The sequence below is a fragment of the Croceifilum oryzae genome, from assembly GCF_030814315.1.
GTDB classification, from domain to species: Bacteria; Bacillota; Bacilli; order Thermoactinomycetales; family Thermoactinomycetaceae; genus Baia; species Baia oryzae.
This window is the reverse complement of the sequence record NZ_JAUSUV010000014.1, coordinates 1-57,671: the sequence shown is the minus strand read 5'-3', so window position 1 is coordinate 57,671 and position 57,671 is coordinate 1. Positions and strand designations below refer to the sequence as shown.

Genomic DNA, 57,671 nt, shown 5'->3' with positions numbered 1-57,671 from the left:
AGCAAGCTTGCGCTTGAGACATAGTCCCCACACCAACAGCCGCAAATGCACCAATACATGCCGCACATATTGCGGCAGTAACTGGTGTCGGTGCCATACACGTACCAACACATGAAGCCGCGATAACATAACCCAATGTACCACCAAGACCCATAACTACGGTAAGACAAGCAGCGATTTTTTTAACACCCATTGGTTTAATTCCAGAGCCAAACGGCTTTTCTGCACGCATTTGATCATCTGTCTTATACGCAATCCCAGTATCCGTGGAAGTAGTAGATACTCCATTCAAATACTTATTGACTTGGAAGTTTCCGAACACATTTTTGGTTACTAACGATTCATTTGTCTGCAATACAGCATCATTCTTATCAAAGAATGTCGTTACGTTACTAGAAAGGCTATAATCCCCTTGCAAAGGAACTGTAACAACTGTAACTCCACCACCAACGGTGTACACAACTGATCTTTCAAAAGCAAAAGCAGACAAAGGGGCTACTTTTTTAACTTCACCTTTCTCTACTGCATGTAGCATTGTATTGACCCATTTCTTAGCTTCATTACCTTTAACTACAACAATACCAGTATCATTGGTTTGCGCAGTAACCCTCAAACTTGGAGATAAAGTTAAACAAAACATAACCAAAGCTATTAATACTGGCATAAAAATTTTTTTCGCCTTCAACATAATAAAACCTCCTAGTATATATTCTAATTGTGCAAATCGATTCCCTTTTTGAGCTATAGATACTTGTTAATGCGTTAGAATGGATATCACCTTAATTTCAATCTATACTATATTTTTAAAATTATTTAACACATTTACAATGTTATAATATATCAAATTTAACAGTCAATAGGATTAATAAAACACGAAATCTTTTATTTTACGAAAAATATTTATATTATTGGTAATTTTATCTGTGGGAAAAACTATTGATTTGCAAATTATGTGTTTAGATAGTTTCTACCTCATTAGTACTATCACTTAAGTGTTCACTATTTAGCACATAACCATTTCCCTGAAAACAAAAAGGATATAAGCCTAATCACATCATTGGCTTATATCCTTAGCAATATTTCATATCAACTTAAACACTTTACTCTTCTAATAGCTCCTGTAAAAATTTCTCTCGATTCTGCAAAAAATACTTTGTAATTTGATAATGATCGGTCATTTCATACTCAATTTCCTTAATTGGACCATGGTCAAAACTCAAAATGGTAGCATTGGGATAACCCAACAGTATAGGGGAATGTGTAGCGATAATAAATTGACTGTCTCCCTTAGAGGCTAATGTATGTAATATCTTCAAGAAAGCAAGCTGCCTTTGTGGGGATAATGCTGCCTCCGGCTCGTCCAATAAATAGATTGCTTTCCCCTTAAAACGATTTAAAAAAAGGGATAAAAATGATTCTCCGTGTGATTGTTCGTGTAAAGAGCGACCGCCGTAAGCCTCTATTCCCTTGATGTCGTCAATATGAGATGCAAAATGATAAAAGGATTCTGCTCTCAGAAAAAAGCCCCTTGTGACCTTCGGAAGCCAAGAAAGGCTTATATATTCTCCAAGTACAGATCCAGACGCATGAACATCATATAGATTATTCCGACCTCCACCAGCGGTATTAAATTCACATTTGTCCGCAATTGCCTCTAGTAAAGTAGATTTTCCAGAACCATTTTCTCCAACAAAAAAAGTAACTTGGCTCTTCAAGTCGATATAGTCAAGATGTTTGATATACGGAATGGAAAAGGGATATTCGTGAAAGGAAGAGATACGATCTTGTAGAAGCGTAATTCTGTTTAGGAACAAATTTCTCACCTCATTGGAAGACTTATCATCTCAGTTTTGATAGATAACGGAGTTTAGATTTTCTTGTAATTCAGGCGCAAACTCTTTTCGTGTACTAAGATAAAATTGACTTTCTCCGGTTACATGTACACGAACAAGACCTGCTGCTCGCAGTGTCATAAGATGATGATGAATGTTCCCCTTTGCCCCTCCTATATACTTCAAAACATCTGTAAATGTACGTTTCTCCAAAGAAAGAAACTGTAATATCTCTAAGCGCTTTCGATCAGATAGGCATTTTCCGATGTGAATCAACTCATCTATACTTGATGATTCCGTTTTAAGCGGAAACCATACAAATATCTTATCTCTAAAAATACTAAAGGTATGTAGCGGGCTAAAGTGAATAGATGGGATCATGATAACATGCTTCATATCTTCTATTTCAATCTGAAGCCCAGTCGCAACATGCCCCACTACCTGAATAGAAGACATCTGCATCTTTTGTTTATTGAAGCTCTTGACCGCTTTTTTTAACTTATTTTCAACCTTTTCATATTGAAAATACTGCTCATTCCATTTCGAAAGAAAGTAAACAAACTGATTCCGTTGTTTCTCTAAATCCAATAATATCTGTGAATCTGCTTCTCTCAGATGCGGAGCTAACCGTTCATAAATCTCAATTGCAGTTAGCCCTTCTAACCAGCTTAAAAATGACTCTATCTGTTGGTTTTGTGGGCTGTTTTCAATCAATAAGCAAGCAACATTACTAAACGTTAAGTCCTCAAACTGCGCCAATTCTTTTTCAAATTCTGCTGTTAACCTCTCCTGTACGTCATGAATCCATCCTATTCCTTTGTCTAAATACTTTAGATTTGCTCTTCGTTTATATAAAAGAAAGCTTAAAAGAAGTTCATATGTAATGGAATCCCCTGCTTCTACTTGATAAGTCATATTTGCCTCCCGATATTCGATTCTAACTATAGAATAACACAATAAATAACTCGTAAAGAACCAAAAATAAATTCAATATATATTTACATGTATTTATAGTTCTATTATTATTGAACTTATTAATGGTTTTTATTAAAACAGAACTATATAAACTAAAAAGCAATGGAGAAAAGAACCAATGATCCATGTATCGTTGGTATTCTTCAAAAACACTTTATGGGGGACTCTATATGAACCTTATTATGAATGAATCTACTCGTTGGAATTTGAACAGTTTATATCCGGAACAGATGGAACTTACACTATCTACCGAATTGGATGAATTAGAGGTTACTCTAGATCAACTACTACAAAGCATGAGACAGCTTTCTCCCAATTCAAATGCGATTCAATCAGAAGAACTATCCCTTCTCTCCCAATTGATTAGACGAATTGAAAAAGCCGACTCCTATTATTATTGTCTTTCGGCTGAAACACCTAGACATTCCATCATCACCTCACTACATAGCCGTGTCTCCAAACTAAAAGCGGGAATTCGTTCTCTCTGGTCTGATTTAGGACGAAAACTCGCTCTAATGGAAGATGAACCATTTGCTGATTGGTCTAGTCTTCCTGCTATTCGTCCTTTTCGCTCTGATTTATCTACCCTTCGTAAAAAGAGCCAACCCTTTCCTAGCGATCTAGAAGATTTTGCTACAAATCTTGTTGGAGATGGGCTTAAATCTTTAGAGCATATGTATATCCAACTTCGTGATAAGTTGAAAATTGACATAGAGGATGGGATGAATGAAACAAAAATATCGTTTGGTGAAGCCCACAGAATGGCACTTAGTGACCCAGATCCAGATAGACGAAAACAAGTATTTCAATCTCTCACACAATCCTTGGAACAAGAGTCAGACCTTTTTGCATCTGTTTTAAATCAAATTACGGGTTTTCGCCTAGCCCTTTGCCATGCCCATGAACGAAGAGATGTTTTAGATGAGTCGTTAGAATTAAATGGTCTTTCTCGTATTACTCTCGATACCATGTGGGAAACCATTGACAGTCTTCTTCCTAAACTAACTCATTTCCTACAGCTAAAGGCGAGTGAATATGGACAAGAAAAAATCTCTTGGCATCAACTAAAAACCCCATCCCACGTTTCTACTCAGATTCCTTTCTCTGATGCGATGGAACGGATTATTCAAACTTCTAACCAATTAGATCCAGCGATAGGTGACTTCATGCATAAGGCTGTTATGCATGAATGGATCGATGCTGTACCTCATAAAAACAAACCGCTAGGCGGCTTTTGTGCTCCCTTTATCCATGACGGAGAATCCCGTATTTCCTTAAATTACGATGGAAGTGTGGAAAGCGGTAGAATCCTTGCTCATGAACTAGGACATGCATGGCATTATCGACAGTTGGAAGATCCCACTTCACTTATATTGTTGGAGGATCGATTTAGCATGACCATTGCTGAAACATCCTCTATCTTCTTTCAGTTGACCTTTATCGATGATATGATTCTTCATTCAAAGGATAAGGAAGAGAAAAAATTATTACTTAGTTGGAAAATACAAGATAGCCTCACTTATGTGATGGGAATTCGAGCAGCCTATCTATTTGAAACCCGCCTCTATGAAAAACGGAGTACTGGCCCCTTAAGTGCGAGTCAGTTAGAGGAATTGTTTATAGAAGCCCAAAAAGAAGCTTACAGAGATCATCTTAGTCAATATCAGCCTTTTGAGTGGATCAAAGCGATCCAGTTTTATAGACCCTATGTCTCCTTCTATAACTATCCATATACCTTCGGCTATCTGTTTAGCCTAGGTCTATTGGCAATAGCTAAGAAAGATGGAAAGCAATTCGCTCAGAAATTTAGTCATTTCCTAAGCGAAACAGGAAAGAAATCAGTGGAGGAATTGGCGCTTCAACACTTTCATATTGACTTGTCCCATCCTGATTTTTGGCATCAATCCATCCAACGGATTGTAAAGGATATTGAAGAATACATTCATTTATCTACAAAATAACTAAGCTTCAATTACCAAAATACTAATCTGTCACAGCTTGTCCACCCTATGAATGATTTGTCTTTTTTATTCGTGAATCCTTTTGTCTTATTCAAAGAGAAAGCCAATATACCCTAGACTCAGGTAATTGGCTTATCTCTTTTTCATTTATTTTTTTGCACACCGGCTGTTATCTCTGCAACTTGATTTGGGTGTTTTTCAATCCATTTTTTTGCCGCCTGATCTGGGGTCATCCCGTTTGCAACATCGAGCATGACTTCCTCCATGTCTCGAGTCGTCCAAAAAAATTGATCGATCATTTTACATGCCTCTGGTTGATCTTCTTTGAAGCCTTTTCGCACGATCGTGTAAATGTTTTCGGGTTCGCCAAAGGTTTTCTTTGGATCATCTAAGTATTTTAAATCATACTTGAGGAACATCCAATGCGGTGTCCAACCCGTAATCACAATCGGTTTTTTCTTCTTATACGCTCGATCTAATTCTGCTACCATCGCCGCATCAGAGCCTTCTAACAACTTCATTCCCAGATTGTACTGCTTGATCGTCTCCTTCGCGAGCAACATCGTTCCAGAGCCGGGGTCAATCCCGATAATTTTTTGGTCAAATTGATCTTTGTGAGATGCTAACTCCTCAATCGAATTGATGTTTACGTATTTCGGAACAACCAGTCCGATACGTGTCTTTTCCAGATTTACACCTAAATTAACCAGATCCTTTTTATACCGATCGTAGTATTGTGCACCTGTTGTGGGGAGCCAAGCCGCTAACATTGCATCTGCATTTCCTGTTGCAATTGCATCATACATAGGTCCAGCATCCACTCGAATCAACTTTACTGGAAATCCTTCTTTTTCTAGAATGTTTTTAAGTGTGTAGGTACTTGCCTCTTCCGATACCCAGTTTACATAGATGAGTTTAATCTCATTTCGCTTTACACCACTTTGTGCATAACTAGTAATCGTCAATGCTAAAACCGTGAGTACGGCTACAGGAGCCGCCCATTTTCTTGTTTTTGCGAGAAGCGGAATCTGCCTGTGCCTGCTCCCTGTCTCCATCCTATTTTGATTCAAATTCTGGGTGAGACGGTCTAAGATGATCGCAATAATGACGATGGCGAGTCCACTTTCAAAACCAATGCCCACTTTTAATCGGGTAATCGATTCTAGTACAACTGCTCCAATTCCCTCTGCACCAATCATACTGGCCGTCACCACCATGGAAAGGGAAAGCATGATTGTTTGATTTACTCCAGCCAGAATCGTCTGCCTAGCCAGAGGGATCTCTACTTTGGTTAGCTTCTGCCTGGTGGTAGCACCAAAAGCTTCAGCCGCTTCTTTTAGATCGATCGGCACTTGTCGCAACCCCAAACTGGTAAATCGGATAGTAGGAGGCATCGCAAAAATAACAGATGCGATAACTCCTGGTACGGTTCCCAGTGAGAAAAAGAAGACAGCTGGGATTAAGTAGACAAAAGCAGGCATGGTTTGCATGAAATCTAAAATGGGCTTTAAAAAAGCTTGTACTCGATCATTTCTGCCCGACCATAGCCCCAGAGGGATTCCGATGATGATCGCGATCAAAGTAGAGGTAAGTACTAATGAAAGAGTCTGAATGCTCTCATCCCAGTAACCGAGATTCCATATCAGCAGTAATCCAGCAAGAGACAAGACAGCAGTCCAAATTTGGGTCAGCCACAGGATAAAGAAGATCAAGATCGATATCATGGCAAGTGGGGGTAAAACGGTTAAAATCCTCGTAAAAAAAGTAACCGTTGGTTCGATCATGTTTTTAATGATTTGAAAGACTGGATCAAAATGATCCTGTAGCCAATTCACTAGCCATTCGATCCATTCAGCAAGTGGAATCTTGGGAATCATTCTTTCTCACCTCCATACCCAGCAAATGCGGAAAATAAAGCGCCTCGTCCGATTACGCCTTTTAATTTTCCTGTCTCATTGGTAACGATAGAAGGATAGAGAAATTCGCTTTCCGCCATCAATACTAAGAGGTCACTGAGAGGTGTGTCTTTAGAAACGGTCACACAATCCGCAACCAAGATATCTTCTAATAAAAGGTTTTGCTCTAATGCTTGTTTTAACCCCTCTGCTGTTACAATTCCCTTTACGATACGGTTCCGATCCGTTACCACCACAGTAGGGATGGCGTTTTCTTTCATTTTCTTCAGTGCTACACGTGGTCCATCCTTACCCATTATGATCGACTCTGCTGGTTTCATGATCGATTCTGCGGTTATCACATGTGTTAAATCGACGTTCTTCACAAAGCGTTTTACATAGTCATTTGCAGGATGGGTCAAGATCTCTTCAGGTGTTCCAATCTGTTGGATTGTACCGTCCCTCATCAACATAATCCGATCGCCGATATGGATCGCTTCATCTAAGTCATGGGTGATAAAGATAAACGTCTTCTTCATGCGTTGTTGTAGATCGACTAGCTCATCTTGCATCTCTTTACGGATCAAGGGATCTAACGCACTAAACGCTTCATCCATCAACAAAATATCTGGGTCATTCGCCAAGGCCCTTGCGAGTCCTACCCTTTGTTGCATCCCTCCACTTAATTGATCTGGTTTTTGATCTGCATAGCTATGTAAACTTACCAATTCTAAGGAGTTCATCGCCTTTTCTTGACGTTCTGCTTTCATCACTCCTTGAATTTCTAATCCAAACTCCACATTTTCTAATACAGTTCGATGTGGAAAAAGAGCGAACTTCTGAAAAACCATTCCCATCTTTTTTCTGCGAACTTCTCGTACTTCTTCCGCCGACATCTTCATAATGTCTCTGCCATCTAATAAAATAGATCCATCTGTTGGCTCGATCAGTCTGTTAAGAAGACGAATGACAGTAGACTTACCGCTTCCAGATAGGCCCATAATCACAAAAATCTCTCCGTTATATATCTCAAACGTCGCGCGATTTACCCCAATCGTACAACCCGTCTCTTGCAAAATTTCTTCTTTCTCTTTGCCCTCGTCTAAAAGCTTTAATGCCCTCTTCGGGGACCGTCCAAAAACTTTGGTAAGATTGCGGATTTCCAGCTTATCCATTCTTGTATCCTCCATGGGAAGAAATGATGAACCTATTATTCCCCAGTTTCCCATTTTGTTTACAAATAAAGAAGCCGATATCCTTTTTAGAATATCGGCTTAGGTATTTCAATCCAAACAGGGCATGCTATCCCTACAGATCGACAAGCCTAGGAGGTGATCGCTTGAATCATAAACGATCCGTCATGATCTTATTTTTCATCATGTCAACACTCTGTTTTTCAAATGTCCACGAAGCCCATGCACTCACACCTTCTTTTAGAACCATTCCGCCTATTGAAATCTTTGATACGACTCAAGAAAAGGTCATAGCAACCGTACAAAACTCCCCTGAAATCCAACTCGAAGTAAAGGACATGCTCCATCGAATCACCCAAAGAAGTCCACGAGCTAATCTAGAAGCAAAAAATCAACTGATGATTCGAGTACCGTTAGAACCTTCTATTTATGTTCAAAAAGATAGTGTTATCACTGGCTACATTTCTGAAGTGATTGTCATCATCAGTAAAACAGGTTCCCATTCCAACTCGAATCTACTATTATTTAATGAAGAAAACCAGCCTGTTTTGATTGAGTGTAACTTTCACCCAGATTCATTTCTCAAGAAGATAGGATATCAAAACTGAAGCCCCCTATCTGAGGAGGGATTCCTGTATGATGTATTGGGTTATTGGCTTAGCTGGAGTAATCGGCGCTCTGCTTCGCTACTATGTAGGCATTTTCTTACCTTCAGGTGAGCTGTATGGACTTCCTCTCGGAACTCTAAGCGTCAACTTCATTGGTTGTTTCTCACTTAGCTGGTTTACGGTTTGGTCTATGGAGAGAAAACAGATTCCTTCGTGGTTTCGAACGGGATTTGCTACCGGGTTCATCGGAGCATTTACGACTTTCTCCACATTTAGTGTAGAGGTAGTAAAAATGCTACATGATGGCTTATGGATCATGGCTTTTTCTTATGTGCTCCTTTCATTATGGGGAGGTCTATTGTTAACTTGGAGCGGGTATAAAATAGCGAGCAAACAAGGAAATAAACGCAGTTTAGAAGGTGAGCACTCATGATGATCAACAGCTTATTAGTGGGGGTTGGAGGATTTCTTGGGGCCATCTCCCGATTCTGGATTAGTCAGCGAATGAATAAGCCTATGCCTCGTTTCCCATATGGAACTTTCACGATTAATCTCCTAGGGGCATTTCTACTAGGATTAGCAAGTGGGATGCGCTTATCTGAACCGTGGATTTTATTAGTAGGAACAGGCTTTTTGGGAGCTTTCACCACCTTTTCGACATTGCACTGGGAAAGCGAGCAACTTAGAAAATCCGGAAAATGGGAAAAGTTCTTGTGGTACCTTGGAATGAGCTACACAATCGGAATTTTTCTTGCCTTTGTGGGTTATTGGGTGGGACAAACATGGTACTAGGGGGAAAAGTGGATATGAGAACACAGTTAGTAAAAAATGATCTAACATACGCGGATCAAAAATTACCTTACATTCGCTTACATATAGAAAGCCAGTTCCCAAAGGAATTAGAGAAAATAGAGAACCAACTAGGAGAACCATGTGTATTACATGGGTAAATAGGGTAGATTTCGTTCATTGCGAGAACCAAAAAGCTCAGCTTACACGATAAAAAATGATTGCTCATTTACTATGATTTGGTCTCAGGTTTTATGTAGGATGACCTGAGAAAACCTATTTATTTGTAACACGATATAACTGCGTATATCGATTCCAAAAAATCATATAGTGATCTCCTCTTTTACATCATCCACCTGTAGACGATCCCATTCACGGTGGATGATCTCCTTTTCCAGTTTCGATACATCCAATCGATAATAGGTGATCTCCAACAAGTCTCGATTTAACTGATTTAGTCTTTCTAATGCCTTCATTCCATCACGTCCTTGACTCTACCAATATCTATTTTCATTTGATCTATACCCCTATTAAAACATGATTGAAACCATGATTATATCCAAAAATATTTTTTCTTTATGAAAATTAAATAGCCATTAGGCTGCTGAGAATCTTCCCACAGCCTAATGGAATGTAATAATAGAGTAACAACAATATGATTGGTCTTACACAGGTATCAGTGAACCCTCTTTATTGTTTATACTTGCTGGAACTGTGCCCTTTTTTCCAATTCATTTACGAAATGCTCCGCTACTTTTTCCACCGTTGGGGAGAAGACGATCTCCTCATGGGTCCCAGGAACCGAAAACATATTTACTTTCCCTTGTAGTAGTGGCTTCCAATCTGTAAAAAGCTCTTCCCCTTCTTCTGCACTGAAATAGATGACCTCTCCACTGTATGGTTGTAAAGTGCACTCAGCCATTACATTTAGAGATTTCCTATGTGCATTGGCAAGTTGCTGTAGGCTCGCGAGATCTGCACCTTGTGGAAGTACTCCCTCTGCCATTAGCTGTTCAATCAGCATGTCTTGTTGATGAAGGAATTCTTCTCCTAGCTCGGTTGGATCTAGATGGGTAAAGTGCTTCCAGATATAAGAAAGCATTGTCTCTTCCGTGGTGTAGTCCTCTTTGGAAGGAACCTTCGTATCCATGAGTACTACCATTTCCACTTCTTCTCCTCGGCGCTGTAGCTCGGTTGCGATTTCGTAAGCAATAGTACCACCTAAAGACCATCCTCCCAGACGGTATGGACCCTCTGGTTGAACATGCTTCATTTCCTCAATGTAAAGACCTACTACTTCTGATAAAGTCAACTCGTCTACTTTTTCCTTCTCGACAAGAGGATTTTGTAGACCATAGAATGAGCAGTGATCTTTTAGGTGTCTGGCTAGTTGAATGTAACAAAATACGTTACCTAAAAATGGATGAACACTGAAGAATGGCTGTTTTTCCGACTCTTGTAGTGGAACTACTGTTAATGATGATTTCGTCGTCCCCTGATTATCACGAATGAGACAAGCAATCCCTTCTACTGTTGGATTTTCAATGAGCGCGGATACCTTCATCTCAGTTCCAAATCTCTCTCGAATCTTGGAAACCAACTTGAGTACAAGGAGAGAATGACCGCCTCTACTAAAGAAGTCATCGTTTATATAGACATCTTCAATTTGTAGCAAATCCTGCCAAATTTGAATCAGTTTATACTCGATTTCATCCCGTGGAATCATCGGGACCGAAGCGGTGTTTTCTCTTTGGATCGTTAAGCGATTTAATGCCTTTCGATCCACCTTCCCATTGGTTGTAAGTGGCAATGAATCTACTTCGATAAAATGTGCAGGAATCATGTAACCTGGCACCAGACTTTTTAGGTGCTCACGCCATTCATGCGCGTTTCCTTCGCCCACCACATAGGCCACCATTCGCTGATCTCCTGGTTGATCCTCTCTTACCGATACGATTGCTTCCTTCACTAATGGATGACGTTCTAAATTCGCTTCAATCTCTCCAAGCTCAATCCGGAATCCTCGAATTTTTACTTGATTATCGATTCTTCCGAGATACTCTAAGTTACCATCTCGTAGATAACGAACTAGGTCTCCTGTCCGATATAATCGTTCCCCTTCATGAAATGGATGCGATATAAAACGTTCATCCGTAAGCTCAGGGCGATTCAAATAACCACGTGCTAACCCCGCACCACCTAGGTACAGCTCACCCGTCACTCCCACTGGTACCGGTAACAAATTCCCATCCAACACATAGGCTTGAATGTTCGGAAGAGGACGCCCAATGGTAACTTTCATGCTATCTTTATCGATTCGAAAGTATGTGGCATCAACTGTACACTCTGTCGGACCATAAACATTATAAAATTGAGTCTTGTCTAACTTAACAAGTTGTTCCCACAGTGATGGGGTAATTGCCTCTCCGCCAACCCAAACTTTGCTTGGAATATGAACATCTTCATCCTCGAACAATCCATCATCTACAAGTGATTGAAGTAAAGATGGCGTCATATCGAGTACATCCAATTGATTCTTCCGAACAAAGGAAATAAACTGCTGGGAATCACTACGAACTTCATTTGAAATCACATACACACTGGATCCGTACAAAAGCATTTGCAATTCTTGAACGGACGCATCAAAGGCAATCGAAGAACCTAAGCTAACGCGCAAGTTAGCAGGTGTCTCATATGAGAAAACTTCTTTATTTAGCCCATAAGATAGATTGATAACAGAATGATGCTGTACCAAAACTCCTTTTGGATTCCCTGTTGAACCTGAAGTGTAGATGATATAAGCTACGTTTTCTCCTGTCACATCAGATAGAGGTGGAAGGGTGCTTTCGCGTGAAATCATCTCTCGATCTTTATCCAGGCAAACGATTTTCACTTCATCTGGTGTCCAGCTTACTGCTTCATTTGATACCAGTACTTGGAGCCCTGTATCCTCTAAAATATAACGAAGACGACTTTCTGGATAGGATGGATCAAGTGGAACATAGGCTGCTCCGGCCTTCCAAATCCCCATGAGACTGACAATCATCTCAACAGAGCGCTGGAAGCATAGCCCCACCAATGACTCCGTTCCAACACCTTGTTTTTGGAGAAAATGAGCCAATTGGTTCGCTTTCTCGTTCAACTCTCGATACGTTAACTGTTGATGTTCATCTACCACTGCCACTGTATCAGGCGTACGATCCACTTGTTCTTCAAACAATTGATGAATGGTACTTTCACGTGGATACGCGATGGCATTATCATTCCATTCTACCAATAGTTGGTGCTGTTCCACTTCTGTAACATAGACCAATTTTGATAAGGTTTGATCCGCATTTTCCATCATTTGCTGTAACACGAGATGTAAATGATCAAGCATCCGCTTCATGGTAAGCTCGTGGAATTTGCTCCGATCATACATTAGCTTCAACGACAGCTGACTTCCCGGAATGACTGATAGACCGAGTGGATAATGGGTTTGTTCGACTCCTTCCAAGTCCCCGATTTCTAGATCTCCTGATGATTCTTCTTTTACCGGGTAGTTCTCAAACACATACAAGCTTTCGAATAACGGAGTCCCTCTTGGAACGTCACTCCATCCTTGAATCTGGGTCAAAGAAGCATATTCGAACTGTCTTCTCTCGATTTCTTCCTCTTGCAACTGTTGTAACCATTCTCCTACTTTCACATCATCAGTCAATCGAATCCGAGTTGGAGATGTGGTAATGAACGGACCTACAATATTTTCGACATCCACAATCTCTGTAGGTCGCCCTGAACTGGTTACACCGAAGACAATGTCGTTTTCACCACTATATCGGCTCAAAAGATACGCCCACGCGCCTTGAATCACCGTACTCAAGGTGAGCTTATTGCTCTTCGCCCAGTTTTGCAGAGATTGGGTCTGCTCTTCCGGTACATGAATGCCCTTCTCAGCATAACCACGCCCTTGCTCGTTGCTTTCTAAGATAAGCGGGGTGGGTGCAGTAAAACCTTTCAGTTTCTCTGTCCAAAATTGTTCCGCTTGCGCTTGATCTTGCTCTTTCAACCACTGAATATATTTCTTGTATGGTGGTGATTTAGGTAAATCCATCGTCTTCCCTTGGACTTTTTGCTGATATACGGTTAACAGTTCATTAAAGACAAGGGGTAAACTCCATCCATCTAATAAAATATGATGATGCGTCCAAACTACTCGATATTCTTCCTCTGCTTCTTGAATCACCGTCACTCTCATCAATGGTGCTTCATCAAAAGAAAAAGTTTGTTTTCGATCGGATAATAGAAAGGCTTTTCGCTTCTCTTCTTGCTCTTCAACAGGTAGAGAACGCCAATCCACTTGATTTAGCTGAAATGGGGTCTGTTCGTACACCACTTGTAATGGCTCTTCCATCTCATCCCAGATAAATGCTGAACGGAAGATATCATGCCGCTGAATCACCGATTTCCATGCTTGTTCGAAGATAGAGAGGTCCAATTCCCCTTTAAACTGGAAGCTTAATTGCACCATATACGGCGCTACATGTTCATCCCCTTGATCATGTAGCGTGTGAAAAAGCATCCCTTCCTGCAACGGAGAGAGCGGGTACAGATCTGTAATAGGGTGATTCTTTCCACGACTCATCTTCGATAGTACTTTGGTTAAATCAGTTGAAGTGAGATTGGCAATCGCAAAATCCGAAACAGTCAGCGCATCCTCGCCACCTGAAGACTGAATCAATCCATTTAATTGAAGAAGCATATTTTCTGCAACATGTTGAATGGTAGATTTCGTAAATTGCCCAACGTTGTATACCCAAGTGAAGTGAAGTTTTCCGTCGGTTACCATTCCCATTACATCGATCAAATGGGATCGCTTGGATCCATGAGCATGATCTAGGCTTGTAAACTCCGTTTCGGGGGTAAACATCGCATCATCAGAGAACATTTGGTCAAATTGTCCAAGATAGTTAAAGCTAATGGACGGCGTAAGTTGTGACTGGAAGCATTCACTGATCTCTGGACTCAAGTATCGCAAAATTCCATAATCGACGCCTTTATTCGGAATTTGGCGTACTTGTTCTTTGACTGCTTTTAACGCTTTGATTGGCGTATCTGCACCCGTAATATGTAAGTGAACCGGGTAGATACTGGTAAACCACCCAACAGTCCTCGAAATATCAACGTCTTCGATCATCTCTTCCCGACCGTGGCCTTCTAGATCGACAGTTAATGCCTGATGACCTGTCCATTCGGATGTAGCCTGTACCAAAGCTGTTAATAGTATCTCATTGATCTGGGCACGATGAGTGCTTGACATCTCTTGTAGTAACGAACGGGTCTTGCCTTCATCCAACACCACCGTAATCTCTTCTGTTTCTGTGTTTGTTGAATGTTCGATAGTTGCCTCCACAGGTATCATCGATACTTCTTGTTTAGACTGGCTCAGCCAATAATCACGTATTTCAGGTGCCATCTCCGACTTAGCATAATGATGCAATTTCTCCGACCATTCTTTGAAGGATGTGCTCTTCGACGGTAGCTGGATCTGCTCGGCTCGGTTCGCTTGGTTATACCCTGTTTGCAGATCCTCTAGTAGAATCCGCCACGATACACCATCTACTGCTAAATGATGAATCGACCAGAATAGACGACCTGCTCCCTGTTCACCTTCATCAAAATACACCATTTTCATGAGCGGTCCTGTGTGTAGATCCAAACTTGCTTGTGCAGCATCAATCTCCGCTTGAATCACTTGATTCCATTCTGTTTGCGGCACTTTATCTAATGAAATCACGGTTAGCGTCGTTGGTGATTCAATTCCTTCGTTTCGCTGTTTCCATGCGCCATCTGACATATGTTCATATCGGAAGCGCAAGGCATCGTGATGAGTTAAAAGGGTATGAACCGCTTCTTCTAACGCTGCTACATCTAAACGCTCTTTTGTTCTGACGAACATCGATTGATTCCAATGGTGCAGATTTGGGTGTCCTTGCTCGAAGAACCAGTGTTGGATTGGAGTAAGCGGTGCTTCTCCTGTTACAACTCCTTGCTCTGCCTGCACACTCTGCTCTTCTTTCGCCACTTGTGCCAATTCAGCAATCGTTTGATGTTCAAACATTTGCTTCGGTGTAAGCTTTAAGCCCATTTGACTCGCTCGTGAGATGATTTGAATGCTGAGGATTGAATCTCCACCGATTTCAAAGAAATTATCATGGATGCCTACTTGTTTGATTCCCAGTACTTGCTTCCAAATGCTAGCTAGCACTTCTTCATTCAAACTACGTGGTGCTACCCATTCTGTTTCAACCTTCTGCTCTTCCGGCATAGGTAAAGACTCACGATCCACTTTGCCATTAGCCGTTAGCGGAATCGATTCCACCTTTACAAATCCAGCCGGAATCATGTGGCTCGGCAGTTCCGCCTTCAGGTAATCTCTCCACTCGGATGCATCTCCGTCACCTACAACATAAGCTACCAATCGCTTATCGCCCGGCTGATCTTCTCGAACCATCACCACTGCTTCTTTGACGGATGCATGTCCGTTTAAAGCAGACTCGATTTCTCCTAGCTCAATTCGGAAGCCGCGAATCTTCACCTGATGGTCAATCCGTCCTAGATAATCTAGATTTCCATCCGATAAGAATCTAGCCACATCTCCGGTTCGATATAAACGCATATTCGGATCATTGCTAAATGGATGTGGAATAAAACGTTCTGCCGTTAGTTCTGGTCTGTTTAGATATCCACGCGCTAGCCCTGCTCCACCGATATACAGTTCACCTGTTACACCAATCGGCACAGGTTGTTGGTAGCCGTCCAGCACATACACTTCTAAATCAGGAATCCGTTTTCCGATATTGCTTCTGGAAGCATGCTTGGCATCATGTAGAGTAATCGGATGATAGGTAACATGGACCGCGGTTTCAGTGATACCGTACATATTAATCAGCTGTGGCTTCTGATCACCGTATCTCTCAAACCATGGGAGTAAACTAGTAGGTTCAAGCGCTTCTCCGCCAAATATTACATAGCGTAAATCCAATTGTTGACTCTCATCTTGTCCACATACCTGGATCAACTGCCGGAATGCGGATGGAGTTTGGTTTAAGACCGTCACCTTTTCCTCTATTAGCAGTTGATAGAAATCCTTCGGCGAGCGACTGATCCAGTAAGGCACCACCACTAATTTCCCGCCATAGAGCAAGGCTCCCCAGATTTCCCACACAGAGAAGTCAAACGCGTATGAATGGAACAGTGTCCACGCATCATTCTCATCAAACTGATACCAATGTTCCGTTGCTTTCATCAACCGAATCACGTTGTGATGCTCTACCATAACACCTTTCGGATTCCCAGTAGATCCTGAGGTGTAGATCACATATGCGAGATGGTCTGGTTTTACATCCACCATCGGCAAGGCAGTACTTTCTTTTCCAATTTCACCTTGATCTCGATCTAGGTAAACCGCTTGAATCTCTTCTGGGAGCCAGCTCGATTCTAGTAAACTCTCTTGCGTGACAACTAGCTGAATGCTAGCATCCGCTAAAATGTATTGAAGTCGTTGCTCCGGATACGTTGGATCAAGTGGCACATATGCCCCACCAGCCTTCAAGATACCGAGTACACCTACCATCATCTCAAGAGAACGCTCCACACAAAGTCCTACTAGAGACTCTGGCTCCATGCCTTGCTTCTGAAGGTAACGAGCCAGTTGGTTCGCTCTCTCATCTAGCTCGCGATACGTAAGCTGATCCTTTTCATATACAACCGCGACCGCATCCGGATGCAGTTTAACTTGTTGCTCAAACAGCTCATGAATCGTGCTTTCTCTCGGAATCACTGTTTGGATGCAATTCCAGTCTTCTAATAGCTGTGTCTTCTCCGATTCCAGTACAAAGCCCAATTTTGCCAATGGAATATCTAGATGATGACTAAGCTCATTCAACCAACGTTCAAAGTGCTTTGCCATTCTCTCAATCGTAAGTGAATCAAATAGATCGGTATTGTATTCGAAGGAGACTCGTAATCCATCTTCTTGCTCAGCCATGAAAACGCTCAAATCAAATTTAGCAATAGAAGCATGGCTCTCTATCATTTCCAAGCTTCTATCTGGCAACGTTGGTAGTTTTGGCTTGGTATTTAGCAAGCTAAACATCGTTTGGAAGATAGGAGAATGACTCGTGCTCCGTTCCGGTTGAATCGCATCGACTACTTTTTCAAAAGGTGTATCTTGATATTCAAGCGCTTTTAGTGCCTTTTCACGAACCTGGGATAAGAGCTCTCGAAACGTTGGCTTCTCGCTCAAGTCTGCTCGATACACTAACGTATTGACAAAGAATCCAATTAGCCCTTCGATTTCCTTATTATTTCGGTTTGCAATCGGACTTCCGACCAAAATATCATCTTGCCCTGTGTAACGAGAGAGGAATCCTTGATATGCCGCAAGCAGAGTCATAAATAATGTGGATCCTTCTTGCTGGCTTACGTCTTTTACTCTCTCTAATAGTGATTGTGGAAAGAGTACAGAATGAGTCGCTCCATGGTTGGTTTGCACCACAGGACGAGGGCGATCCATCGGCAAGGTCAAGACTGGCAACTCACCAGACAACTCTTTTTGCCAATAAGCAAGTTGTTGATCTAACACTTCTTCGGTTAACCATTCTCTCTGCCACTGAGCGAAGTCAGCATATTGAACAGGTAGTGGCGCAAGTTCTGCTAGTTTTCCATCAGCCGCTTCCTCATAGAAGGCCATCCATTCCTGAAGCAGGATATCCATGGACCAGCCATCCGAAATAATGTGATGCATGGTACAAAGGAGCATCCATTCATCTGCTGCGATTTGCACGATTTTCCCGCGAATCAACGGACCTTTTTCTAGGTTAAATGGTGCTTCCACTTCGTTTTGGATCCATTGTTGCATGTTTCTTTCTCGCTCTTCCGGAGAAACATGGGTTAGATCTATCATCGGTAGAGATTGGAAACCATATGGCTGAATCTGCTGGATAGGGTGACCATCCACATCATGGAATACGGTCCGTAGGGATTCATGACGTTCAATCAATTGATTCCAAGCTATTTCCAAAGCTTCAGATGCCCAGTTCCCAGTCAGACGGCATACCATCGGGATATTATACAAGGCACTATTCGGTGTAAATTGATCGATAAACCACAAGCGTTGTTGAGCATACGAGAGTGGAATAGTTTCTCCCCGCTCTATCGATCTAAGGGAAGGAATCTCTCTCCCTTTCTCCTCTTTTTGCAACAGATCAAGCCGCTGCGCTAGTGCTACCAATGTAGGATACTCAAACAGTTCACGCACGGGTATCTGAATTTGAAGAGCTTCTTGTAAGCGTGAAACCACCTGAGTAGCAAGTAAGGAGTGTCCACCACGCTCGAAGAACGAATCATGCACGCTTATTTCTTCTATCCCTAATACTTGGATCCAAACAGAAGCAATCCATTCTTCTGACGCTGTTCGTGGATGTACGATCTCTTCCGAAGATTGCCTATCAGGAGTAGGGAGTGCTCTCAAGTCCAGTTTGCCATTTGGTGTAAGTGGCAAAGACTCCATCTCCACAAAGTATGTGGGAACCATATAGTTCGGCAAATGGATTTGCAAATGCTCTCTCCACTGCGCAACACTTCCCTCGCCAACAACATACGCAACTAATCGCTTATCGCCTGGTTGATCTTCTCTCACGAGTACCACAGCTTCTTTTACAGCTGAGTGTGCTTGCAAGGTCGCTTCCACTTCTCCCAATTCAATGCGAAAACCACGAATTTTAACTTGGTCATCCATCCGACCATGAAATTGAAGTTCACCATTAGCAAGATAACTTGCCTTATCCCCTGTGTAATAGAGACGCTCGCCTTCCTTAAATGGATGCGGAATAAATTTTTCCTCTGTCAGTTCAGGACGATTGGCATAACCACGAGCCAAGCTCTTTCCACCCAGATATAGGTCCCCGATTACTCCTACTGGAACAGGCTCGAGATGAGTATCCAACACATATACTTCTGTGTTCGCAATCGGACGACCAATCGTTGGGGTACCTGTTGTCAACCCTACAGGCACATAGCAATCTGTCGACACAACCGTATTTTCCGATGGACCGTACTGATTAATCACCGCAAATGGAATTTGTTCCGTTGGAAACTGTGTTAACTGATCTCCTCCTGTCGTAATGAAACGGAGATCCGCTTTTGCTGGCCAAGAACATTTTAAAAGTCTTTCCAAAATCGGCGTAGGCGCAAAACTAGCTGTGATACCAGAATCAACGATCCAATCTCGTAATGCTTCTGGATTAACCCGTAGTTCTTCGGTTGTTAGATAGAGCGCTGCCCCTGCTGTAAGATAAGGCCATATTTCCTGAACAGCTGAGTCAAAGGCAATCCCTGCGATCTGGGTAGCACGATCCTCACCCGTAATTTGGTACGCTTCTTGATGCCAATACACCATATTCATTAAGGAACGATATTCGATCATGACACCTTTTGGTTTCCCTGTGGAGCCAGAAGTATAGACGATATAAGCCAAATTCTCAGGCTTCACATCACGTTCTGGCGCTACCTCACTTTCACCGGACAACTCTTCGAATCGTACCGTGTCGACCTGTTCAGACAAACTTTCTTGCCCTGCTGTCGTCACTACGATTTGGATCCCTGCATCCTCAATCATGTACTGCAATCGTGACGTTGGATACAACGGATCTAGTACGACGTACGCCCCACCTGCTTTTAAGATACCGACTAGACTGGCCATAAGCTCAGCCGATCGCGACATATAAACACCTACAACGGATTCCGGAGCAACGCCTTTTCGCTGTAACACATGCGCCAACTGATTAGCCTGTGCATCCAGTTCAGCGTAGGTCCATTCTCTCGTCTGATCCACGATTGCAATCGCATCTGGACGCTTAGCTACTTGTGTTTCGATTTCGTCACAAATAAGTCCTGTTTGCGACATTTCCATCGCAGTATCATTCCACGTATTCAGTAATCGTTCGCGTTCTGCTTCCGATAGCATATTTAGACTATGTAGCGGCTTTTGTGGCTGGTGTGAAACTTCATGTAACCAATTCTCAAAATGGCCAGCCATCCGTTCAATTGTGGTCACATCAAATAAATCGGTATTGTATTCGAAGGATATACTTAATCCTTCTTCTGTCTCAGTAGCCATCAAGCTCAAGTCAAATTTGGCAATTGGATTATCACTGTCAACCATTGCAATCCTTCTACCAGAACGAACTGGAAACTCTTGTTTCATATTTTGCAAGATGAACATCGTTTGGAAGATAGGTGAGTGACTCGTACTCCGCTCCGGTTGCACCGCTTCAACCACTTTTTCAAATGGAATATCTTGATACTCGTACGCTTTCAAAGCCTTTTGTCTCACTTGGGACAGGAGATCTTGGAAGGTTGGTGCGCCACTTAGATCTGCTCGGTAAACCAATGTATTGACGAAGAAGCCAATTAATCCCTCAATTTCTCTGTAATTCCGGTTCGCAATCGGGCTTCCAACTACGATATCTTCTTGACCGGTATAACGAGAAAGGAAGCTTTGATATCCAGCCAATAAGGTCATAAACAGCGTTGATCCTTCTTGACGACTCAGTTCATTCAGCTTGTCGCGTAACGAATGTGGCAACACAACTGTATGAGTCGATCCATTATGCGTTTGCATCGCAGGGCGTGGACGATCCATTGGAAGTTGTAGTACTGGAAGCTCGCCAGACAATTCTTCTTTCCAATATTGGACCTGTTGCTGCAGCACTTCTTCCTTCAACCAGCCCTTTTGCCACTGTGCAAAATCTGCATATTGGATTGGAAGTGGTTCCAGTTCTGCTACCTTTCCATCCGTCGCTTCTTCATAAAAAGCCATCCATTCTTGAAGCAGGACTCCCATCGACCAGCCATCGGAAACAATATGATGTAGCGTACAGAGTAGAATCCATTCCTCTTCACCTACACGTAAGATAGTTCCCCGAAGTAATGGGCCCTCTGCTAGATCAAATGGCACTTTTGTTTCTTTCTGGATCAAACACTTCACTTCTGCTTCTCGCTCCTCTGGAGACAGCTTCGTTAGATCCATATGAGGAAGGACGCGGAAAGCATACGGTTGAATCTGTTGTACAGGATGACCTTCCACTTCACGGAATACGGTCCGCAGAGATTCATGACGCTCGATTAGTTGATTCCACCCCCGCTCCAATGCTTCCGGCATCCAATTCCCAGTAAGACGGCATACCATCGGCATATTGTAGAGTGTACTATTCGGCATAAATTGGTCGACAAACCATAGACGCTGTTGTGCATAGGAGAGAGAAGAGGTTTCGCCACGCTCCACTGGCATGAGTGGTGGAATCTCACGTTTTCTATCTCCTTGGCGCAACTGATCGAGTCGCTTCGCTAAGGCCTCTACTGTTGAATACTCAAACAGTTCTCGTAGAGGTATCTCGATTTGGAAAGCTTCTTGTAAGCGCGAAACCACTTGAGTAGCAAGTAATGAATGACCGCCACGTTCGAAGAATGAATCATAAACACTAATCCCTTCTACTCCCAACACTTGACTCCAAACCGAAGCAACGAGTTCTTCTGCCGGTGTTCGTGGTAAAACCATATCTTCGCTTACCGATTGTCCAACTGGTTTTGGTAGCGCTTTACGATCAATCTTGCCATTTGGAGTAAGCGGCATTTCATCCAGCTCTACAAAATGGGCTGGAACCATATAGTTAGGCAGTTGCGACTTAAGATGATCTCGCCATGCGCCAATACTTCCTTCGCCTACCACGTAAGCAACTAATCTCTTATCCCCAGGTTGATCTTCCCTCACCAACACGAGTGCTTCTTTCACAGACGAATGATCATGCAAGATGGCTTCAATCTCACCTAGCTCAATCCGGAATCCTCTAATCTTCACTTGGTTATCGATTCTTCCGATATACTCCACATTGCGATCAACCAGATATCGCGCTAAGTCTCCTGTCCGATAGAGTCGCTCGCCTTCCTTAAACGGATGTGGAATAAAACGTTCTGCCGTCAGGTCCGGACGGTTAAAGTACCCACGCGCCAAACCTACTCCGCCGAGATACAACTCCCCAGCCACTCCAATCGGCACCACCTGCTGGTTTTGATCCAATACATATAACTCGGTATTATCGATCGGACGACCAATCGGAATCAACGTCGGTTCTTTTTCTAGTTTGCAATCATAATACGTAACATCCACAGTCGCTTCCGTAGGACCGTATAAGTTAATCAATTTTGTTTGCTGAGGATCATAAAACTCATCCTTAAATCGACGAGCCTGTTCTGTGTTTAACGCTTCTCCGCTCGTGAAAACCTGCTGCAGGGATGATACGTCCTTCATTGCTTTGGATCTCTCCATATAATCCAAGAACGTAGATAACATCGACGGCACAAAGTGCATGGTCGTCACACGATGTCGCTCGATAAACTCCTCAATCATAGCAGGATCCTTCTCGCCACCCGGTGGAAGCAAACTAACACGTGCTCCAACCCATGACCACCAAAATAATTCCCAAACTGAAACATCAAATGAAAAAGGTGTTTTTTGCAGAATTGTATCCTGCGCTGATAATGGATAGCCTTTTTGCATCCACTGTATCCGGTTGATGACCGAGTGATGCTCAATCATGACGCCCTTTGGATTCCCTGTTGAGCCTGAGGTGTAAATGATATAAGCCAAGTTATTTGCCGTCACATCACTCACAGGTGACAAGCAACTCTCTTGTGCAATCGTTTCTTGATCCCGATCCAAACAAATGGCTTGAATGTCATCAGGTAGCCAGCTCATGAGCGCTTCCTTGGTTAGAATCACCTCGATCTGTGAGTTTTGCAAAATATATCTCAAGCGAATTTCAGGATACCCTGGATCTAACGGAACATAAGCCCCGCCGGCTTTCAAAATCCCGAACAGCCCAATCATCATCTCCGGTGAACGCTCAACACAAATCCCAACCAACGACTCCGGTCCGACACCTCGTTTTTGTAAATAATGCGCCACTTGGTTTGCTTTCTCGTTCAACTCTTGATAAGTTAATTGCCCACCTTCATGCACGATTGCCACTGCTTCGGGTGTACGTGCAACCTGCTCCTCAAACAGTTCATGAATCATATACTCATGACCATACGCCACACCGGTATCGTTCCACTCTTCCATCAATTGCTTCTTTTCGATATCCGATAGCATGGTCAGCTTGGTAAACGATTCATCCGGATGCTGAGCAATTTCGCTTAACCAATTTTCAAAGTGTCCTGCCATACGTGTAATCGTGCTAGTGTCAAATAGATCGGTATTGTATTCGAATGAAATGAATAAACCTTCTTCTACCTCATACGCCGTTAAACTGAGATCAAATTTTGCAATGGATAAACTGCTTTCGATCATTTCCAAGCTTCTACCAGACAACTCGATTCGTTCTGGTTTCGTATTTTGTAGCGTTAACATCGTCTGGAAGATTGGCGAGTGACTCGTACTCCGTTCGGGTTGCAACGCTTCTACTACTTTCTCAAACGGAACATCTTGATGATCGTACGCTTTAAGCGCTTTTTTCTTAACCTGAGACAAAATCTCACGGAATGTAGGCGCTCCACTCAGATCTGCCCGATAAACCAACGTATTTACAAAGAAGCCAATTAACCCTTCTACTCCTTTATGATTTCGGTTCGCAATTGGACTTCCAACGAGAATATCTTCCTGCCCTGTATAGCGAGCGAGAAAACTTTGATAGGCAGCCATTAGAGTCATAAACAACGTTGATCCTTCTTGTTTGCTTACTGCCTTCAACAAATCTAGCTTTGTATGAGGCAAAATCACACGATATGTATCTCCATCATACGTCTGCATAGCTGGCCGTGGTCGATCCATTGGTAGTTGTAGGATCGGAAGTTCGCCAGACAACTCTTCCTGCCAATACGTAAGTTGCCGATCCAATACTTCACCTTGCAACCACTTCTTCTGCCATTTTGCATAATCTGAATATTGAATCACTAGTGGACTTAGTCCAGCTGGACTTCCGCTCGCCTCCTCTTCGTAAAAGGCGAGCCATTCTTGAATCAGGATACCGATGGACCACGCATCCGAAATAATATGATGCATCGTACATAGTAATAACCATTCCCCTTGCTCTACTTGAACCAGTCGATTCCGAATCAAAGGACCGTTCACTAAATCAAACGGATCCTTCGCTTCTCTAGAAATCAAACTCTCTAACTCTTTTTCTTTCTCTTCCAATGAGAGATGAGAACAATCTTCTACTGATCGTTTTTGAGGAGTAAACTCCACAACATGCTGTACAGGTTGATCCTCCACTTCCTTAAAAACCGTGCGAAGAGAATCATGACGCTCCACAAGTCGATTGAAGCTTCTCTCTAATACTTCAGGTACCCAGTTTCCTCTTAAACGCCAAACGGTTGGGATGTTATAGAGGGAACTATTTGGATGAAATTGGTCCATAAACCACAAGCGCTGTTGCGCATAGGACAACGGAAGCGACTCTTTCTTCTCCTTTTTTTGCATCTGCTTCTGAAGCCACTCTCTTTTCTCAGGAGAAAGCGAACTTAACTTCGCCAGTAAATCACTTCTCATTTTTTTACACCTTCCCCGACTAAGCTGCTTTCGAATATATCTTGTGTCTCTTCATCTGATAACTCTTCCAATTGCTTAAGCAACTCAAGTAAGTCTTCATCACGAGCCGCAGCTACTTCTTGTTGAATATAATCTTGCAAACTAACATGATCGCCCTGTACTTGCTCTTCTCGATTAGCACATAGCTGGTCCATTCGTTCTGCCAATTCCTGCACAGTTGTATACGTAAATAAATCGTGCAGAGGTAGTTCAACGCCAAAGAATTCTTTTAGATTCGAAACCGCTTGTGTAGCAAGCAGTGAATGCCCACCCAATTCAAAGAACGAATCATGAATGCCAATCTGTTCCATGCCCAAAACTTGATTCCATATAGTCACAATCGCTTCTTCCGTCTCCGTACGAGGGGCAACATAAACTCCCTTTGTTTCCTTACGGTCTGGTACAGGTAAAGATTTCCGATCAATCTTCCCATTTGGTGTCAGAGGGAACACTTCTAGTTCAACGAAATGAGCTGGAACCATATAATTGGGTAAACGGGTCTTGAGATACTCTCGCCACTCCTGAACCTTTCCTTCACCAACTACATACGCAACCAAACGTTGATCACCCGGTTGATCCTCACGCACCATCACCAAAACTTCGCGAACGGATGGATGACTTTGCAGTGTTGCTTCGATCTCTCCTAGCTCAATCCGGAATCCACGAACCTTCACTTGATGGTCAATCCGGCCGAGGTACTCCAAATTCCCATCTGGTAGATATCTCACTAGGTCTCCCGTTCGGTACACACGCTTTCCTTCTTGAAACGGATGCGGGATAAAGCGCTCGTTGGTTAGATCAGGACGGTTTAAGTAACCACGTGCCAAACCAGATCCGCCAATATAAAGCTCACCCACCACACCGATCGGAACCATTTGCCCACCAGTACTAAGCACATATGCTTCGGTATTCGAGATCGGTCTACCAATTGGGGGTACTAGGTACTTGTTGCCTTTTTCTAGTTTCATATAGGTCGAATAAGTCGTATCTTCAGATGGACCGTATAAGTTGTATACCTTCTCAATTGAGCCTTCTTCATACAAGCCCTGCACGAGTAACTGTGGTAATGGCTCTCCTGCCAAATTGACCACTGTTACCGAAGAAGGAATGGTCTTAGCACGAACCAATTCCTTCGCAGCAGATGGTACCGTATTAATCAACGTCACATTCTGCGCAGACAGCTTATCCACATGAAGAGCATTTTCTGCAACGATTACCTTGCCACCCATCGTCAAGGGGACACATACCTCGAAAACAGATAGATCGAAAGATAGAGAAGTAGAAGCCAGCACTCCTGCTAATTCCTGCATCGAGTAAGTTTGATGCGCCCAATGGATCATCGAAAGGGTACTCCGATGCTCGATCATTACTCCCTTAGGATTACCTGTAGATCCAGAGGTATAGATAATGTAAGCTAAGTGATCGCTCGTCACTTCACTCATACAGGAAGTCGTTTTTTCTTGGGCGATCATCGCTCGATCTCGATCGATACAAACCATCTCAACCGATTCAGGTAACATCATTTTTTGTTGCAACGCTTCTTCTGTTATCAGCACTTCGATACGAGCATCCGACAATATATACCGTAGCCGACTCTCCGGATACGAAGGATCAATCGGAACATATGCCCCGCCGGCTTTCATAATCCCTAAGAGTCCCACAACCATCTCCGATGAACGCGAAACACTAATCCCTACCAACGACTCACATCCCACACCCTTCTTCTGAAGATAATGTGCCAATTGATTGGAGCGTTCGTTTAATTCTCGGTATGTGAGGGTTTCTTTTTCACACACCACCGCGATTGCTTCCGGTGTTTTCGCCACTTGCTCCTCAAACCATGCGTGAATCGTGCCTCCACGTAGACCCTCGACACTTGTATCATTCCATTCCACAAGTAGCTGTTTATGCTCTGCTTCTGACAACATATTTAGCTTTGATAGAGAATCCTTAGGTTGTGCTACGATGCCAACCAACCACTGTTCAAAATGAGCCGCCATTCGTTCAATGGTAGTCTCATTAAATAAATCAGTATTATATTCAAAAGTAAGACCTAATCCATCCGCCGTCTCCGATGCAAACAGACTCAAATCAAATTTGGAAACCGAGGTATGACTTTCCATCAACTCCATGCTTCTGTCAGATTGCAGAGGAAACTCTTGCTTTGTATTTTGTAAGGTAAACATCGTTTGAAAAATAGGCGAATGACTGGTATTCCGGTCCGGCTTTACCACCTCTACCACTTTTTCAAATGGAATATCCTGATACTCGTATGCTTGTAACGCTTTTTTACGTACCTGCGATAATAGCTCTTGAAATGTCAGATCTTCACTGAAATCCGCCCGATAAACCAACGTATTGGCAAAAAAACCAATCAATCCCTCAATCTCTTTCACGTTTCGGTTCGCAATCGGGCTTCCTACTAGGATGTCATCTTGACCCGTATAACGTGACAGGAAGCCTTGATACCCTGCCATCAAGGTCATAAACAAAGTAGATCCTTCTCGCCTACTTAACTCCTTGAGGCTTTCTAATACGGAATTCGACAACACTACAGAATGAACTGCACCATGGTGGGTTTGCACAGCAGGACGTGGACGATCCATCGGTAATTGCAAGACTGGTAACTCACCAGACAATTCTTCTTTCCAATATTGAATGTGTTGATCCAGCTCTTCCTCATTCAGCCACTCTTGTTGCCATAGAGAAAAGTCCGCATATTGGACTGGTAACTTCGTAAGCTCCGCCGGCTTTCCATGTAGCACTTCTTCATACAAAGCCATCCATTCTTCGAGCAAAATGCCCATGGACCATCCATCTGAAATAATATGATGCATCGTACAGAGGAGTATCCATTCCTCTTGATCTGTTTTCAAGAGTTGTGCTCGAAAGAGAGGACCTTGTCCCAAATGAAATGGTTCCTCTGCTTCTCTTTGGATAAGGCGCTTTGTCTCTCTTTCTCGATCTTCTAACGAGAGCATTGTTAGATCCATCTGCGGAAGAACTCTAAAAACATGCTTCTGAATTTGTTGAATCGGCTTGCCTTCATGCCCCCCCATCACCGTCCGCAATGATTCGTGACGCTCGATCAACTCATTCCAGCTCGTCTCCAATGCCTCCAACGACCATTTTCCGGTCAGACGACATGCGGCATGGATGTTATACATCGCACTATTTGGCGCTAACTGGTCCATAAACCATAGGCGCTGTTGTGCATAGGATAGTGGAATCGATTCGCTCCGTTCCATTGGTACAAGGGGTAGAACCTCGCGTTTCGCATCACCTTTACGCAACTGGTCCAATCGCTCTGCCAAGGCTTCCACGGTTTCGTATCTAAAAAGCTCACGTAACGGAATCTTCATCTGGAATGCTTCTTGCAATCGAGAGATCACTTGAGTAGCGAGTAGTGAATGTCCACCCCGTTCAAAGAAAGAGTCATGAACGCCCACATTTTCAATCCCCAATACTTGACTCCAAATAGAGGCGATCAACGCTTCTGTTGTCGTACGTGGCTCGACGTGATAATCCCTTGTAAGCTGTTGTTCCGGTGCTGGTAAGGCTTTGCGATCCGTTTTTCCATTCGGCGTAAGTGGAAAAGATTCCAATTCCACGAGATGTGATGGAATCATGTGATTTGGTAACTCTGTCTTCAGAGACTCCCGCCAATGCTGAGTATCCCCGTTGTTAATCACATACGCTATCAAGCGTTGATCACCCGGTCGGTCTTCTCTCACTATCACGACAGCCTCTTTAATCGATGGATTTTTTTCCAAAGTCGCCTCAATCTCTCCCAGTTCAATCCGGAAACCACGCACTTTTACCTGATGATCCATTCGACCGATAAATTCCAAACTACCGTCAGCTAGATACCTCACCAGATCCCCAGTTCGATATAATCTCTCTCCGATGTGAAACGGATGTGGAACAAAGCGCTCCGCCGTGAGGTCAGGTCGGTTCAAGTAGCCTCGTGCTAAGCCTGCACCCCCGATGTATAACTCACCTGCAATCCCGATCGATTGCAAACGCTCATTTTCATCGAATACATACAGCTGAGTATTTTGAATCGGATGCCCAATTGACACAAATGATTGATTCGGTTCGCAATCAAATGCATTCACATAAATAGTTGCTTCTGTCGGACCATAGAAGTTAGTCAACTTCACTTGTCCATCTTGATCCCAGTACTGTTGAAATCTCTTAACCAATCCAGAACTAAGCTCTTCCCCACCGGAAAATACATGGCACACAGATGCTAGCTTTGGTTTCAGCTCACTATGATCGAAATGATCTAAGAAAATCGATAACATCGACGGAACAAACTGAACAACAGTAACTCGGTGTTGCTCTATCACTTCTGCTATGATCGAAGGATCCTTCTCACCACCCGGAGGAAGGATCGATACAGCCGCCCCGACACCTAAGCTCCAAAACAACTCCCACACAGAGACGTCAAAGGAGATTGGTGTTTTCTGTAAAACGACGTCTTTTTCAGTGAGTGGGTATTGATTTTGCATCCATTCCAGATAATTAACCACTGAATGATGCTCGATCATGACCCCCTTTGGATTTCCTGTGGATCCAGATGTATAGATAACATAAGCTAAATCTTTTCCTGTCACGATACTTGAACATGCAATGAATGCTTCTTGCGCAATGGCAACACGATCTTGATCCATACAGATTGTTTTGATTTGTTTATATGTATCTATTTTTTCTAACTTTTCTTGCGTCAGTAGTACTTCAATCCCGGCATCTTCGACTATATAGCGTAGCCGGCTTTCCGGATAGGTAGGATCGAGTGGAACATAGGCCGCTCCTGACTTTAGAATCCCTAGTAATCCCACCATCATATCTAAGGACCGATCCATATAGACTCCAACTAAAGAATCTTGACCTACACCACACTTTTGCAAATAGTGGGCTAGCTGGTTAGCTCGCTCGTTTAGCTCTTGATAGGTAAGCCTTTCACCTTCATGCATAACCGCAATAGCTTCCGGCGTCTTCTCCACTTGTTGCTCAAATAACGTATGAATCATGTGCTCAGATGAATAGTCAATTCCTGTATCATTCCATTTCTCCAGAAGTTGCGTCTGCTCTTCCATCGTCAGATGAGTAACCTCAGATAGCGTTACATCTGAGCTTTTCGTCATCTGGATCAATACTTCCGCTAAATGACCTTGAATTCGCTGAATGATTTCTCCATCAAAATAATGCCGGTCATACATTAGCTTCAACGTAATCTGTCTCCCAGGCATAGCAATCAATGTCAAAGGATAGTTGGTTTGTTCTGCACTTTGAGCATCGAGTAATCGTAAATCGGCATCTAGTGCTCCTTGAACTGGATAATTTTCGAAAATATACAAGGTATGAAATAAAGCACTATTCCTTGGTACTTCGCTCCATCCCTGAATATCGACTAACGAATTATACTCATACTGTCTCCGGTCCATTTCTTTCATCTGAATCTGATGAAGCCAATCTACTACAGACCCCTCATTTGATAAGCGAATACGAGTAGGCAGTGTATTGATAAATAAACCCACCATTTTCTCTGCACCTACCAATTCAGTAGGACGTCCAGAGCTGGTCACACCAAATACGATGTCATTTTCACCGCTATACCGGCTCATCAAGTAGGCCCAAGCTCCCTGTACTAACGTATTTAACGTTAGCTGATTTGTTCGCGCCCACTCTTGCAACGTTTCTGATCGTTCCTCTGATAACTGGTATACATTTTCTTGATAACCTTGTGCTTGACCGTGATCACTTCGTTCCATTGCCAACGGTGTTGGTGCATGGAATCCTTTTAATTCTTCGGTCCAAAACTGTTCTGCTTTTTTTCGATCTTGTTTATTTATCCATTGGATATATCTCTTATAAGGTAGAGGCTTAGAATGATCGAGCGTCTCTCCTTTTATTAACTTGAGATAAACTTCCATCACTTCGCTCATAACAAGTGAGACACTCCAGCCATCCAACAATATATGATGATGGGTCCAAATGATTCTCGTCTCTTCTTCTGCTTCTTTAATTGCCGTAATCCTCATTAACGGTGCTTCGTCTAACGAAAATCCTTGTCTCCGATCTTCAGTCAAAAACTGACTCAGTTTCTTCTCTCTCTTTTCAGGTGGAAGAGAACTCCAGTCTTTACGGTGAATAGATAACGGGAGACTTTGGTAAACAGCTTGTAAGGGCTGGTCTACTTCTTCCCATACGAATACAGAACGCAGGATTTCGTGATGGTTCATGACGTGTGTCCAAGCTTTTTCAAAGGTATCTACCTCTAATCGACCACCGAGTAAGAAGCCTACTTGTACTATGTAGGAAAAGGAATGATCATCTTCTTGGTCGTATAGAGTGTGGAACAACATCCCTTTTTGTAGAGGAGATAGTCCGTATATATCGATAATGTCGCTCATGGGTACACCTTCTTTATTATGGTTGAGTACTAGATTGTACCGGGGCATGTTAGTAGGCTCACTAACATCGCCGTGGTCAGATACATTGCCCCTAATCCTTTCTTGCTTACTGATTGGTAGATTGATGCACAGATTGCTTCAAAGTCATTCTTGTCTGTCAATCTACTACAAGCAGTTAAAACGTTCTCCCAACCCTACTTTTTACTAAGCTTTAGTAATACTTTGCTCAAGCTTTCTTCGGTTAGAGCCTCTGCATCGGCAAAGTCGGATACAGTGTAGGCTGATTCTGTGGTGGGTGGGTTGATTAGTAGACGAAGCTGGTTTAGCATGCCATCTGCTATATCTTGAATGGTGGACCTAGAAAATTGTTCTCTGCTGTATTTCCAAACTAGATGTAGTTTCTCATCCTGCACCATCCCGATCACTTCAATCGGATGTGATAGTTTGGATTGAGGTGCGTGATCTAGACTTATAAACGCTGTGTCCTGCAAAAACAAAGATTCCGGAGAGAATATTTGATCCAGTTGTCCTAGATAGTTAAAGCTCATAGACGGTTTGGATTGTTGATCAAACTGATGCTTCTGTGAGCTCAAGTAACGGTAAATCCCATAATCAACACCGTGATTCGGAATACGGCGCAATTGCTCTTTTACCGCCTTCAAACCCTCGATCGGTGTGGTTGTTCCTTGAAGATCAAAGTGAACGGGGTAGATGCTAGTAAACCAACCTACTGTCCGTGAAAGATCTACACCTTCGATTAACTCTTCTCGACCATGCCCTTCTAGGTGGACAGAAAGCTTATTATGTTGATCCGTATAGTGGGTACTAGCCCGCACCAAAGCCGTCAATAAGACCTCATTGATCTGTGTTTTATAAGTTGCTGGTACTTCTTGTAGCAGTTCATGAGTCTCATCTTTCCCTAAGACTACTGTCACTTGATCCAGTGATGCCTCTGTCGTTTCGGTTACCTGCGAGTCCATCGAAATCGTCATCACAGGCTTGGTTTCCTGTTCATACCAATAATCCTGTACTTCTTTTGAAATCTCCGACTCACTGTACGTTTGTAGTCGCTCAGACCATTCTTTAAAAGATGTACTCTTCGCAGGTAACTGGATCTTCTCGCCACATTTCATCTGATTGTATACGGTCTGTAAATCTTCTAGTAGAATCCGCCATGATACACCATCGACTACTAAATGATGAATCGACCAGAATAGTCGATCGTTCTCATTTGTCCCATCACTGAAGTACACGGCTCTCATCAATGGACCTGTAAGCAAATCGAAACTAGCTTGAGCAGTATCCATCTCTTCTTGTATCATTTGATGCCATGTTAGTTGATCTGCATCGTTCCGCTTTATCACATGCAGGACAGGCTGTTCATCGATCCCTTTATTTCTCTGCTTCCACGTTCCATCCGATAACGGCTCATATCGGAAACGCAGCGCATCATGATGAGTAAACAAGTGTATGAAAGCTTTCTCTAGCAACTCCACATCTAATTTCTCTCTTACTCGCAAAAGCATCGACTGGTTCCAGTGATTTGGGTTCGGATGTTCTGCCTCGAAGAACCAGTGCTGGATTGGAGTAAGCGGTGCGTCCCCTGTTACAGTTCCCTGCTCTGCCACTACACTTTCGACTTCTCCTGCCACCTGTGCTAATTCAAAAATAGTCGGACTTTCAAACATTTGCTTCGGTGTAAGCTTTAAGCCCATTTGACTCGCTCGTGAAATGATTTGAATGCTGAGGATTGAATCTCCACCGATTTCGAAGAAGTTATCATGAATGCCTACTTGTTTGATTCCCAATACTTGCTTCCAAATGCTAGCTAATACTTCTTCATTCAAACTACGTGGTGCTACCCATTCTGTTTCAACCTTCTGCTCTTCCGGCATAGGTAAAGCCTCACGATCCACTTTGCCATTAGCCGTTAGCGGAATCGATTCCACCTTTACAAATCCAGCCGGAATCATGTGGCTCGGCAGTTCCGCCTTCAGATAATCTCTCCACTCGGATGCATCTCCGTCACCTACAACATAAGCTACCAATCGCTTATCACCCGGTTGATCTTCTCGAACCATTACCACTGCTTCTTTGACGGATGCATGTCCGTTTAAAGCAGACTCGATTTCTCCTAGCTCAATCCGGAAGCCGCGAATCTTCACCTGATGGTCAATCCGTCCTAGATAATCTAGATTTCCATCCGATAAGAATCTAGCCACATCTCCGGTTCGATATAAACGCGTATTCGGATCATTGCTAAATGGATGTGGAATAAAACGTTCTGCCGTTAGTTCCGGTCTGTTTAGATATCCACGCGCTAGCCCTGCTCCACCGATATACAGTTCACCTGTTACACCAATCGGCACAGGTTGTTGGTAGCCGTCCAGCACATACACTTCTAAATCAGGAATCCGTTTTCCGATATTGCTTCTGGAAGCATGCTTGGCATCATGTAGAGTAATCGGATGATAAGTAACATGAACCGTGGTTTCGGTGATGCCGTACATATTAATCAGCTGTGGCTTCTGATCACCGTATCTCTCAAACCATGGGAGTAAACTAGTAGGTTCAAGCGCTTCTCCGCCAAATATTACATAGCGTAAATCCAATTGTTGACGCTCATCTTCTTGTTCACATACCTGGATCAACTGCCGGAATGCGGATGGAGTTTGGTTTAGGACCGTCACCTTTTCCTCTATTAGCAGTTGATAGAAATCCTTCGGCGAGCGACTGATCCAGTAAGGCACCACCACTAATTTCCCGCCATAGAGCAAGGCTCCCCAGATTTCCCACACAGAGAAGTCAAACGCGTATGAATGGAACAGTGTCCACGCATCATTCTCATCAAACTGATACCAATGTTCCGTTGCTTTCATCAACCGAATCACGTTGTGATGCTCCACCATAACACCTTTCGGATTCCCAGTAGATCCTGATGTGTAGATCACATATGCGAGATGGTCTGGATTTCCATTCGTAATCGGCAAAGCAACACTCTCTTTTCCAATCTCACCTTGATCTCGATCTAGGCAAACCGCTTGAATCTCTTCTGGGAGCCAGCTCGATTCTAGTAAACTCTCTTGCGTGACAACTAGCTGAATGCTAGCATCCGCTAAAATGTATTGAAGTCGTTGCTCCGGATACGTTGGATCAAGTGGCACATATGCCCCACCAGCCTTCAAGATACCGAGTACACCTACCACCATCTCAAGAGAACGCTCCACACAAAGCCCTACTAGAGACTCTGAACCTATGCCTTGTTTCTGAAGGTAACGAGCCAATTGGTTCGCTCTCTCATCTAGTTCGCGATACGTAAGCTGATCCTTTTCATATACAACAGCGACCGCATCCGGATGCAACTTAACTTGTTGCTCAAACAACTCATGAATTGTTGCCTGAGGTAGAAAGTCAAATATAGGTTGATTAAACTCTACTAAGCTTTTTCTTTTCTCTTCCTCTGAGAGAATTTCGATCTCTGAAACCTTTTGATGTGGATTTTCCATTGCACTCTCCAATAGAGCCAACATCGTATGATAAAAGCGTGCAATCTCTTCTCGCGAAAACAATTCATTACGGTAATCAATATGTACGGACATAGAATCTGTATCAGTCAAATTTTCGATATGTACTGCAAAATCTTGCACTTCTTCCCGATTGGGAATCCAAGCAGAGTCTCCGCTCCCATCACGATCTCGATAATCAATCGTAGCTCCAAATAGCCGAACATTACGATTGTTCTCTTGATTCATCTGCTTTAATAACAAATCAAATGGGTATTTTTGATGCCGCAATGCTTGATATTGCTTTCGAGACACTCTTACCATAAAGGAAAGCACTTCTTCTAGTGGATCTATATCCATTCGCAAGGGCACCGTGCTTACCATCATCCCCATTAATTCCCTCTCCACTTTGCTCATCCGATTGCTATAAGCCATTCCGAGCACAACATCGAGTGACGAAGTCCATCGATACATCGACAGTGAAAGCGCCGAGACAAAAAGAGTATAGATACTAAATCCGTGCTCCTTCGAAAATGTCTCTAGTCTTCCCTTTAGATGATCTGATAGCGGAAATGTCTCTCGTGATGCTCTTGTACTAACTTGATAAACATTATAGGGCTTCAATCCCGTTACAGTTGGAATCGTTTGGAATTCTTCCGTCCAAAAGCTCTGATCCTTTTCAAAGCGATTGCTATTCAAGTATGCCTGCTCACTATCTAAAAACAGAAGGTATGACTTCTTAGAAATGTCTTCTTCACCTTGAAACCCATCATAATACTTCGCAATCTGGCTACTCCAAAGTTGGATCGATAACCCATCCATGATAATGTGGTGAACATTTCCAAACACTGCACATTCTTTATCACTAAGCCTTACTAAAGTGAAATGGCATAAATCGGTATTAAATAACGGAAATGTCTCCTGTCTCTTTTCCTCAATCCATCTGTCTAACGCATCTGAATCTTTCTCAGAACCAAAATCAACCAAATCAAATTCTCGTTCTTGGTGCTGGGCTATGTATTGATCTGGAACCTGGTGCTCATTTTCCTTTAATCTGATACGAAGGCTATCATTTTCACGAATAACACGATTTACCACTTGATTTAATATCAGATAATCCATTTTTTTGTGAATTTTGAACAAAAACTTTAGGTTACAAACCCCTCTCTCTGCATACAGAACTTCCGTATACCAGATCCTCTTTTGAGGATGACTTAAAGGATAATAATTCCTACTATCCATAAAAATTCCCCCTTTCGAAATATTGCACACACGTATTAATAAGCTACTTATAAAGCATTGTATCTCATTTCTCGATGAATACTTCATAAAATTCATCATTTAATAAAATGTTCATACTTTATATGAAAATATTTAACCTAATAACATATGTATTTATAATTCATTAATGATTATATATTTGAATATATAATTTTATCAAGTTAATTTTAAGTTTATTTTATATTTACTTTATAAAAAATATTACTATATATATAGTTATATGTGTATATTAAGAATATAATATTTCATTGTCTCTTAGATTTTAATACCATACATATTATTTTCTAGATAAAAAGGAGTTCATTTATGAGAGCGATCCACTCCACAAGCCTATGGAAAAACACGATTTTTGTACAAGTATTCTCTGCTTATTCCCTTCTCATGTTTGGTGTCTTTCTTGATATGTTAGCGATTATGACAATTGTTAGTTTTCAATGGGAAGTAGATCCCATCATGGTTGGATTGATTCCTGCTGCCTATGCACTCCCTGGAATTTTATTTAGCTCTTGGGCGGGTGTAATAGCGGATCGCTTTAAAAAAATCCCTATCATGATTCTATGCAATCTGGCTGTAGGGCTATTAACCATTGTTCTTTTATTTGTCCGGGATATTCACTGGCTTTTACTCGTATTAACCATTCGATCTACTTTTAGCATTTTTCATTATCCTGCACAACAAACGCTAACACGCCAGATCGTCTCTCCTACCCTTCTGATGAAGGCAGTAAGTATCAATGGCATCGTAGAACAAGGGACCAAGATAGTAGGTCCGCTTATCGGAGGAATCTTATTAAGCTGGTTTCAGCCAGAGCTTTGTCTGATCATAAAAGCCGTATGTTGCTTACTTGCTACCTTCGTCCTACTATCCGCAATCAAATTAGAAGAACGTGTATCAACTGAACATAGCGAGAAAAAGCAATCCAATACTTGGACTGATTGGTTACAAGGATGGGGATATGTATGGTCCAATCGAATCATAGGGTCAACCATTATTTTCGTTTTGATTGCTATGGCTGTCCTACAGTTAGTAGACTCACAGTTCCCCACTCTATTCAAGAGCTTATTTCCACACGATAAAAGTAAAATGGGATACATGATTTCGGTTATTGGTTCTGGCGGGATACTCGGCGGGCTCTTCATCCAAAAGTTAAAACAGGGTCAATACGGCTGGGCGCTTTACGGGGGCGTTGCCCTAATGGGGATTGGATTTGGCATAATCGGTCTAATCAACTCTAATACTCCTATCGTGTTTGCCTATCTCATTTGCTTGGTCGCTGGTTTCGGAAGTGGTCTCATGATAATAGCCAACCAAGTCATTCTGCAAAACCAGACCCATGAAGAACAAGTAGGAAGAGTGTTTGGAATCCAAAGTAGTTTAACAAATGCGATCTTCATCATCTCCCCTGCTATGAGCGGACCGTTGGTTCATCTTTTCGGGGTAACGAAACTCTATGTTTACGTAGGAATGGGACTGATCGTTGTGGGGGGAATGGGCTTTTTATTACAAAAATATTTTTGGGGTAAACCAACGAAAATACAGAATAAGGTTACATTTGCTTCTGAGCACGTTTCCTCTTAAGAGGTAAGACTTAGCTTATATCTTAAGAGGACATGCATGGGGGATGGTATGGTTTAACTACTCCAGAAGAGCAAGATATAGATCAATTGCTTAAACCATATGCAAAGCATGTAGTGGAAAAAGAGGGCTATACTGCAATGATTCCTAAAGTTAGTGAATACTTGTTTCAGAACAAAATTGAAAAGGCATATGTATGTGGAATGGACACAGATTGCTGTGTATTGATTACTGCTGTGGATTTGTTTCAATTAGGGATAGAGCCGGTTGTGTTAATTGATTATTGTGCTTCCAATGGCGGGCAGGAAAGTCATAAGGCTGCGATTAGGCTGTTAGAAAGATTAATTGGTAGAAAGCGATTTATTCAGGGGAATTGTAGAAATGAAAACAGATCAAAGTAGGGCTTTTGCATAGCATTAAAAAAGAGAAGAACCCATTTTTCGCTTAACGTAGTGAAAATGGGTTCTTCGTTTATATTAGTCGTTAGGCAACTCACTTCTAAATATACTTTCATCTCCAAGGAAAAGAGGATGGACGAAGTATAGATTTATCAAGAGATTAATATTTAAATATTTAAAATATAATATACGAGGTGATAATATGGCTCCATTTTGGGGTTCTAGTAAAGATGGTCCTGAAGAATACCGATGTGGTGAGTGTGGTAATTGGTACTCAGGAAAAACTTCGCACTCCTACGAGTACTCAATATTTTGTTCATCAAGTTGTCGAGCTAGCCACATTAGAAGGGAAACAGATAAAGATGATGATAGAAAAAGGAGTAGCTTTTGGTAAAAGCCTATAGTAGCAGGGGATTTATTCCTCTGCTTTTTTCCTTGCATATGTGGTAAATTATTACTATAAAGGAGATATGAATGATGAAGCATATCCGAGGGATCATTGAGCAAAGCCCATTGAGCATAAAGAAATCACAAAAAGCAATTGAAGAAGTTCTAAATCATCCCTATGTTGTTAAGTTTATACTAGAGTCTGGAGAAGTAGATCATTCACAATTAAAGAGGGCTTTACCAAAGCTAAAACAATATATAAGTGAAATAGACTGTTGTAAACAGTGCACAGGATTGGATACTTGTCCAAACCTCATGAAAGGTCATTCTTCTAAGCTATATCATTACCATGGAAACATTGATTTAATGTTGAGTAAGTGTGAAGTACTAGAGAATACAGAACTTGAACGGAAACGTGAAAAATTGATTCAAAGCCACAACATCCCTAAAGAGATAAAGTCAGCTAGTCTAGATGATATCCATTGGGGGAAGGGACGAGCAGACGCAATCGAGAAAGCAGTAGACTTTACTACCCAAATTGTCCTGCATGGAAATGTTAGCAAAGGAATCTACTTCTATGGAGGGTTTGGAGTAGGAAAAACGTATATTACTGGAAGCATTGTGAATAAACTAGCCAATCATCATATTGCTTCTATCATGGTTCATGTGCCAAGCCTTATAAACGAAATGCGGGATGCCATCGGTGAGTCGATACGTCAAAATAGGGCGTCTGCTACAGTGACTCAAAAGGTAGATGCGCTAAGTAGAATTCCCGTTTTAGTCTTAGACGATATCGGTATGGAATCGTATACTCCATGGATTCGTGACAATGTTTTAGGTGTCATTTTACAAAACAGAATGGTAGAAAAGCTTCCAACCATCTATACATCTAATTTATCCATAAACGAATTGGAGGAAGCGATGTCGTTAATGCGTGAAAAAGGGAACACGTATACAGATCTTGCAGGTGCAAAGAGAGTCATGGAGCGTATCAGACCGTATGTAGTCCCCGTTTCTGTGGAGGGAAAAAACTGGAGATATGAATAAATGCCCTCTCCTCACAAGCCATATTAGCCCGAACAGCGAGAGAACAATATATAAGTGAGTACCTACTTGATTGACAACAAAGACCGCTAGATTTCTTTAGCGGTCTTCTATCCTTGATATTAGCTCTCTAACCTATAATAAGACAATTGCTTCACAAGCGATTTCCCATCTCCTGTAAAAGGCAACAAATAGAAAATATGGAGCGCAAATAATCCGAAAATAGTATGTAACGTGTAGGTAGCCATATTTCCTACGTTCACAACCGTACACATAAGAAGAAGCCCCACTATGCCTATCATCCCGGGAACAAGTGGTCCAAGAAGGGTCACCCAAAGCATTTTTTTAGGATATGGCTTGATAATAGGCCTTACAAACCGAATAGACATCCAATCTGCGGCTAGAAACCCTATCTGTTCTTGTGTCATCCTCCTATGCATATACGCGTGCATGGTTTCATGCAGTGCAAAACTTACGATGAGTCCCGCATAGGTTACGGTATAGTAATACGATGCGTATAGGATGAAATCGAATGGTGCATAGATGTATAAAACAAGGGATGCCGCCATGAACAACACCCAGAATATCGCTATTTTCTGGACTACGATCCATAATATTTTGAGAAAGATAGCGAAAAAGCCCTTATCTGATAGATTAAAACGTTCTCTATATCTGGGATTATATCGAAAGAGAAACTGAAAGAGAATCGATTTCCACTTACTTACAGACCCGCCTTTCCAATTCAATATGTAGTTTTGGCTTAAGTCATGAAATAGATTTACGGTATCATCAAACAACCTATCTTCCTCTACTTCTTCAAACGTTTGGCTTAGATTATGTACAATTTCCTCCATATTTTTGACACCGTCTACTTCCAACAACATCATTTTAGCCGTTTGATTGATTGGCACAGAGACATGTAAGTGTTCGTCATATAAGGCCTCTTCTTCTATTCGGATACCAACAGGAAGAGAAGGAATCTTGTTATACATGCTTAAACCTCCATTGGTGAGCCATGAGGATGGCTACGCTAATCAATGCTTCTACTAGCACAATAGCTCCGATTTGAGTAAAGGTAGGCAAATATCCCCCGAAGTAATTCGCTATAAACATGATCGGAAAGAGAACAAATAGGAAGCTGACAAACGCAAATAAACCAATGTGGGGATTACGTCTGTCTAACGGAATGATCACTCCAACTAAATAAAAAAGAGCAGTCGAATTCAGGATGATCAGCAGGGCCTGCCAATACTCATTGTTTTTAGGAAGATAGAGTGCCAGTGAACAAAAGAGGATCCATTGCATAACGGCAAGCAGGATCAATCCAGTATATTTCGCCAGCACAATCGTGTTGGGTTGAATATCGTATATTTTATAAAAAGGGACCATCTTTTTGTCATTTCCAAATGAGTTTAATGCAATCATCCCTGCCATTGCGGCTAATGCTAAGAGAAGAAAGGAATAACTAGCTAGATTGAATTTTAGATTCAACACAAGGATTAGCAGTAAGATCAGAAAAAAATTAAGTACATTTTCTTCATTTCGAGACTGCGATTTTATTTCTTTCACCCAAACGGCTCCAAATTTGTTCCTCGGGATCGGAATCCATCTTAGAAACGTAAGAGATCGCTTTTCAGATTGGATAGAGATTAGAAGTAGCGAGGCCATAGATACTAGTACAATGCTTACATAGATCGCAACAATAAATAGGAGATTCACTTTCATCTGTGAAAGCTCTCCGATGATCTGTAGAAATAGAGGAGACGTAAGATAATATAGGTTGTAATGAAAATCTGTAAAAGAGGTTAGGATGCCTTGTATACTCAAGGTTTCGAGACCATATGATCCAAACAAAATGATGACGATAAACAGTGGAAAAAACTTCCCGAACGGAAGCTTACAGGAAATAATGAAAAAAGTAACAACATGATACGCGAGTTGCAGGAGAGAGAAAGTGAGTAATACCTGTAGGAGCAATCCAGTGAAGAAAGCTACACTGAAACCGAACCCGATCTGATGAATGATAAATGCGGGTAAAAGAATAATGCCCGTAATAAAAAATATGAGTACTAAAATTGTAAGTATAAGTGGGATTTGATACCCCAAGTTCCGTTCAAATGGAGTGATGGGTAGCCATTTACATTTAGTGGACAACCAATCTTGGTCAGAAGCAATCGTTTTTAATAGAATAAAGAAAACGAAGGTATAAATAGAGGCATTTAAATACATAGAGATCGTTAACATACTGATAGAGCGTATGTCTCCCTGTAAAAATGATGAAAGGCTTGCATTTGTAATTTGATATCCGCCAAAAGCAGCGATACTAATCATGAAGAGAAGCACCATAAGAACTACTAATTTCTTTGCCCGTGTATTTACGATTTTCTCTATTTCTAGTCTCCACATGGTTAGAATGATGCTAGAAATTCTCAATAATTTTTTCAAATTGAGCACTCCTATCACGCAGCATCGATACTTTCATAAATAGATCCTCCATGTCCGTACACTGATTTTCTACCTTCAACTCCTCAATCGTTCCTTCTGCGACAATCTTCCCCTTCGAAAGGATCACCATGCGTTGTGCAAGATACTCGGCTGCTTTCAAGTCATGAGTAGATAATAGAATACTGCCACCTTTTTGTAGGTATTTACGCATTAGTTTTTTTGTCATGATGATGGCTTCTACATCGAGACCTCGAAAGGGTTCATCTAGGATGATCAATTTACTGTTAAGCATAAAAGCAGCTATGAGCTGAATTTTCTTCTTCATTCCATGAGAGTATGTTTCGATCGGCTCGCTCATCGCTCCCTTGATATCAAACAACTCGATCAAACTACTTTGTTTTTCTGGGTCTTCGTATTGATACATAGAAGTAACAAAATCCAAGTACTCCGTTCCCGTTAAGGCTTCAGGTAAAATTAGATCGTCTGGAACATATGCGATCAGTTGTTTAAACTTTTTAGATTGATTGGGATATGTGTCTAATTGGATCGTTCCGGAGGTAGGAGAGATAACTCCCAGAAGGCAATTAATAATAGACGTTTTCCCAGCACCATTTGGTCCCACCATAGCAACGAGTTCTTCTTTGTAAATCGACAAGTTAAAATCCTGGACTGCCCATATATTATTTTTATACTTTTTCGATAACTGCTCAATATGTAACATACCTTTACCCTACCTATCTCGATAGACTTGGAAGAAGATTTGAAGGGGTAAAACACTTTCCCTTCCTATATCTCCTTCCGATCGTCTATGGTTTAGCGGCTACATCGTAACCTTATTTACATTCAACGCCGACGAACATACCGTGCCACGGCTGAAGTCCTCCAGTGAATGTCCCCTTCCCATTGGCTACACACCATGCAGCAGCACCTAGTGCCAGTGTAGTACCTAACGAAAATAACACAGCATAACCTACATAAAACCAAGCATCGTCCTGAATACTTTCTACAGTCGAGCTATCTACTTGCGGTGCAACATATTTCATCTCTTTTCCTCCTCTAGCTATATTTTTTGTATTGATCAAAATCAATACTGTTTATTTCGTATATTATTATTCTACAGAATATTTTTATCTCCTTCTATAGTCGTAAAAATTATAGAACAAAAAATAAAAACACAGAGAACTGATATACGGTCTATTGAAATAAAGATCTAATCTTCTTGATATGACGAGCAAGGCTGAAATCTAATCGACCAGCTACTATTTCTAGCTGGTCGATTCATTCCTCTCTACTCTTTCACACGTACATAAATCTTGGTTTCCTTCCCATTATAGACCCCAGTCAATACAGCCTTTCCCTTTGCATGAGCAGAGATTACGCCCTTTTCAATCGTTGCCACTCTTTTACTAGATGTTTTCCAAGTGACATCCTGCGTGACGTCTTTGGTTGTACCATCCCGATAGACTGCCTGTACGGTGATGTCCTTCTTTTCTCCTGACTTGAGTGTAATTTCATTTTCGCTTGCTACCAATTTTTTAGGAGCTTCCACCTTAACTAATACGAATATCGTCTTCCCTCCGTAAGAGGCTTTTACTAACACCTTTCCTGAGGAAATCGCCCGCATATATCCTTGCGAAAGGCTAAGCTTCTTTTCATTGCTTGTTCGCCAATTCGCTACATAAGCCACATCTTCCTTCGTTCCATCTTCATAGGTGGCTGTCATGGCTAGTTGGATTGCTTCTCCTGGCTTTAAGGTGACTTTCTTTTGATCTACCTGTAGCCGTTTGACTGCCTTCGGTTGCTCCGTTCCAGTGAAAAATTGCAGGCGCTTTTCTAACCCGTACGGGGCAAAGTCTGCTTTGATACTCACCTCGTTAAAGGTGGGAATCGCTAGAGTAAGCATGATACTATCTTCGGCTCGGAAGTAATCTGGCTTGGCATCGCAACCCACACTACACTCCCCTTTGACGTATTTCTCTAGATCACTTTTGTCTTTGCGACAATTGGTACAGTTCACGTAGCTAAATCCCTCATCTTCGTACATATATTCATCACAGAGGTTGCCAAACGAATGTCCTAGTTCATGAATCGCCATCCTTGCCGTCCACTGCCCATCATAAACAACGGTATAGGTGGAGTAGCTGTTTGTCTTAAAACCGGTAACACTATAGTCTCGCATACCTGAACCGCCATAGTTATCTGTATTGTGAATGACGATAATCTCATCATATCCATAACCAGAGTGAGCAGCAGCAGAGACCACTTTGGTATCATTGCACACCAGTAGACGAGCGATATTCTGCGCTCCTTCTAGACAGCCAAGGGGCTTGGATTCATCAATTGTATGGATGGAGATTTTATCTAGATAGGAGGCAAATGGCTCTGTCGTTTGAATGGCTTGTTTGATATTGCTAACTTGCTGTTCAAACTCACCCATGTTGCTTTCATCATAGCCACTGGGTAACAAGAGAATTTCAAATTTGCCGTTATTTTTCGGGGGTCTCACTTTTTTCGTATGTGATTGAACTTGTAAGCTTTTAGGGATCGTGGACTGAGTCGTTACCTTGGCTTCTGAGCCTTTGACCTCGACAGTAGTAGCTTCCTGGAAATACGGTAGGACTAGCGTAACTTCTGGCTGAGTGATGGGTATTTGATGGGGAGCATGATCGTTCGTTTTTTGATCTGGCATAGTTGGAGGAACTGTTCTAACGATCGGGAATTGGAAGAGAGTTTGGTAGAGAATCTTTCCTGCTTTGTCTTTGATCAAAAGAGTTTCAGCTTGAGTTTGGGGATCAAGCTCACTTTGTTGTGAGGCTATATCTCCCTCGATATCTCCTTCTTCCAAGATCCATTTATTGATCCGGATATTTCCCCCTTCTTTTTGTAAGTCCACGACTAGATACTGTTCATTTGCTCCTTTTGTTATCTTATTAGCTGATACATCATGAGGCATTGCTGATGCCATCAGGATAACCGTCAACATCCACACAATAGACGGTAGCAACCATTTCTTCATCTCGTCATCCCCTTTTTATTATCTAATTATTAAAACAAATACTCTCATTTCTATTTTCGGTAGATACATGCAAATTCCTTGTGCATCGGATGAATATTAGGAAAGGGACCTATAAAAAATGGATACATTCATCATCTAGTACCTTTTTTGACCATAAAGGGCTATTCTGTCAGAGCTACACTTTATATAGAATAGAGAAGGGATTAGCAATAAAAATTCAAACCATAAATACATATTGTTACCATGTAAGTAAATACAAAAATATTCATAGGGGTAAAAATATTCATGAAAAAGAAAATGGTATTTCTTACTTTGTTCGTTGTGATAGTGAGCTTTATGACTGGTTGTACCAACGGATCTCCAGAGACGGCGATTCATCCTAAGAATGCCTTTACTCAATTTAAAGATGGTACAGGAAAGGAAATAACGTTACAGAAAAAACCAGAAAGAATGGTCGTATTAAATACGGAGATGCAAAGTCTGATGTTCCAGATAGATGCAAAAAATGTCGTAGGGATTTCGAGCGCCGCCGGATTCCCAATTCCCAAAGGGGCTGAGTCTATTCAAAGCGTTGGACAAATTCAAAATGTGAACGTAGAAAAAATCGTCAGTCTGAAGCCTGATTTAGTAATCGGAAACCTCTTTTTCCATGCAAATTTGAAAGAAACGTTAGCTGCCAACCGTATCCCTCTAGCATTGTTTTCTATTAAAACAGTCCCCGATCTTACGTCTGCAGCTACCTTATTAGGAAAAATAACCGAAAAGGAAAAACAGACGCAGGAAGCGCTAGAGCAAACCAAACTGCGAATGGAAAGCATGATCGCAAAACTACCTAATCGGAAAACGAAGTTTGCAACACTTACTTTTATGCCTAATTCTGTAACCGTTCAGAAAAGCGGGTCCATTTCATTGGATATTGCACAAATGCTAAAGTTGGAAAACGTGGCTTCTACACTTCCGTCAGGTCTGAAAGGAGGGGCAGCGCCTTACAGCTTAGAGAAGTTAGTGGAGTTAGATCCAGACGTCCTATTCCTGATTGTGCATGGAACACAAGAGCTAGGAGATCAGATGCTGAAGAAAAATATGGAAAGCAATCCCTCGTGGGGAACACTGCGTGCGGTAAAAGAGAAACGGGTATTTTTTCTGCCCTCCACCTTATTTGTAAATAGCCCTGGGCTACAAGTGGATCAGTCTCTCGAATACATGGCAAAGTTGGTGTATCCAGATGTTTATGGACAAGTTCAAAAGTAACGTTCGGTTATGGTACTGGTTCATTCTCCTTTTCTTTGCACTAGTTGCTGGACTAAGTATGCTCATCAGTGTCGTGAGTGGAGCCATCTCCATCCCGATTTCCGATGTTTGGAGTGTACTCACTTCTTCTCATTCGGGTAGTCCTTCTCAGGATATCATTTGGAATATTCGGTTTCCTCGGACGATCGTAGCGGCTCTTGTGGGAATGAACTTAGCCTTATCGGGAGCATTACTACAGGGGTCTATGCGTAACTCGATGGCTGATCCATATATTATGGGCGTTTCTTCAGGTGCCGGATTATTTGGGATGATGATTCTCATCGTATTCCCTAGCTATGGATATCTGTTAACCCCTGTGGCATTTGTAGGAGGCATGGTGGCAGCTTTATTGGTTTATTTGCTAGCTTGGCGAAACGGGGTCAATCCGATGCGAGTGATGCTAGTTGGTGTGGCGGTATCTGCTTTTCTTAGCTCGGGGATTTCTGGACTACTTACCTTCTACAGTGATCGTGTCGAGAGTGCCCTTACCTTTATGGTGGGGGGATTGTCTACCCGAAGTTGGCCCCATATTGAAATGCTATTGCCTTATACAGTGATCGGGCTGATTCTCGCCTTCATCGGATCTCAGCGCATGAACATATTGATGTTAGGAGATTCAGAAGCAAAATCGTTAGGATTACGAGTAGAAGCTTACCGACTCTATTTTACTGCCATTGCGGCGCTACTGGCGGCTAGTGCAGTAAGTGTGGTGGGATTATTAGGATTTGTAGGCTTAATCGTTCCCCATATAGCCCGTTTGTTAGTAGGAAGTGACTATCGAATCCTGCTTCCGGTTTCAGCACTTTTAGGGATAACGGTTTTAACATTATCTGATACCCTAGCACGGATCATTTTCGCCCCAATCGAACTGCCCGTTGGGATCGTGATGGGAATGTTGGGTGCTCCATTTTTTGTTTATCTCATTCGCAGAAAGGGAGTATAAACGTGCTAAGTGCAAAACAACTACGTGTTCGCTATAAAGACAAACTTATCATTTCGGGACTCGATATCGCATTTGAGACCGGAAAAGTATACAGTATCCTAGGTCCAAATGGTTGTGGGAAGAGTACATTACTAAAAGCGCTTGCCAAGCAGTTATCCGTCCATTCGGGAACCATCCTTTTAGACAATATAGACATCCAAGAATGGGGTCCGAAACCCTTTGCTAAGATACTAGCTTTTTTACGACAAAGCTACGACCAAATGATAGATGTACACGTGAGAGACCTTGTAACATATGGTCGTTTTCCACATAAAAGATTTCTCCAACAGGTTGATAAAGAAGATGAACAAATCATTGATTGGGCGCTCCAGTTAACGAATTTAACCCATTTGGCTAAAAGGAAAATGTCCTCTCTATCAGGCGGAGAACGCCAACGTGCTTGGATTGCCATGGCACTCGCCCAACAACCCCGCATTTTATTACTAGATGAACCCACTACTTATCTAGATATTGTTCATCAATTAGAGATTATGGAACTGATCCAGCAACTAAATCAGCAATTTCATATCACCGTCATCATGGTTCTCCACGACTTGAATCATGCATCCCTCTACTCCGATTATGTGATAGTGCTGAAAGAAGGATCAATCTTTCGATGCGGTACTCCTGAACAAGTAATGAATGAGGAGACCTTGAAAAAGGCGTTCGGTGTAGATGCGAAGATCGAGACGGATGAGGAGAGTAACAGACCTTACATACGTTCATTAAAATTGGGATCGCGTTCAAGTTAACATGTTAATCATATGAAAAAACGCTTCTAGACCAATACCTAGAAGCGTTTTAATAAAGTTGACGAATGTTGGTGCACATTAATTGAACCATCTGTGCTTTAAATTCTAAAGCCTAGTTAATAGTATTCCTTTTTTCACGCTGTGAAAGAGCAGAAAAAAAAGCACAAATACTAAATAGGAAGCCTAAAGTATATCCTGTTAGTGCACTATAAGGCATCCATGTATGTACGGTGTAATTTAGAATTACACCACTGCCAATCGAAATTGCGGACAAGAAACATAAAATACTAGTACGATACTTTTTCATTTTCCCACTCCTTTGAAAAAGAGGGAGCGCGAAAGATTGAAAGCTCCCTCTCTGAATCAGTAAGCAATATTTTTTAGAAAGATGATGATAAGCAAGCAGTTATTGCACCACCGTGAATACCTAACACACCAGCTACGCAAACAACGCAGCCTGTTCCAGCAGTGACAACACAGACTCCTCCACAAAGTAATGCGAGTCGAGTAGCAATATTACCAGGAATATTCATGCAATCTAAAAATTCACTCCAGCCCTTTGTTTTAATTCCACCGGCTTTTGACTTTTGATATTCCTTAGCAGTAACAAAAGGAGTATCTGTTACTTCTTCAGCTTGTAATTTCCCATTAACATATGCAGCTATTTGGAAAGTATTTACTTTTGATTTTTTCAAATGAAATTCTGCATAATCAACTACATTGTTGTTTTTATCAAAGAAGAATGATATGTTACTGGCTTCGTGAAAGCCATCTTTCTGGATATTTACTGTAAGAACATTCGTACCATCAATCAATTTCTTATACAGCTTTGAATTTGCGACTATGAAACTCTCAGGTACGTGCAGTTCGATGTTATTCAGTTTGATGAGATTCTCAACTTGTATTACGAAATATTGTTTATCAGATTTGATATCTATTTCGTAATCTTTAGCTTTATTAAGCAACCCTACAACAGCCTGTTGATCGCTCTTAGATAAAACTTCCGCTGAACTTGCATTTACGTTTATACTTGGTAAGGCAAAAACTACTACCGCCAACAATATTGAAAAAAATCTTTTAAGTATACGTCTTATATACACAGTAAATCGTCTCCTTATTTTGTTCTAATCCCATGCTTTCCCCAAACAGACACCTATTGACCCACCATTAAATCCTAAAACACCTACTGCACAAGCAATACAACCCGTACCTGCAGTTATAGCACAAGCAATACAACCCGTACCTGCAGTTATAGCACAAGCAACACCACAAATAGAACCAATAACGCTAGCAGCCACACCAGGAATGCCCATACAATTTAAAAATTTGCTCCAATTAACCCCTTGAGTTTGGATTCCCCCGTTGTTTTGATTACGGTAATCTTTAGCAGTTATAAATGGAACGTCAGATACTTTGTCAACTTGTAACTTTCCATTTGTATATGTGACAACTTGGAATGTATTTTTTTTTGACTTTTTAAGCTGAAATTCTGCATAATCGACTATGTTGTTGTTTTTATCAAAGAAAAATGACACATTACTTGCTTCATGAAAATCATTTTCCTTAATGTTTACTGAAAGGATTTTTGTGCCATCGCTTAGCTTTGTGTGGAGTTTAGAATTTTTGAAATCAAGGTTTTTGTTATATATTTTAGTGTTTTCATTCTCAATTAGACTTTCTGCTTTTTTCTCGAAATTTTCCTTATCAGTTTTATCATCAAGCTCATACTGCCTAGTCTGTTCAACAAACTTTTCAATATTTTGTTCATCACTCTTTGATAAGCTTTTCGTTGAGCTTGCGTTTGCATTTACTGCTGGAACGAGGAAAACCGCTAGAGTTAATCCTACTAAAAATATTTTTTTGATAATTCTCATTAAAATACCTCCATCACCTATGTTATAGTAACTTCATAAAATTAGGTACCTTATTTCCATCCACTATTTTTACTCTAGCCTCATTGCCAATACCATTCACCTTCTTTCCCTGTTTTTCTTTCTTGATTTAAAAAAACATTAAAACTCTCAACAAATTTGTTGGTTGTTTCAATCTATTTATAGTATATAATATTTTAAATTTAATAATCAATATATATTTTTCTAAATATTATTTCCTCAAGGACAGATCCATATATCATAATAAAATGATATTTCTTTTATCTCCCCCACTGCTTATTATTTAATTAGATGTTATTTTAAAATGATCATGTTTGTTATATATAAAGTTAAAGTGTTTATATAATACATTTAAATATAAAAACTATAGATTAACATATTATATATTCGGCTAAGATACATGAGAAGTAGTGAGTGTATCATCCATTCATCCATTCATTGGATGAATGGATGATACACGACTTTATAAACAGAAGCGCTTTCTCACAAGGAGAAAAGAGCTTTTCTGTCTAATTCTATTTACTTCCCTAGTTCGACGGTTGGCTCCCCTGCCTTCACTAACGCTTTGGTCCCTCTTAAGAAGAAGCCTTGGATAAAAATCAATGTTCCTGTACCAATAAGCAACCACTCAATTGGGATCTTATCCGCAATCGGACCAAAGATTAACATGCCGAGGGGCATCATTGAAGTTGAGATCATCCCTAATACTCCAAAGACTCTTCCCATATAGTCGGGATCTACCTTTTCCTGTAGTAATACGGTAGATGGGGTATTAAACATCGGTATGGCAATGCCAGTAATCACCATGAAAACAAGGTACAGCCAAAAATTCGGGATGACTCCGAGGGCAAACGTACAAGCTCCTACGATGAGACAAGCTATCGTCATCGTATAAATCCGATTCTTAAATCCTCCCCATGCAGACATCACCAGTCCACCCAGTATCATTCCCACTGAAAAGGTAACCTCGACCGCAGTAAGTCTCCAAACATCGTTTCCAAATGTACGCGTGACTTGAAGAGGAGTGAGAAATGAGACAGGTGCTGCTAGGATAAAGAAAAAGCCTACAAAAATGAAAAATTTCTTTACATATTCATGATTCCGTATGTAGGAAAATCCTAGTTTCATATCGTTTAGGTAACTAGTTGTTTGCTCCTGCATCGCTTTCGCATGGGTCGGGATCTTGATAAACAGCAACATGATTCCAACGCCTATCAACGCAGTCACAACGTCAACGAAAAAAATAACTTCGATCGTAGCAAATGTGAGTAAGGCTCCACCTGCCATCGGTGAAAGTAGCATCACTGTTGCTTGAATACTACTATTTATTCCACTGATCCTTGTCAAATGTTCACTAGGGACTAGTTGCGGAAGGATCGCTCCAACTGCTGGAGTCTGTACGCCCGTGCCGAGTGCCCGAACAGCTGAGACCACGAATAACAACCAAAGCGGCTTATAGCCCATGAGAAAGATGATGGCTAGGATTAAGGTCGCTACTGCAATCAGCGAGTCCGATATCATAATTAACATTTTTCGGTTATATCGATCCACCCACACACCCGCAAAGGGAGATAGGAAAAAAGTAGGTACAAAACCGCAGATGATGGAAATCGTCATCATGACACCCGACTGTGTTTGTAAGGTGATGTACCACATGATTGCATACTGAACGAGCGAAGACCCAAAGAAAGAGATCGTCTGTCCACCTAGGAAGAAAGCAATATTTCGTTTCCAATTATGAAATTCTTCAACCGTATTCACAAATTCCACATCCCATTCTAACTTGCTTATGTATTTCATTTCACAAATAGTATATTACCAAAATAATGAATTTCAAACGAATCTGAGATAAACACCAATGACCTTGGGACGGGGTGATGGCACACCCCTGATATTGAGCGTTGTCTAAAAACAAAAATGGACTGAGGATATTAACGACTCAAGAATCCCATCGGTCTCAGCATAGGAGTGTCAACGTGGCTTAATGGAAATGACTTTCCCCAAATTTTTTCGCACGCCATCTAAGATTGTATCGACAACTTGACTATCAAAGAGTACTTTTCCATCTACTTCTACTCGTTGAAAAGGAAGAGGGGTCGGGGTGGGAGTAGGAGGAACATAATCTACTCCAAAGTATTGGCAAACTCCTTTTGCTGTTTCAACTGCACACTCTTTCTGGAATGCTGGATCAATCATGCGCTTCGCTTCGATTAGACCTGGGTCATCCATAAATCCAAATTCAATTAAAGTAGCTGGCATAGAGGTTTTCCGCAATACATAGAAGTTCGCAGTCTTTACACCCCGGTCCTTTTGAGGAGTTCCCTTAATAACTTGAGCATGAACAAGACGGGCAAGTCGCTGTCCTTTGGTGCTGTTCGGAAAATGGTACGTCTCTACTCCACTTCCCCCGCCTGCATTGTAGTGAACTGCAACGTAAGCATCTGCACCATTTCGGTTGGCTACTGATACACGTTGGTCGAGTGGAGTATCGATATCGGTTGGTGCTACCAAAATGGTGCGAAACCCGCATCTCTTCAACTCTACATCTAAAAAATTGACAACAGCACGGTTAAATTGATTCTCATAGATAACACCAATTCCTGGTATATTAGGAGTTCTCTTTCCAGAAGTTGGCTTAGGAGATAACCCATGACCATCATCTAACGCAACCAAGTACGCCATGTCTGATCTCCACCTTTTCCTATTTGGAATTAAGAAGCTTCTAATATATTATGCAACTAAGTAAAATAAGGTTGGTTATTTATCTATGAATAGTAAAATTGTATATATTAATAGACTATCATACTTTTACGTCATATTATCTCCATATATTAAGACCAGTATCTCGATTGATACTGGTCTTAGACAAGCATTTTTTATATCAATTTACCGTCCGAAACAACCATATTTCCTTTTTTCACTACCGAATGTACATGATTGATACCAAAGTGATAAGGGAGATATGCTAGATTCGTTGCGTTATATAAAACGATATCTGCCTGCTTTCCGACTTCTAAACTACCGATAGTATCTGCTTTTCCTACTGCGTGTGCCGCGTTAATGGTCATGGCAGTTAGGACTTCCTCAGGTGTCATTCGCAAGTTTAGACAAGCAAGTGTCATCACAAGTTGCAGTGACTCTGTTGGGGAGCTACCTGGATTATAATCCGTAGAGAGCGCGACCGGAACACCGCTTTCGATCATATCTCTAGCAGGTGCATGCTTTTGAAGACGCAGGTTAAAAGATGTAGCGGGTAGACAAACCGCAATCGTACCCGCTTTTTTCAACGCCTCGATTCCTTTCTGATCCGTCGCTAACAGGTGTTCCGCTGAGATACATCCTAGTTCCCCAGCCAACTCTGCTCCACCAATGGATTCAATCTCATCGGCATGAATCTTTAGCTTAAATCCGAGTTCTTTTGCTTTCAGAAGGATTTTGCGAGATTCTTCGACGGAGAAGACACCATGTTCACAAAAGATGTCACAGAACTCTGCTAGACCCAATCTCTTTACTTCTGGAAGCATCTCTTCGAGGACGAGATTTACATACTCCTCTGATCTTCCTTTGTATTCAACAGGAACTGCGTGTGCTCCCATAAAAGTAGAAACGATATCAACTGGATGGGACTCGTGTAATTGCTTTGCTACACGGAGCTGTTTGCATTCGTCTTGTAGGGTAAGGCCATAGCCACTTTTCGTTTCTACCGTAGTTGCTCCGAACAGTAGCATCAGGTCTAGGCTTCGTTTTGCTTGTGAATATAGTTCTTCTTCGGTTGCTTTTCGTGTCGCTTGAACGGTGTTTAAAATGCCGCCACCTTGAGCAAGTATCTCTAGGTAGGGAACGCCTTTTAGTTTTAAATCGAGTTCGTGTTCTCGTGATCCTCCGTGTACCAAGTGGGTATGTGGATCGATCAGACCAGGCGTAACGAGGCGCCCTCGGGCATCTAGCTCTTTGACAATGGGCAGACCCTGAATGGACTTGCGAACGTCTTCCTCGCTACCTACTGCTACGATTTTCTCGTCTTGAATGGCAATGGCGCCGTGGTGAATGGTGGGAACTTCAGATTGTTCTGTTCCTGCTCGGGGTTTCGAGGAGCCTTGCATGGTGACAAGGCAGCCGATGTTGTGGATGAGTAGGTCAATTTGTTTCATATGGGCTCCTTTTTGGGGCATTTTGTTTAGTCTTTTTGTCCTAGATTCCTAGCATTGGAACGCGAACGCCTTTGTTTTTAGCGGTTTCGATGGCTAGGTCGTAACCTGCGTCTGCGTGGCGGATGACTCCCATGCCGGGGTCTGTGTTTAGTACACGGGATAGTTTTTCTTCGGCTTCTTGGGAACCATCTGCGACTACGACCATGCCGGAGTGTAGGGAGTAGCCCATACCTACGCCACCGCCGTGGTGGACCGATACCCAGCTGGCTCCGGAAGAGGTGTTGACGAGTGCATTTAGAATGGCCCAGTCTGCAACTACGTCGCTTCCGTCTTTCATCGCTTCGGTCTCACGGTTTGGAGAAGCTACAGAACCGCAGTCTAAATGATCCCGCCCGATGACAATCGGTGCTGATAGTTCACCGTTTCGCACCATTTCATTTATGGCCAAGCCCATCTTGACACGTTCACCGTAACCGAGCCAACAGATCCGGGATGGGAGTCCTTGGAATGCTACTTTTTCTCTAGCCAATGTAATCCAGCGCTTTAAGTGTTCGTTTTCTGGGAATAAGCGTAGTGCCAATTCGTCCGTTTTATAAATATCCTCTGGATCACCGGATAAAGCTACCCAACGAAACGGTCCTTTTCCTTCACAGAAGAGTGGGCGGATGTAAGCTGGAACGAATCCTGGGAAGGCAAAAGCATCTTCGACTCCTTCATCCAGAGCCACTTGACGAATGTTGTTTCCATAATCGAATACAATGGAGCCCATTTTTTGTAGATCTAACATTGCTTGTACGTGGGTTGCCATGGATTGCTTTGATAGCTTCACATACTCATTTGGATTTTGCGTTCGCAATGCATCTGCTGTTGCCAATGTATAACCAACTGGAACATAGCCATTTAGTGGATCGTGTGCAGATGTCTGATCTGTTACGAAATCAGGCGTAACCCCTCTCTTGACGAACTCTGGAAAAATCTCTGCCGCGTTTCCAACAAGTCCAATGGAGAGCGGTTTTCCTTGCGATTGTGCATCTGTAGCTAATTTTAAGGCTTCGTCTAGGGAATGGACCATCACATCACAGTATCGTGTGTCGATGCGTCTTTGAATTCGGCTTTGGTCAATCTCAACTCCAATCACGACCCCCTCATTCATCGTAACAGCTAGTGGCTGTGCCCCACCCATACCACCTAGACCTGCGGTTAACGTAAGCGTACCTTTTAAGGAACCTCCTCGATGCTGACGAGCCGCTTCGGCAAATGTTTCATACGTTCCTTGTAGAATTCCTTGTGTTCCAATGTAAATCCAACTTCCTGCGGTCATCTGTCCATACATCATAAGACCTTTTTGATCGAGTTCGTGAAAGGTCTCCCAATTAGCATAAGCAGGTACGAGCATAGAGTTTGAGATCAAGACCCGAGGTGCCATGGTATGCGTACGGAAAATGCCAACTGGTTTCCCTGACTGAACCAATAATGTCTCGTCTGACTCTAGCTCTGTAAGGCATTCGACGATTTTATCGAAACTCTCCCAGTTACGTGCCGCTTTCCCGATTCCACCATATACCACTAGGTCTTCGGGACGCTCTGCTACTTCTGGATCAAGATTGTTCATCAACATACGGAGCACTGCTTCTTGCTGCCAACCTTTTGCAGTTAACTCGGTTCCTTTCGCTGCTCGCACAGTACGACTTACGGATTTGGTCATGATCAAATCTCTCCCTTTGCTATTTGGTATCAATATCAAACGATCCTTAGAACAATTCACCCGTTATCGTTTCTACTTCACGGAGCCAGTCACCCTCTAGCAAGTAGTTTGCTACCCGTTCAATCTCGCCACTGAGAGAGCGATCTTCTACCACCCTTGGCACATGGATTCTGATATGTTCGTATAGTCTCCGTGTAGCTGGAGCCAATTTATCTGCTCCCACAAAATCAGCCGCCTCTGCCGCACAGATACATTCGATGGCTAAGACCTTGGCTACGTGGTTGATGATTTGTGTGACTTGACGAGCCGCTGTGGTCCCCATGGAAACATGGTCCTCCTGATTCGCGGAAGAAGGAATGGAGTCCACACTGGCTGGATGAGCCAGCACTTTATTTTCTGACACGAGTGAAGCGCTTACATACTGTAGGATCATCATGCCGGAAGCGAGTCCTGGATGATGGCTCAGAAATGCGGGCAGGCCACCTGATAATGCTGGATTGACAAGGCGTTCTGTCCGTCGTTCTGATATGTTGGCCAGTTCACTCATGCCGATTTTTAGAAAGTCCATCGCAAAAGCGATCGGCTGTCCATGAAAGTTCCCACCTGAGATAACTTGACCATCCTCCATAAACAACAATGGATTATCTGTAGCCGCATTACACTCGATTTGGATCTTTTCACGTGTATATGCAACTACCTGACGAACCGCTCCATGTACTTGAGGTAAACATCGTAATGAATACGCATCTTGCACACGAATCTCACCTTGAGAAGTAGTCAATTGGCTACCTTGTAAGATGGTACGGAAGTTTCGGGCCACAGAAGCCTGCTCTGGATAAGGTCTAACCTGCTGAATCCCTTCGGAAAATGCATCCGGAATCCCTCGTAAACACTCAAGAGTCATGGAAGCAATCACGTCTGCCATTTTGGCCAAACGATCTGCTTGGGTAACGGCAAGCACGCCGAGGGAAGTCATGATTTGGGTTCCATTGATTAAGGCAAGACCTTCCTTAGCCGCCAATGTAATCGGTTTCAAGCCTGCTTGATCAAGTGCGTCCGCTCCGGAAAGTCTCTGTCCTTGATAAATCGCTTCTCCCTCTCCCATTAGCACTAAGGCCAGATGGGACAACGGCGCTAGGTCACCACTTGCTCCAAGTGATCCTTGTTCTGGAATAATCGGGTGCACACCTTGATTCAAACAATCAATTAAAAGTTGCAATGTTTCTAAACGGATCCCTGAGTATCCTTTGGAGAGTGCATTTGCTCTCAATAACATAATCGTACGCACAACTGGTTCTGACAACGGACTACCCACTGCACATGCATGACTACGAATTAGATTGATTTGCAATTGCGTCGCATCTGCTGGTGAAATCGACACATCGCTAAACAGTCCAAATCCAGTCGTCACCCCATAGACTACTTTGTCATCTTTCACTAGCTGATCTACCATATCTCGACAAGCTACTACTCGATCCTCAGCCTCTTTTGATAAAGATACGATCATTTTTCGTTTCGCAACCTGCTCTACCACTTGAGGCGTGATGCTGTTACCATCTATCCATATGGTGTTTAATTGGGATACTTGATTCGAATGATCCACAATTCCTCAGCTCCTTTTTACACTCTACCAAACTAAAGGGGCTGGGTAGAAGTGTTGTTCACTTCTGCCCAGCCCCTTTGTGGAAGGAGGGGATATGCGATTGTAAGGATTTTTCGTACATCATCGCAATCACTCTCTTTAAGTTTGATTTGCTAACCGTTATAATTTTCTATACAATAGTTATTTTCACATGTAAATATGTTTTTTGTCAATATTTTTGATGATTATATCCTGTTGAATAATTAGACTTTGAACACTCCCGCCACCTACGCTGAAAAACGCTAAGAGGTGGGGGATTCTTGGGTAGTCCTTGGCACTCCGAGGAAGTTTACCAAGCTTACACC

General features: G+C 42.1%; 33 protein-coding genes (1 of these 33 running past the window's edge). 12 read left to right on the top strand and 21 right to left on the bottom strand.

The window, feature by feature from the left end:
- The 3 genes from J2Z48_RS13770 to J2Z48_RS13760 all read right to left on the bottom strand — a co-directional run.
- Positions 1 to 688 carry the 5' portion of a hypothetical protein gene (locus J2Z48_RS13770; RefSeq protein WP_307254448.1) on the bottom strand. Its footprint begins 11 nt before the window's first position, so only the first 688 of its 699 coding nucleotides appear in the window; it begins with the start codon at positions 686 to 688; its stop codon lies off the left edge, out of view.
- Between the two features lie 412 nt (positions 689 to 1,100).
- Complete coding sequence (locus J2Z48_RS13765; RefSeq protein ID WP_307254446.1) at positions 1,101 to 1,814, bottom strand: AAA family ATPase; 714 nt, start codon at positions 1,812 to 1,814, stop codon at positions 1,101 to 1,103.
- 30 nt (positions 1,815 to 1,844) lie between these two features.
- The gene (locus J2Z48_RS13760; RefSeq protein WP_307254445.1) at positions 1,845 to 2,747 is read right to left on the bottom strand and encodes a winged helix-turn-helix domain-containing protein; all 903 of its coding nucleotides are present in this window, start codon (positions 2,745 to 2,747) and stop codon (positions 1,845 to 1,847) included.
- A 230-nt stretch (positions 2,748 to 2,977) separates the two neighbouring features.
- Here J2Z48_RS13760 and J2Z48_RS13755 point away from each other — a divergent pair, with 230 nt between their 5' ends.
- On the top strand, positions 2,978 to 4,768 hold the full coding sequence (locus J2Z48_RS13755; protein WP_307254444.1) for a M3 family metallopeptidase: 1,791 nt from the start codon (positions 2,978 to 2,980) through the stop codon (positions 4,766 to 4,768).
- Between the two features lie 143 nt (positions 4,769 to 4,911).
- On the opposite strand, the gene J2Z48_RS13750 is transcribed toward J2Z48_RS13755, so the two are convergent.
- Together J2Z48_RS13750 and J2Z48_RS13745 are read right to left on the bottom strand one after the other, a co-directional pair.
- Entirely contained in the window at positions 4,912 to 6,645 is a 1,734-nt protein-coding gene (locus tag J2Z48_RS13750; RefSeq protein WP_307254442.1) for an ABC transporter permease/substrate binding protein, read from the bottom strand.
- Positions 6,642 to 7,838: a quaternary amine ABC transporter ATP-binding protein gene (locus J2Z48_RS13745; RefSeq protein WP_307254440.1), complete on the bottom strand. Its 1,197-nt coding sequence runs from the start codon at positions 7,836 to 7,838 to the stop codon at positions 6,642 to 6,644. The genes J2Z48_RS13750 and J2Z48_RS13745 overlap by 4 nt, the downstream gene beginning before the upstream one ends.
- Positions 7,839 to 8,002: 164 nt before the next feature.
- On the opposite strand from J2Z48_RS13745, the gene J2Z48_RS13740 reads away from it, so the two are divergent.
- From J2Z48_RS13740 to J2Z48_RS13725, 4 genes are read left to right on the top strand one after another with little or no spacing between them, the layout of a single operon-like run.
- The gene (locus tag J2Z48_RS13740; RefSeq protein WP_307254439.1) at positions 8,003 to 8,464 is read left to right on the top strand and encodes a hypothetical protein; all 462 of its coding nucleotides are present in this window, start codon (positions 8,003 to 8,005) and stop codon (positions 8,462 to 8,464) included.
- A gap of 28 nt (positions 8,465 to 8,492) precedes the next feature.
- Entirely contained in the window at positions 8,493 to 8,897 is a 405-nt protein-coding gene (gene crcB / locus J2Z48_RS13735) for a fluoride efflux transporter CrcB (protein WP_307254436.1), read from the top strand.
- Positions 8,897 to 9,256 (top strand): fluoride efflux transporter CrcB, encoded by a 360-nt coding sequence (gene crcB / locus J2Z48_RS13730; protein ID WP_307254473.1) that lies wholly within the window; start codon positions 8,897 to 8,899, stop codon positions 9,254 to 9,256. Before crcB (J2Z48_RS13735) ends, crcB (J2Z48_RS13730) begins: the two co-directional genes overlap by 1 nt.
- Before the next feature lie 14 nt (positions 9,257 to 9,270).
- Positions 9,271 to 9,414: a hypothetical protein gene (locus J2Z48_RS13725; protein WP_307254435.1), complete on the top strand. Its 144-nt coding sequence runs from the start codon at positions 9,271 to 9,273 to the stop codon at positions 9,412 to 9,414.
- Positions 9,415 to 9,576: 162 nt separating this feature from the next.
- On the opposite strand, the gene J2Z48_RS13720 is transcribed toward J2Z48_RS13725, so the two are convergent.
- From J2Z48_RS13720 to J2Z48_RS13705, 4 genes are all read right to left on the bottom strand, one after another.
- Complete coding sequence (locus J2Z48_RS13720; protein WP_307254433.1) at positions 9,577 to 9,729, bottom strand: hypothetical protein; 153 nt, start codon at positions 9,727 to 9,729, stop codon at positions 9,577 to 9,579.
- A gap of 221 nt (positions 9,730 to 9,950) precedes the next feature.
- Complete coding sequence (locus J2Z48_RS13715) at positions 9,951 to 24,845, bottom strand: non-ribosomal peptide synthetase (RefSeq protein WP_307254431.1); 14,895 nt, start codon at positions 24,843 to 24,845, stop codon at positions 9,951 to 9,953.
- On the bottom strand, positions 24,842 to 31,303 hold the full coding sequence (locus J2Z48_RS13710) for a non-ribosomal peptide synthetase (RefSeq protein ID WP_307254429.1): 6,462 nt from the start codon (positions 31,301 to 31,303) through the stop codon (positions 24,842 to 24,844). Before J2Z48_RS13710 ends, J2Z48_RS13715 begins: the two co-directional genes overlap by 4 nt.
- Positions 31,304 to 31,497: 194 nt before the next feature.
- Positions 31,498 to 36,048, bottom strand: coding sequence for a non-ribosomal peptide synthetase (locus tag J2Z48_RS13705; protein ID WP_307254427.1), 4,551 nt, complete (start codon positions 36,046 to 36,048; stop codon positions 31,498 to 31,500).
- Positions 36,049 to 36,393: 345 nt separating this feature from the next.
- On the opposite strand from J2Z48_RS13705, the gene J2Z48_RS13700 reads away from it, so the two are divergent.
- The 4 genes from J2Z48_RS13700 (at position 36,394) to dnaI (ending at position 39,494) form a co-directional block, all read left to right on the top strand.
- Positions 36,394 to 37,665, top strand: a complete 1,272-nt coding sequence (locus tag J2Z48_RS13700; RefSeq protein ID WP_307254425.1) for an MFS transporter — start codon at positions 36,394 to 36,396, stop codon at positions 37,663 to 37,665.
- Positions 37,666 to 37,697: 32 nt separating this feature from the next.
- The gene (locus J2Z48_RS13695; protein WP_307254423.1) at positions 37,698 to 38,063 is read left to right on the top strand and encodes an isochorismatase family protein; all 366 of its coding nucleotides are present in this window, start codon (positions 37,698 to 37,700) and stop codon (positions 38,061 to 38,063) included.
- Positions 38,064 to 38,290: 227 nt separating this feature from the next.
- Entirely contained in the window at positions 38,291 to 38,464 is a 174-nt protein-coding gene (locus J2Z48_RS13690; RefSeq protein ID WP_307254422.1) for a hypothetical protein, read from the top strand.
- Between the two features lie 70 nt (positions 38,465 to 38,534).
- Positions 38,535 to 39,494 carry a primosomal protein DnaI gene (gene dnaI, locus J2Z48_RS13685; protein ID WP_307254418.1) on the top strand — a complete coding sequence of 320 codons (960 nt, stop codon included), beginning with the start codon at positions 38,535 to 38,537 and terminating at the stop codon, positions 39,492 to 39,494.
- Between the two features lie 119 nt (positions 39,495 to 39,613).
- Here dnaI and J2Z48_RS13680 read toward each other — a convergent pair whose 3' ends face one another.
- The 5 genes from J2Z48_RS13680 to J2Z48_RS13660 form a co-directional block, all read right to left on the bottom strand.
- Entirely contained in the window at positions 39,614 to 40,483 is an 870-nt protein-coding gene (locus J2Z48_RS13680) for a PqqD family protein (protein WP_307254416.1), read from the bottom strand.
- The gene (locus J2Z48_RS13675; protein ID WP_307254414.1) at positions 40,476 to 41,936 is read right to left on the bottom strand and encodes a hypothetical protein; all 1,461 of its coding nucleotides are present in this window, start codon (positions 41,934 to 41,936) and stop codon (positions 40,476 to 40,478) included. The genes J2Z48_RS13680 and J2Z48_RS13675 overlap by 8 nt, the downstream gene beginning before the upstream one ends.
- Positions 41,911 to 42,657, bottom strand: coding sequence for an ABC transporter ATP-binding protein (locus tag J2Z48_RS13670; protein ID WP_307254413.1), 747 nt, complete (start codon positions 42,655 to 42,657; stop codon positions 41,911 to 41,913). The genes J2Z48_RS13675 and J2Z48_RS13670 overlap by 26 nt, the downstream gene beginning before the upstream one ends.
- Before the next feature lie 112 nt (positions 42,658 to 42,769).
- The gene (locus tag J2Z48_RS13665) at positions 42,770 to 42,979 is read right to left on the bottom strand and encodes a hypothetical protein (RefSeq protein ID WP_307254412.1); all 210 of its coding nucleotides are present in this window, start codon (positions 42,977 to 42,979) and stop codon (positions 42,770 to 42,772) included.
- Positions 42,980 to 43,224: 245 nt separating this feature from the next.
- Positions 43,225 to 44,952, bottom strand: a complete 1,728-nt coding sequence (locus J2Z48_RS13660) for a M64 family metallopeptidase (RefSeq protein WP_307254410.1) — start codon at positions 44,950 to 44,952, stop codon at positions 43,225 to 43,227.
- Between the two features lie 285 nt (positions 44,953 to 45,237).
- Between J2Z48_RS13660 and J2Z48_RS13655 the strand changes: the two genes are divergently transcribed.
- From J2Z48_RS13655 to J2Z48_RS13645, 3 genes are read left to right on the top strand one after another with little or no spacing between them, the layout of a single operon-like run.
- Positions 45,238 to 46,203 carry an ABC transporter substrate-binding protein gene (locus J2Z48_RS13655; RefSeq protein ID WP_307254408.1) on the top strand — a complete coding sequence of 322 codons (966 nt, stop codon included), beginning with the start codon at positions 45,238 to 45,240 and terminating at the stop codon, positions 46,201 to 46,203.
- A complete protein-coding gene (locus J2Z48_RS13650; RefSeq protein ID WP_307254407.1) occupies positions 46,184 to 47,185 on the top strand; it encodes a FecCD family ABC transporter permease in 1,002 nt (333 codons plus the stop codon). The genes J2Z48_RS13655 and J2Z48_RS13650 overlap by 20 nt, the downstream gene beginning before the upstream one ends.
- 2 nt (positions 47,186 to 47,187) lie before the next feature.
- Positions 47,188 to 47,976 (top strand): ABC transporter ATP-binding protein, encoded by a 789-nt coding sequence (locus J2Z48_RS13645; RefSeq protein WP_307254405.1) that lies wholly within the window; start codon positions 47,188 to 47,190, stop codon positions 47,974 to 47,976.
- A gap of 380 nt (positions 47,977 to 48,356) precedes the next feature.
- On the opposite strand, the gene J2Z48_RS13640 is transcribed toward J2Z48_RS13645, so the two are convergent.
- The 7 genes from J2Z48_RS13640 to hutH all read right to left on the bottom strand — a co-directional run bounded on the left by J2Z48_RS13640 (position 48,357) and on the right by hutH (position 57,327).
- Positions 48,357 to 49,076 carry a hypothetical protein gene (locus tag J2Z48_RS13640; RefSeq protein ID WP_307254403.1) on the bottom strand — a complete coding sequence of 240 codons (720 nt, stop codon included), beginning with the start codon at positions 49,074 to 49,076 and terminating at the stop codon, positions 48,357 to 48,359.
- 24 nt (positions 49,077 to 49,100) lie between these two features.
- Complete coding sequence (locus J2Z48_RS13635) at positions 49,101 to 49,850, bottom strand: hypothetical protein (RefSeq protein ID WP_307254401.1); 750 nt, start codon at positions 49,848 to 49,850, stop codon at positions 49,101 to 49,103.
- A gap of 537 nt (positions 49,851 to 50,387) precedes the next feature.
- Positions 50,388 to 51,629, bottom strand: coding sequence for an MFS transporter (locus J2Z48_RS13630; protein WP_307254400.1), 1,242 nt, complete (start codon positions 51,627 to 51,629; stop codon positions 50,388 to 50,390).
- 210 nt (positions 51,630 to 51,839) lie between these two features.
- Positions 51,840 to 52,550 carry an N-acetylmuramoyl-L-alanine amidase family protein gene (locus J2Z48_RS13625; RefSeq protein ID WP_307254399.1) on the bottom strand — a complete coding sequence of 237 codons (711 nt, stop codon included), beginning with the start codon at positions 52,548 to 52,550 and terminating at the stop codon, positions 51,840 to 51,842.
- 194 nt (positions 52,551 to 52,744) lie between these two features.
- Positions 52,745 to 54,019, bottom strand: coding sequence for an imidazolonepropionase (gene hutI / locus J2Z48_RS13620; RefSeq protein WP_307254397.1), 1,275 nt, complete (start codon positions 54,017 to 54,019; stop codon positions 52,745 to 52,747).
- A gap of 40 nt (positions 54,020 to 54,059) precedes the next feature.
- Positions 54,060 to 55,724: a urocanate hydratase gene (gene hutU / locus J2Z48_RS13615; protein WP_307254395.1), complete on the bottom strand. Its 1,665-nt coding sequence runs from the start codon at positions 55,722 to 55,724 to the stop codon at positions 54,060 to 54,062.
- A gap of 46 nt (positions 55,725 to 55,770) precedes the next feature.
- A complete protein-coding gene (gene hutH / locus J2Z48_RS13610) occupies positions 55,771 to 57,327 on the bottom strand; it encodes a histidine ammonia-lyase (protein WP_307254392.1) in 1,557 nt (518 codons plus the stop codon).
- Positions 57,328 to 57,671: the final 344 nt, after the last annotated feature.

Bases quoted from the DNA above. Each gene is read 5' to 3' on its own strand.
- J2Z48_RS13760 (WP_307254445.1), bottom strand. From the start codon at position 2,747: ATGACTTATCAAGTAGAAGCAGGGGATTCCATTACATATGAACTTCTT.
- J2Z48_RS13755 (WP_307254444.1), top strand. From the start codon at position 2,978: ATGAACCTTATTATGAATGAATCTACTCGTTGGAATTTGAACAGTTTA.
- J2Z48_RS13750 (WP_307254442.1), bottom strand. From the start codon at position 6,645: ATGATTCCCAAGATTCCACTTGCTGAATGGATCGAATGGCTAGTGAAT.
- J2Z48_RS13745 (WP_307254440.1), bottom strand. From the start codon at position 7,838: ATGGATAAGCTGGAAATCCGCAATCTTACCAAAGTTTTTGGACGGTCC.
- crcB (WP_307254436.1), top strand. From the start codon at position 8,493: ATGATGTATTGGGTTATTGGCTTAGCTGGAGTAATCGGCGCTCTGCTT.
- crcB (WP_307254473.1), top strand. From the start codon at position 8,897: ATGATCAACAGCTTATTAGTGGGGGTTGGAGGATTTCTTGGGGCCATC.
- J2Z48_RS13725 (WP_307254435.1), top strand. From the start codon at position 9,271: ATGAGAACACAGTTAGTAAAAAATGATCTAACATACGCGGATCAAAAA.
- J2Z48_RS13720 (WP_307254433.1), bottom strand. From the start codon at position 9,729: ATGAAGGCATTAGAAAGACTAAATCAGTTAAATCGAGACTTGTTGGAG.
- J2Z48_RS13715 (WP_307254431.1), bottom strand. From the start codon at position 24,845: ATGAGAAGTGATTTACTGGCGAAGTTAAGTTCGCTTTCTCCTGAGAAA.
- J2Z48_RS13710 (WP_307254429.1), bottom strand. From the start codon at position 31,303: ATGAGCGACATTATCGATATATACGGACTATCTCCTCTACAAAAAGGG.
- J2Z48_RS13705 (WP_307254427.1), bottom strand. From the start codon at position 36,048: ATGGATAGTAGGAATTATTATCCTTTAAGTCATCCTCAAAAGAGGATC.
- J2Z48_RS13700 (WP_307254425.1), top strand. From the start codon at position 36,394: ATGAGAGCGATCCACTCCACAAGCCTATGGAAAAACACGATTTTTGTA.
- J2Z48_RS13695 (WP_307254423.1), top strand. From the start codon at position 37,698: ATGCATGGGGGATGGTATGGTTTAACTACTCCAGAAGAGCAAGATATA.
- J2Z48_RS13690 (WP_307254422.1), top strand. From the start codon at position 38,291: ATGGTCCTGAAGAATACCGATGTGGTGAGTGTGGTAATTGGTACTCAG.
- dnaI (WP_307254418.1), top strand. From the start codon at position 38,535: ATGATGAAGCATATCCGAGGGATCATTGAGCAAAGCCCATTGAGCATA.
- J2Z48_RS13680 (WP_307254416.1), bottom strand. From the start codon at position 40,483: ATGTATAACAAGATTCCTTCTCTTCCTGTTGGTATCCGAATAGAAGAA.
- J2Z48_RS13670 (WP_307254413.1), bottom strand. From the start codon at position 42,657: ATGTTACATATTGAGCAGTTATCGAAAAAGTATAAAAATAATATATGG.
- J2Z48_RS13665 (WP_307254412.1), bottom strand. From the start codon at position 42,979: ATGAAATATGTTGCACCGCAAGTAGATAGCTCGACTGTAGAAAGTATT.
- J2Z48_RS13660 (WP_307254410.1), bottom strand. From the start codon at position 44,952: ATGAAGAAATGGTTGCTACCGTCTATTGTGTGGATGTTGACGGTTATC.
- J2Z48_RS13655 (WP_307254408.1), top strand. From the start codon at position 45,238: ATGAAAAAGAAAATGGTATTTCTTACTTTGTTCGTTGTGATAGTGAGC.
- J2Z48_RS13650 (WP_307254407.1), top strand. From the start codon at position 46,184: ATGGACAAGTTCAAAAGTAACGTTCGGTTATGGTACTGGTTCATTCTC.
- J2Z48_RS13635 (WP_307254401.1), bottom strand. From the start codon at position 49,850: ATGAGAATTATCAAAAAAATATTTTTAGTAGGATTAACTCTAGCGGTT.
- J2Z48_RS13625 (WP_307254399.1), bottom strand. From the start codon at position 52,550: ATGGCGTACTTGGTTGCGTTAGATGATGGTCATGGGTTATCTCCTAAG.
- hutI (WP_307254397.1), bottom strand. From the start codon at position 54,019: ATGAAACAAATTGACCTACTCATCCACAACATCGGCTGCCTTGTCACC.
- hutU (WP_307254395.1), bottom strand. From the start codon at position 55,724: ATGACCAAATCCGTAAGTCGTACTGTGCGAGCAGCGAAAGGAACCGAG.